General features: G+C 37.3%; 52 protein-coding genes, 3 tRNA genes and 3 pseudogenes (1 of these 58 running past the window's edge). 26 read left to right on the forward strand and 32 right to left on the reverse strand.

Translation table 11 applies throughout. The annotated features are described in order from the left end of the window. From CUN59_RS21045 to CUN59_RS04530, 4 genes and pseudogenes are all read right to left on the reverse strand, one after another. Positions 1-257 (reverse strand): transposase family protein (locus tag CUN59_RS21045; RefSeq protein ID WP_243406870.1); only part of this gene is annotated, 257 nt, incomplete at its 3' end. A 60-nt stretch (positions 258-317) separates the two neighbouring features. Further along, on the reverse strand, positions 318-581 hold the full coding sequence (locus CUN59_RS21050; protein ID WP_133163997.1) for a transposase family protein: 264 nt from the start codon (positions 579-581) through the stop codon (positions 318-320). Positions 582-651: 70 nt separating this feature from the next. Beyond that, positions 652-999 (reverse strand): annotated as a pseudogene (locus tag CUN59_RS04525) (response regulator); the annotation flags it as partial. Positions 1,000-1,012: 13 nt separating this feature from the next. Further along, positions 1,013-2,305 carry an ATP-binding response regulator gene (locus CUN59_RS04530; RefSeq protein WP_104386718.1) on the reverse strand — a complete coding sequence of 431 codons (1,293 nt, stop codon included), beginning with the start codon at positions 2,303-2,305 and terminating at the stop codon, positions 1,013-1,015. A 1,195-nt stretch (positions 2,306-3,500) separates the two neighbouring features. Between CUN59_RS04530 and CUN59_RS04535 the strand changes: the two genes are divergently transcribed. Then, positions 3,501-4,223, forward strand: a complete 723-nt coding sequence (locus CUN59_RS04535) for a response regulator transcription factor (protein ID WP_104386719.1) — start codon at positions 3,501-3,503, stop codon at positions 4,221-4,223. Positions 4,224-4,345: 122 nt separating this feature from the next. Here the strand turns inward: CUN59_RS04535 and CUN59_RS04540 are convergent, their stop codons facing one another. Beyond that, on the reverse strand, positions 4,346-5,671 hold the full coding sequence (locus CUN59_RS04540) for a lipid-A-disaccharide synthase-related protein (protein WP_104386720.1): 1,326 nt from the start codon (positions 5,669-5,671) through the stop codon (positions 4,346-4,348). Positions 5,672-5,726: 55 nt separating this feature from the next. Beyond that, positions 5,727-6,560 carry a carbohydrate ABC transporter permease gene (locus CUN59_RS04545; RefSeq protein WP_104386721.1) on the reverse strand — a complete coding sequence of 278 codons (834 nt, stop codon included), beginning with the start codon at positions 6,558-6,560 and terminating at the stop codon, positions 5,727-5,729. A gap of 513 nt (positions 6,561-7,073) precedes the next feature. Here CUN59_RS04545 and CUN59_RS04555 point away from each other — a divergent pair. Continuing rightward, positions 7,074-7,646, forward strand: a complete 573-nt coding sequence (locus CUN59_RS04555; RefSeq protein ID WP_243406871.1) for a TIGR04376 family protein — start codon at positions 7,074-7,076, stop codon at positions 7,644-7,646. Positions 7,647-8,332: 686 nt separating this feature from the next. Here CUN59_RS04555 and CUN59_RS04560 read toward each other — a convergent pair. The 4 genes from CUN59_RS04560 to sufR form a co-directional block, all read right to left on the reverse strand. Continuing rightward, entirely contained in the window at positions 8,333-9,679 is a 1,347-nt protein-coding gene (locus CUN59_RS04560) for a serine/threonine protein kinase (RefSeq protein ID WP_104386723.1), read from the reverse strand. A 158-nt stretch (positions 9,680-9,837) separates the two neighbouring features. Continuing rightward, positions 9,838-10,761 (reverse strand): hypothetical protein, encoded by a 924-nt coding sequence (locus CUN59_RS04565; protein ID WP_243406872.1) that lies wholly within the window; start codon positions 10,759-10,761, stop codon positions 9,838-9,840. Positions 10,762-10,765: 4 nt separating this feature from the next. After that, entirely contained in the window at positions 10,766-11,830 is a 1,065-nt protein-coding gene (locus CUN59_RS04570) for an AAA family ATPase (RefSeq protein ID WP_104386724.1), read from the reverse strand. 245 nt (positions 11,831-12,075) lie between these two features. Then, positions 12,076-12,747 carry an iron-sulfur cluster biosynthesis transcriptional regulator SufR gene (sufR, locus tag CUN59_RS04575; RefSeq protein WP_104386725.1) on the reverse strand — a complete coding sequence of 224 codons (672 nt, stop codon included), beginning with the start codon at positions 12,745-12,747 and terminating at the stop codon, positions 12,076-12,078. Between the two features lie 210 nt (positions 12,748-12,957). Here sufR and sufB point away from each other — a divergent pair, with 210 nt between their 5' ends. The 7 genes and pseudogenes from sufB to pyrR all read left to right on the forward strand — a co-directional run bounded on the left by sufB (position 12,958) and on the right by pyrR (position 19,344). Next, entirely contained in the window at positions 12,958-14,397 is a 1,440-nt protein-coding gene (gene sufB / locus CUN59_RS04585; protein ID WP_104386727.1) for a Fe-S cluster assembly protein SufB, read from the forward strand. A gap of 46 nt (positions 14,398-14,443) precedes the next feature. Next, positions 14,444-15,229, forward strand: coding sequence for a Fe-S cluster assembly ATPase SufC (gene sufC / locus CUN59_RS04590; protein WP_104386728.1), 786 nt, complete (start codon positions 14,444-14,446; stop codon positions 15,227-15,229). Next, a complete protein-coding gene (gene sufD / locus CUN59_RS04595) occupies positions 15,229-16,569 on the forward strand; it encodes a Fe-S cluster assembly protein SufD (protein WP_104386729.1) in 1,341 nt (446 codons plus the stop codon). The genes sufC and sufD overlap by 1 nt, the downstream gene beginning before the upstream one ends. Before the next feature lie 151 nt (positions 16,570-16,720). Next, positions 16,721-17,986, forward strand: a complete 1,266-nt coding sequence (locus CUN59_RS04600; RefSeq protein WP_104386730.1) for a cysteine desulfurase — start codon at positions 16,721-16,723, stop codon at positions 17,984-17,986. A gap of 54 nt (positions 17,987-18,040) precedes the next feature. Next, entirely contained in the window at positions 18,041-18,640 is a 600-nt protein-coding gene (locus CUN59_RS04605) for a hypothetical protein (RefSeq protein WP_104386731.1), read from the forward strand. A 2-nt stretch (positions 18,641-18,642) separates the two neighbouring features. Next, a pseudogene (locus tag CUN59_RS21895) lies at positions 18,643-18,762 on the forward strand (Uma2 family endonuclease); the annotation flags it as partial. Positions 18,763-18,807: 45 nt separating this feature from the next. Continuing rightward, a complete protein-coding gene (pyrR, locus tag CUN59_RS04610) occupies positions 18,808-19,344 on the forward strand; it encodes a bifunctional pyr operon transcriptional regulator/uracil phosphoribosyltransferase PyrR (RefSeq protein ID WP_104386732.1) in 537 nt (178 codons plus the stop codon). 263 nt (positions 19,345-19,607) lie between these two features. On the opposite strand, the gene CUN59_RS04615 is transcribed toward pyrR, so the two are convergent. The 4 genes from CUN59_RS04615 to CUN59_RS04630 form a co-directional block, all read right to left on the reverse strand. Next, entirely contained in the window at positions 19,608-22,439 is a 2,832-nt protein-coding gene (locus tag CUN59_RS04615; protein ID WP_104386733.1) for a M16 family metallopeptidase, read from the reverse strand. Between the two features lie 169 nt (positions 22,440-22,608). After that, positions 22,609-23,043, reverse strand: coding sequence for a VOC family protein (locus CUN59_RS04620; protein ID WP_104386734.1), 435 nt, complete (start codon positions 23,041-23,043; stop codon positions 22,609-22,611). 49 nt (positions 23,044-23,092) lie between these two features. Then, positions 23,093-23,374 (reverse strand): zinc ribbon domain-containing protein, encoded by a 282-nt coding sequence (locus tag CUN59_RS04625; protein ID WP_243406873.1) that lies wholly within the window; start codon positions 23,372-23,374, stop codon positions 23,093-23,095. A gap of 197 nt (positions 23,375-23,571) precedes the next feature. Continuing rightward, positions 23,572-24,084, reverse strand: coding sequence for a TIGR02652 family protein (locus CUN59_RS04630; protein WP_104386735.1), 513 nt, complete (start codon positions 24,082-24,084; stop codon positions 23,572-23,574). Between the two features lie 242 nt (positions 24,085-24,326). On the opposite strand from CUN59_RS04630, the gene CUN59_RS04635 reads away from it, so the two are divergent. The 4 genes from CUN59_RS04635 to CUN59_RS04650 all read left to right on the forward strand — a co-directional run bounded on the left by CUN59_RS04635 (position 24,327) and on the right by CUN59_RS04650 (position 27,124). Continuing rightward, on the forward strand, positions 24,327-24,830 hold the full coding sequence (locus CUN59_RS04635; protein WP_104386736.1) for a gamma carbonic anhydrase family protein: 504 nt from the start codon (positions 24,327-24,329) through the stop codon (positions 24,828-24,830). A gap of 153 nt (positions 24,831-24,983) precedes the next feature. Then, on the forward strand, positions 24,984-25,109 hold the full coding sequence (locus tag CUN59_RS04640; protein ID WP_104386737.1) for a photosystem II protein Y: 126 nt from the start codon (positions 24,984-24,986) through the stop codon (positions 25,107-25,109). A gap of 61 nt (positions 25,110-25,170) precedes the next feature. After that, the gene (locus tag CUN59_RS04645; protein WP_104386738.1) at positions 25,171-26,421 is read left to right on the forward strand and encodes a bifunctional folylpolyglutamate synthase/dihydrofolate synthase; all 1,251 of its coding nucleotides are present in this window, start codon (positions 25,171-25,173) and stop codon (positions 26,419-26,421) included. A gap of 349 nt (positions 26,422-26,770) precedes the next feature. Next, entirely contained in the window at positions 26,771-27,124 is a 354-nt protein-coding gene (locus tag CUN59_RS04650) for a tetratricopeptide repeat protein (RefSeq protein ID WP_104386739.1), read from the forward strand. A 231-nt stretch (positions 27,125-27,355) separates the two neighbouring features. Here CUN59_RS04650 and CUN59_RS04655 read toward each other — a convergent pair whose 3' ends face one another. The 5 genes and pseudogenes from CUN59_RS04655 to CUN59_RS04670 all read right to left on the reverse strand — a co-directional run bounded on the left by CUN59_RS04655 (position 27,356) and on the right by CUN59_RS04670 (position 31,359). After that, complete coding sequence (locus tag CUN59_RS04655; RefSeq protein ID WP_104386740.1) at positions 27,356-29,548, reverse strand: cation:proton antiporter; 2,193 nt, start codon at positions 29,546-29,548, stop codon at positions 27,356-27,358. A gap of 448 nt (positions 29,549-29,996) precedes the next feature. Beyond that, positions 29,997-30,329, reverse strand: a complete 333-nt coding sequence (locus CUN59_RS04660; RefSeq protein WP_104386741.1) for a DUF5615 family PIN-like protein — start codon at positions 30,327-30,329, stop codon at positions 29,997-29,999. Further along, entirely contained in the window at positions 30,326-30,556 is a 231-nt protein-coding gene (locus CUN59_RS04665; RefSeq protein WP_104386742.1) for a DUF433 domain-containing protein, read from the reverse strand. Before CUN59_RS04665 ends, CUN59_RS04660 begins: the two co-directional genes overlap by 4 nt. Before the next feature lie 125 nt (positions 30,557-30,681). Continuing rightward, positions 30,682-30,783: pseudogene (locus CUN59_RS22600) on the reverse strand (type II toxin-antitoxin system RelE/ParE family toxin); the annotation flags it as partial. Positions 30,784-31,119: 336 nt separating this feature from the next. Next, positions 31,120-31,359 carry a helix-turn-helix domain-containing protein gene (locus CUN59_RS04670; RefSeq protein ID WP_306460499.1) on the reverse strand — a complete coding sequence of 80 codons (240 nt, stop codon included), beginning with the start codon at positions 31,357-31,359 and terminating at the stop codon, positions 31,120-31,122. Between the two features lie 418 nt (positions 31,360-31,777). On the opposite strand from CUN59_RS04670, the gene CUN59_RS04675 reads away from it, so the two are divergent. The 5 genes from CUN59_RS04675 to gifA all read left to right on the forward strand — a co-directional run bounded on the left by CUN59_RS04675 (position 31,778) and on the right by gifA (position 36,363). Further along, the gene (locus tag CUN59_RS04675) at positions 31,778-32,437 is read left to right on the forward strand and encodes a Uma2 family endonuclease (protein ID WP_104386743.1); all 660 of its coding nucleotides are present in this window, start codon (positions 31,778-31,780) and stop codon (positions 32,435-32,437) included. Between the two features lie 367 nt (positions 32,438-32,804). Further along, positions 32,805-34,499 (forward strand): ABC-F family ATP-binding cassette domain-containing protein, encoded by a 1,695-nt coding sequence (locus CUN59_RS04680; RefSeq protein ID WP_104386744.1) that lies wholly within the window; start codon positions 32,805-32,807, stop codon positions 34,497-34,499. 112 nt (positions 34,500-34,611) lie between these two features. Beyond that, positions 34,612-34,761 (forward strand): hypothetical protein, encoded by a 150-nt coding sequence (locus CUN59_RS21320; RefSeq protein WP_165790154.1) that lies wholly within the window; start codon positions 34,612-34,614, stop codon positions 34,759-34,761. A 117-nt stretch (positions 34,762-34,878) separates the two neighbouring features. After that, the gene (locus CUN59_RS04685; protein WP_104386745.1) at positions 34,879-35,925 is read left to right on the forward strand and encodes a zinc-dependent dehydrogenase; all 1,047 of its coding nucleotides are present in this window, start codon (positions 34,879-34,881) and stop codon (positions 35,923-35,925) included. Positions 35,926-36,162: 237 nt separating this feature from the next. Beyond that, entirely contained in the window at positions 36,163-36,363 is a 201-nt protein-coding gene (gene gifA, locus CUN59_RS04690) for a glutamine synthetase inactivation factor IF7A (RefSeq protein WP_104386746.1), read from the forward strand. 154 nt (positions 36,364-36,517) lie between these two features. Here gifA and glnA read toward each other — a convergent pair whose 3' ends face one another. Then, complete coding sequence (gene glnA / locus CUN59_RS04695; RefSeq protein WP_104386747.1) at positions 36,518-37,933, reverse strand: type I glutamate--ammonia ligase; 1,416 nt, start codon at positions 37,931-37,933, stop codon at positions 36,518-36,520. A 370-nt stretch (positions 37,934-38,303) separates the two neighbouring features. Here glnA and apcB point away from each other — a divergent pair, with 370 nt between their 5' ends. Continuing rightward, positions 38,304-38,813 (forward strand): allophycocyanin subunit beta, encoded by a 510-nt coding sequence (gene apcB, locus CUN59_RS04700; protein WP_104386748.1) that lies wholly within the window; start codon positions 38,304-38,306, stop codon positions 38,811-38,813. 705 nt (positions 38,814-39,518) lie between these two features. Then, the gene (locus CUN59_RS04710; RefSeq protein WP_104386749.1) at positions 39,519-40,379 is read left to right on the forward strand and encodes a DUF4351 domain-containing protein; all 861 of its coding nucleotides are present in this window, start codon (positions 39,519-39,521) and stop codon (positions 40,377-40,379) included. Positions 40,380-40,516: 137 nt separating this feature from the next. On the opposite strand, the gene CUN59_RS04715 is transcribed toward CUN59_RS04710, so the two are convergent. Together CUN59_RS04715 and CUN59_RS04720 are read right to left on the reverse strand one after the other, a co-directional pair. Then, the gene (locus CUN59_RS04715) at positions 40,517-41,542 is read right to left on the reverse strand and encodes an ABC transporter permease (RefSeq protein ID WP_104386750.1); all 1,026 of its coding nucleotides are present in this window, start codon (positions 41,540-41,542) and stop codon (positions 40,517-40,519) included. A gap of 148 nt (positions 41,543-41,690) precedes the next feature. After that, the gene (locus tag CUN59_RS04720; RefSeq protein WP_243406874.1) at positions 41,691-43,304 is read right to left on the reverse strand and encodes an ABC transporter substrate-binding protein; all 1,614 of its coding nucleotides are present in this window, start codon (positions 43,302-43,304) and stop codon (positions 41,691-41,693) included. A 263-nt stretch (positions 43,305-43,567) separates the two neighbouring features. Here CUN59_RS04720 and CUN59_RS04725 point away from each other — a divergent pair, with 263 nt between their 5' ends. Then, complete coding sequence (locus CUN59_RS04725) at positions 43,568-44,143, forward strand: thioredoxin family protein (RefSeq protein WP_104386752.1); 576 nt, start codon at positions 43,568-43,570, stop codon at positions 44,141-44,143. Positions 44,144-44,280: 137 nt separating this feature from the next. On the opposite strand, the gene CUN59_RS04730 is transcribed toward CUN59_RS04725, so the two are convergent. Both CUN59_RS04730 and CUN59_RS04735 read right to left on the reverse strand, forming a co-directional pair. Further along, positions 44,281-44,793 carry a hypothetical protein gene (locus CUN59_RS04730; RefSeq protein ID WP_104386753.1) on the reverse strand — a complete coding sequence of 171 codons (513 nt, stop codon included), beginning with the start codon at positions 44,791-44,793 and terminating at the stop codon, positions 44,281-44,283. Between the two features lie 521 nt (positions 44,794-45,314). After that, positions 45,315-46,709, reverse strand: a complete 1,395-nt coding sequence (locus CUN59_RS04735) for a hypothetical protein (RefSeq protein WP_104386754.1) — start codon at positions 46,707-46,709, stop codon at positions 45,315-45,317. A 272-nt stretch (positions 46,710-46,981) separates the two neighbouring features. Between CUN59_RS04735 and CUN59_RS04740 the strand changes: the two genes are divergently transcribed. Beyond that, positions 46,982-48,580, forward strand: coding sequence for an Hsp70 family protein (locus tag CUN59_RS04740; protein ID WP_104386755.1), 1,599 nt, complete (start codon positions 46,982-46,984; stop codon positions 48,578-48,580). A gap of 148 nt (positions 48,581-48,728) precedes the next feature. Here CUN59_RS04740 and CUN59_RS04745 read toward each other — a convergent pair whose 3' ends face one another. The 4 genes from CUN59_RS04745 to trhO form a co-directional block, all read right to left on the reverse strand. After that, complete coding sequence (locus tag CUN59_RS04745) at positions 48,729-49,301, reverse strand: Uma2 family endonuclease (RefSeq protein WP_104386756.1); 573 nt, start codon at positions 49,299-49,301, stop codon at positions 48,729-48,731. Between the two features lie 98 nt (positions 49,302-49,399). Continuing rightward, positions 49,400-50,668 carry a M16 family metallopeptidase gene (locus CUN59_RS04750; RefSeq protein ID WP_104386757.1) on the reverse strand — a complete coding sequence of 423 codons (1,269 nt, stop codon included), beginning with the start codon at positions 50,666-50,668 and terminating at the stop codon, positions 49,400-49,402. 21 nt (positions 50,669-50,689) lie between these two features. Beyond that, entirely contained in the window at positions 50,690-51,931 is a 1,242-nt protein-coding gene (locus CUN59_RS04755) for a M16 family metallopeptidase (protein ID WP_104386758.1), read from the reverse strand. A 439-nt stretch (positions 51,932-52,370) separates the two neighbouring features. Continuing rightward, positions 52,371-53,264, reverse strand: coding sequence for an oxygen-dependent tRNA uridine(34) hydroxylase TrhO (gene trhO / locus CUN59_RS04760; RefSeq protein ID WP_104386759.1), 894 nt, complete (start codon positions 53,262-53,264; stop codon positions 52,371-52,373). 99 nt (positions 53,265-53,363) lie between these two features. On the opposite strand from trhO, the gene CUN59_RS04765 reads away from it, so the two are divergent. Further along, positions 53,364-53,436 (forward strand) — tRNA-Ala (locus CUN59_RS04765). Here the strand turns inward: CUN59_RS04765 and CUN59_RS04770 are convergent. Further along, entirely contained in the window at positions 53,437-54,069 is a 633-nt protein-coding gene (locus CUN59_RS04770) for a DUF938 domain-containing protein (protein WP_104386760.1), read from the reverse strand. Between the two features lie 83 nt (positions 54,070-54,152). On the opposite strand from CUN59_RS04770, the gene CUN59_RS04775 reads away from it, so the two are divergent. The 3 genes from CUN59_RS04775 to CUN59_RS04785 all read left to right on the forward strand — a co-directional run bounded on the left by CUN59_RS04775 (position 54,153) and on the right by CUN59_RS04785 (position 55,912). Then, positions 54,153-55,559: a lysophospholipid acyltransferase family protein gene (locus CUN59_RS04775; RefSeq protein ID WP_104386761.1), complete on the forward strand. Its 1,407-nt coding sequence runs from the start codon at positions 54,153-54,155 to the stop codon at positions 55,557-55,559. 121 nt (positions 55,560-55,680) lie between these two features. After that, positions 55,681-55,763, forward strand: a tRNA-Tyr gene (locus CUN59_RS04780). Positions 55,764-55,840: 77 nt separating this feature from the next. Further along, positions 55,841-55,912 (forward strand) — tRNA-Thr (locus tag CUN59_RS04785). Here CUN59_RS04785 and CUN59_RS04790 read toward each other — a convergent pair. The 3 genes in view from CUN59_RS04790 to CUN59_RS04800 are tightly spaced (at most 44 nt apart) and all read right to left on the reverse strand, a layout consistent with a single transcriptional unit that may run on beyond the window. After that, complete coding sequence (locus CUN59_RS04790) at positions 55,904-56,479, reverse strand: helix-turn-helix domain-containing protein (RefSeq protein ID WP_243406875.1); 576 nt, start codon at positions 56,477-56,479, stop codon at positions 55,904-55,906. The genes CUN59_RS04785 and CUN59_RS04790 overlap by 9 nt on opposite strands. A gap of 44 nt (positions 56,480-56,523) precedes the next feature. Then, complete coding sequence (locus tag CUN59_RS04795) at positions 56,524-57,450, reverse strand: hypothetical protein (RefSeq protein WP_104386762.1); 927 nt, start codon at positions 57,448-57,450, stop codon at positions 56,524-56,526. Beyond that, positions 57,451-57,671, reverse strand: the 3' end of a protein-coding gene (locus CUN59_RS04800; protein ID WP_104386763.1) for a restriction endonuclease subunit S. The gene runs 466 nt beyond the window's last position; the window shows 221 of its 687 coding nt (coding positions 467-687); the start codon falls outside the window, past its right edge; its stop codon occupies positions 57,451-57,453. It lies immediately after the preceding gene.

Genomic DNA, 57,671 nt, shown 5'->3' on the forward strand with positions numbered 1-57,671 from the left:
ATAATTCTTATGATATGCTCTACAAAAATTCGTTTACTGGACAGTTTTTTATTTGCCTCTTTCTGTTCATCTGTTAATTCTTTATTTCTGGGCTTTTTCTTAGGTGTAGTCATATTATCTCCACCTATATAAGCTTTATCTCCTTGAAATTTTTGTTGAGAATCAAATTTCTCTTGTTGATCTCTAAACAAAGAAATATCGCTAGTTGGTCCTGGCTTTCCTACTATCACATCTACTATATCTTTAGCTTTTGGCATAGACACAACTTGATTTTTAAATGAGTGATATTTCTTCTTTCCCGAATAGTATCTTTTTTGCTAATGTAATCCTAATACTTCAAATGTTGGCATTTGCCTGAGATAAAATAGTGTCAGGCATATTTCTTCTTCAATTGTTAATTTTGGTTTACGTCCACCACCTGGTGAATTAACACGCAACTTACCTTTTTCTAACTGACCTTTTTGCTCCTGATGAGCTAACAAAGCCTGCTCCATCAATGAAATAAATTGATCATAGCTAATTCCCAGTATTCCCCTAGCGCGTTTTGGGTGCAAATGTATATAATGGATGATATTTTTCATGTTTGGTAGAGCCACGGTATATCTTCAATTTACCGTTCTACCATTTTTTTGTATATATTGCGGACAGGTCTAATAGTTCTTCTGTATCAAAGGGTTTACGAATAAAATCATCAGCACCAGCATCTAAACCTGTAGCTACACTAGGTTCATGAAAGGCTGTGAGTAACAAAATGGGAATATAGTTAAGCTTTGGATTATTGCGAATTATCCGTGTGACTTCATAACCATTTATACCCGGCATCATCACATCTAAAATAATCAGATCCGGTGGAAATTGGGAGACTTTTTCGAGTGCCATTTCTCCATTAGTCGCTGACTCTATATCATATCCTTCGCTTTCTAACAGTGTTTGCACTAAAATTAGGTTGTCTGCGGTATCATCAACTGATAAAATTCGGTCTTTTTTGAAAGTAGGCATAAATTTTGATCATTTATAGTTGTAGATGCGGATAATTTATTGATGCTTTATTTCCAGAATATACAGGATATAAATGATAATAACTGTCAGGAGAAACTGGATGATCTGAATCTGGTTTAAAGCTAACTTTCCGTGGTAATTCTATTGTAAACATTGAACCAATTCCTAGTTGACTTTCAATATATATTTTTCCTCCCATTATTCTGACTAGTGCATCAATTATAGCTAAACCTAACCCTGTACCGGAATATTTGCGGCTGAGTCCTTGATCAACTTGATGAAAGGCTGCAAAAATATTTTGAAAATCTTGATCCGCAATACCAATTCCTGTATCTTTGACAGAAATTTTCACTCGGTTTTTAGGTATTTCTGATATTTCTACCCAAATATTACCAGTTTCAGTAAATTTAATGGCATTGGTAAGCAAATTAGTTAAAATTTGCTGTAATCTGGCAGCATCATTGAATACTATTGTATTGTTTAAATTCCTGGTCACTATTAAAGATAAATTTTTGGCTTGTGCTAAAGCACTGATTTCTAAGAGAGTATGATTAACAAGCTTTTCTAAATCTAATAGTTGGAGATTAAGTTCTAATTCTCCTGCTTCTAGGTGAGAAAATTCCAGAATTGCATTGATTTTCATGAGTAGATTTTTACCATTATCGAGAATTTTCTCGACAATCTCAAATTGTTGATTGCCCAAGTGACCGAATTTAGGACGGAGGAGAATTTGGGAAAATCCAATAATGGCATTCATAGGAGTTCTTAGTTCATGGGATATAGTCGCTAAAAATAGGGATTTTAATTTTGATGGTTCTAAAATTTCGAGTTTTTGTTGTTGTGATGCTAATTGTTGATTCTGTGCAATTACCTGTTGTTGACTTGCTTGAAGTTGCTGATTGAGTAAGTCTATCTCCATTTCATACTGATGGAGACGAATCGCTCTTCGTAAAATTTGCACTATGGTTTCTGGAGATAATGTAGATTTAATAAAATACTCACTAGCACCTGCTTTTATACATTCTTCTGCCATTGCTGCTTTCCCCGGATCTATCAGGATAATTAGGGGAACTTTGATGGCGGAATCTTTGATTTTATGGATAAATGTTAAGCAATCTGTATTTGCTAGATGATAGTCGAGAAATACACAGTCATAATGATTATTCACAAGAGCAGAAAACCCCTGATTTCCGTCTTTGATTTCATCAATTCTCATACTGATATCTGTTTCTTTGAGAGATAACCGTAACATCATACGGTCTGTCTCATCATGTTCTAGAAGTAAAATTCTTAACTGTTCTTCCATCGGCTTTTATGTTGGCTGTTAAATACAGATTGATAGTTAGCATTTCTGTGTTTACAGTTTATAGATTATACAAATAATAATGGTGATTGTCTGGTAATAATATACTGAAATAGGAGATTAAATCGAGATTTTACAGGTTATCGAGGGTAAATTGATCACTTGACCTGACTATTTTAATCAATTTTAGTTTTTTTGCCAGTCTAGAAGCCAATTTTTTCTCGATAACTAGAGTTTTTACATTTTTCAATGATACATGAGCATAACTTACTACTGGATGAGCTAATTTACAATTAAGTAAAATAAAATACTTTATCCAGTTGAAAATATTGTAAATTACTTATTCATTAAATGTCCTCACCCATTAGTGAGAGTTGTATAGAAACATTGTCTACCAACAGCTAAAGTAGTTTTACTGAAACAATAGTAATAACAGGCAAAAAAATTCTTTCTCCTTACAGGTATAAATACGCTGTAATCTTAATAAGATAGAAAAGATTGGCCGGAATAATCCAAATTGATGTAATCAAAGTTACTTTTACACCCCCTGTGATCAAGTTCTCTGCTTTTAAAGTGTTTTCTCTGTCATAATCTAATCTTATGTTACCTGCTAACTACTACATTGTATCAATTCTCTAATCGAATGATCATACTTTCAGGTAATTGTTACCATTTGTTTTGAATAATTTGATTCTTTTTGTGACGAATTTCTATATATCCTTAGCTAGATTTTTATCTGTACCTGCATGGCAAAATATACAATTGCTTCTGTCTAAAGATAGATGTTTATAAATAACATAATCATCTATTCTTGGGTTGGGTAAGTTAGATCAAATTCTTAGCAAAATCTTTAGTTAGTGCGGCTGTATAAAATATAGCTATCTAATAAAAATCTGATTTATTTCCCTCCTAGCAGCTAATACTGATCGGTAAAGGGAGAAAGGGAAAGATAAAACTTTTAGTTCTTGGCAATTAATCTTTTCCCAAATCCACTAATACCAATTCTATGAGAAGCTGTGAATAAATTTGATAGAGACGTTCAGCTTTGGTAGAGACGTTCCGAAGGTCTCTGAAAAATAAAGTGCATCTTTCTCCAAAAATAGGATAACAACCTTGAGGTTGTTAAGCGGGGAGTATTTTTATATCTTCCAGTTTTAAAAACTATTTCAGAAGCAATCCGATTATCAGGGGTATAACAATGAGTGACGTGAGTATTGTTTTAATTGAAGATCATGATTTAACCCGGATGGGACTGAGAACAGAATTGCAGTCCCATGGCGGCTTTAAAGTTTTGGGTGAGGCGGCGAATGCAACTCAAGGTTTAAAATTACTGGAAACCACTAAACCAGATGTGGCGGTGATAGATATTGGTTTACCTGATATGGACGGGATTGAATTAACCCGCAAATTTAGACGCTATCAAAGTGAAACGGGACAAACACAGACAAAAATTTTGATTTTGACAATGGATAATACAGAAGATGCTGTTTTGGCGGCTTTTGCGGCGGGAGCAGATTCTTATTATATGAAAGAAACAAGTATTAATAAATTTACGGAAGCTGTACAAGCTACTTTTTGTGGTCATTCTTGGATTGATCCAGCGATCGCTAATTTAGTATTACGGAAAGTGCGTCAAGATGTCCCTAACGAACATCAAGCGGCAGATAGACCCAAAACTGTGAAAATCGAAGCCTTAGATACAGAATATGAACAAGTTTTAGAAACCTATCCCCTAACTCAACGAGAATTAGAAATTTTAGAATTAATTGTCGCCGGTTGCAGTAATGGACAAATTGCAGAAAAACTATATATCACTGTGGGAACAGTGAAAACTCATGTTCGCAATATTTTAAATAAACTCTGTGCTGATGATCGCACCCAAGCAGCAGTTCGGGCTTTGCGTTCTGGTTTAGTAGTATAGAGCAGGAGGCAGCGGTTCGGCTTACTTCGACTCTTCGACTAGTTCAGGGCATCCCAATCTCAGTATAAGTCGCTCACCAAGGGGGCGGGGGAGAAGTAAGTATTTTTCTTACCTATTACCTATTACTTCATAAATCTTTGCTCTAAACATTCGGCGATGCGTTGGGCTGCACCTGGGTGTCCCATGCGTTCAAGGCCATTTTCAGCGATCATTTGCAGGAGGTCGGGATTTGTGAAGAGAGATTGAATGGCTGGGACAACTTGAGAGGGTTGGTTAACTAGGGTGAGGGATAGTCCTAAGAGACGACTTTGGGCTTCGGCAAAACCGGGGTTATATTGGGGTCCTTGACCGGGAATGGCGATCGCTGGTTTTCCCAAACCAATAAACTGTTCTGTGGCAGTTCCCGCCATGGCAATGGCTAGATCTCCCCAATGTAAACAGTCATTGTAGGCTTTTTGGGTCAAGATAAAATGGGAGTTTTTTTGTTGAAAAACTAAACTTTCTGAGTCAGAAATAGGTAAAGGTGATGCGTTACTAAGTTTCCAACCCTGAATCTGCAAGGTTTTTACTAGAATACTACAATCTAAACCAGGAGCGATCGCTCCTAAAAAAATCATCGTCCCCGCAGTATGAAAAACCGAATCCCGTTGTTTTAAACTCGCCATCAGCGCGGATACAGCAATCATCATCATTTCCCAGTTATTATATGCTTCTGGCGCACGAGAACCAGGCAGTAAAGTAATGATAAACGGGCGGATTACTTCTTGCTGTTCCCCATCATGACGATAAAATTGCTGGCTAGTAACACGACTTTCTAACCCATCCATCATGGGATTTCCCGCATCCACAGCCGGAATAGGCCAGGTTTTTAAAATTTTTGTTGTCAGCGTATCTCTGGGAAATACGGCCTGACAACCTTTACGACTCATTAACCACCTTTCCCAAGGATGGTAAATTGAACCGGAAAAATTTTCCCATCGCGCAGACTTTGACTTTCGCGGTAACAACCCCGTTTGATCACGTACATAATACTCTGATTTAGCCGTACCCACAAAAGCATAATTAGCACCACTGGCCGCCGCAAACAACAACGGAATAATATCTCCTACCGCTAACACTGCTTTTGGATTACCTAACTTTGTTTGTAAATTTACCCAACGGCGGATAGATTGAATTTGATTCCAAGTTAGTTGAATCAAACCACCCCGCACATCACGCATCAATTCCCGTCCATCCATATAGATAAAACCGCCTGATGGCATAGTTTGTACTTTGCCAATCACAGGTATATCTATATTTTGATAAGCTAGACCTTCACCCACAATTGGTAAAGCAAAAATATCCGGTGCAGAAGATAATTTTTGTAGTGCCTGGATAATCCGCACCGCAATGATATCTTCCCCATGACCATTGCTTAAAACTAATAACTGTAACGGAGAATTGACCATTAGGTTTTTATAAATGCACTTGATTAATATAGCGGTAATTTAGTCAAAAACTTGATTAACCTTTGACTCCACTACCCGTATCCGTAGGGACAATGTATTTTTGTAAAAACAAAAATAATAATAACACTGGTGTAATAGAAATGACCGAACCAGCAGCTACTAAGCGCCAATCCAAAGAGAATGTCCCCGCTAATTTGGCTACTCCCAAGGGTAAAGTATATAAACTCTCATCCTGAATGACAATTAAAGGCCATAAAAAGTCACTCCAAGCACCAATAAATACAAATATAGCTAGGGTAATCAGTGCTGGTCGAATAGCAGGTAACATAATATGCCACCATAATCCTAACTCAGAACTACCATCCAAACGGGCAGCCTCCTCAATTTCTTTCGGTACACTCAACAGGGCTTGGCGTAGCAAAAATATACCAAAGGCAGAGGCTAAACTAGGGAATATTACCCCTAGATAACTATTCCTTAACCCTAGCTGTACTGTCAAGATATATAAAGGAATCATGACAATTTGGAAGGGAATCATAATTGTGGCGACGATAGCAATAAAAATTGCATTTCTACCCACAAATGAGAGTCTAGCTAAGGGATAAGCCGCCAAAGAGCAAAATAACAAATTTAACCCAACTGTTAATGCTGATACTATGACACTATTGTATAAATATACTCCAAATGGTAAGGATTGCCAAACCTTGGAAAAGTTTTCTAGTGTTGGTTGACTGGGTAATAATTGCGGTGGTGACTGCCAGATATTTTCCGTAGGTGATTTTAAGGCTGTACTGATCAGCCATAATAATGGAAATAGCATGATAAAAGCGATCGCTGCTAAAATTCCATAAGTAACTAAAGTTTGCCTTCGTGAGTTTTTTAAATTCATCGTTCCTAAAATACAAATGTATAAAATCTTTTATATCTTATATATTCCCTAAATAACAGAAGTTTTCAGAAATTTTGGGATATGATCAAAGCGAAATTTTCAAAATCAGTAATATTTTTTGGTTCTTCGGTACTTGTTATGCTAAATTACTAATTGGGTAAGAGGGAACAGGGAACAGGGAACGGGGAACAGGGGAAAAAATCTTTAATTTTCTAGTTTTTTAATCAGGCTAATAATCATTCTGCTTTCTTCTTCTAATTTGTTGAACCATAGCATATAGTTCATCTTTGGAAAAAAGTTTAGTAAGAAAATAGCACCCTTGGTGCAATATCCATCCCTTTTTGCCAAATCACTAAGTTTTTAAAGTCATTAATATCCGACATTTTTACTGTTCCCCATTCCCCATTCCCCATTCCCTGTTCCCTGTTCCCTGTTCCCTGTTCCCTGTTCCCTGTTCCCTGTTCCCTGTTCACTATCATCTAAGTTATATATACGAAATTTGGAGTCTTAACCGTGAGTTTATTTGATGATTTAAGTCGCTTTTTAGAAAGTCGTTTAGAAGAATTTTTGCGGAATAACCCTCATTTAGAGTTACAAGCACTATTAGAACAACTGCGAGAACAAGAAGAGGATACATTAAAATTAGTGGCTGATTTACAATTACAACAGAAGCGATCGCAAGAAGAAATTCTTGCTACCGCCCAAGAAATACAAAAATGGCATATCCGTATTCAAAAAGCCCAAGCCGCAGGTAGACAAGATTTAGCCATCCCCGCCCAAGCAAGAGAAGCAGCACTACTGCGAGAAGGAAACCAAATGTGGGGACAAATGCAAGGTTTAAAAGAACGCATTACCCAATCTCAAGAACTACTTCGCAAAATTCAACAACGTCGTCAAGAAGTACAAGCTAAAGCAACAGAAGCACAAACCGCCCGCACTAAAGCCCAAGCCCAACAACGCTTAGAAACTAATGCTTGGAATGTGGCAAGTAATTATCAGAGTAATTCTGATGATTTAGAAGATACATTTCGCCGTTGGGAAACCCAAGACGAACTAGAAAAACTCAAAAGAAATATGGGGAAATAATTTGTTATTTGTAGGAAACAGGAAATGCTGACTCCTGACTCCTACTTATACTATAACAGGCTATTAAGAGGATGTCTGAAAACTTTTTTATGTGGTATCCAACACTTGTAGATCCCCCTAAATCCCCCTTATAAAGGGGGACTTTGATAGATTTATTCCCCCCTTATAAAGGGGGACTTTGATAGATTTATTCCCCCCTTATTAAGGGGGACTTTGATGGATTTATTCCCCCCTTATTAAGGGGGGTAAGGGGGGATCTCGATCAAATATGACACTTATCAGACATCCTCTAAGTTGAGGAACCTCACCAATATACATACCATCTTCATCTCTTTCAATTACTTGGTTTTATTTGTCATTGCGATAGTTTACTAATAGGGTTAGCAATATTCGATTTTTATTATTACACAAAGTAAAGATCCCCGACTTCTTAATTTAATCTTTGGTAGATAATATTAATTTATCAAAGAAGTCGGGGATCTGGGTATCAGTAATTTTATCATTTTGGTTTTTTGCTTCTTTCCCAAGCTTTTGATGCTGGTGGTGGAGGTGATGATGGTTTTTTGTAACTTCAATAATTGTACTAATCACTTGATAAAGTTTATCATCTTTAAACCTTTTTCCATGCTTCTTGTAATGTTTGTGCTGGAATTGATAGGTTGTTCATATTTTTTATATTTATGTAGTTATATTTTTGGAACTTGATGATATTGTATCATAAGAGGATAAGAAATTACCCAGCCTAAAAATATGCCTAACCAAGCTGTAGTAACAAAAACTAAAAATTGGTGCCATTTATTGAAGGATTGTTTTAATTTTCGCTTCACTGGAAAATATATAAAACAGAAACAAATCTCTACACGTTCAAATAGTAGAACCCCCAGATTTAGTGAAGAAAGATCAGAATTGTCCTCGGCTGAGAAATATTGAGCACAACTTAAAGCCCAGAAAGCCACCGCTACAACAGCAGAAGTATGATTTGTAGGATTAAGGTTTTTATTTATATATACAAGAAATACAAGAAATAAATAAATTATTAGATAAAATAAACTCATTATTCCTAACCAAAACCAAGGAATATTATTTATTTTAACCCTTGTTGTTATAGGATTATTAGGACCAACAAAAACAGGATATGTTTTATCTATTTTAACAGTCTTTTCTTCTTTATTATTACTAAACTTATAAACATTATTACCAGAATTTCCCCCTTTAACTGTTGATAATAACTTTAACCATTCTCTCATAGATTGCGGACGATATTCCGCTTCTAAATTCATACCTTTAAGTATTGCCAGATTCAACCCATCACTAATACCAACAACATATTTATTAGGAGAAATTAACGGTTTATTATACAATTTTCTATCTAGCGAACTTTCAGGACGTTTACCTGTAACCGCATAATATAAAGAAGCAGCTAAAGTATAAATATCTATGGTTACTTGTCTATTACCTCCCATTTGTTCATAGGGTGCAAAAGCAATATTAGCAGGATGATGAGAAGTAAAATATCCATCTTGGGGCATTATTTCCCCAGCAATTCCAAAGTCAATTAATACAGCTTTGCCATTTTTTTGTACCATAATATTACCAGGGTGTGCATCCCGATGAACTAAACCCTGTTGATGCACAAAAATTAAAGCCTCTCCAATTTGCTTGATATATTCAACTGCTTTTAATTCTGGTAATGCTCCTTGTTCTTCGACTAAATTAAATAAACTTTCACCTGGTACAAAGTCCATTACTAAACAATATGTTTTACCATCTTCAAATAATTCTGTTACACGGACAATATTCGGGTGTGGTTGTTGAGAAAGTTGTGCTAATTTGCGTCCTTCTTGAATAAATCTTTTGACGTAATTAGGATATTCAGAATCATTTTTTAGGCTTTCATTAGGGGTTTTTATCACTACCCACTGATTTAAAAGTGTATGTTGTGCTTGATACGTAATTCCAAAACCACCTTCTCCCAGGACTTTTTCGATAACGTATCTTCCACCCTGTAATTTATACCCCTTTTGCCAAACCATAGGTTAAAAATGCCAAAAAACAGTTATGTACATTTTGGCACAGTCGGGTATGATTTGGGTAGATATGCTAACTTCTCGATTTTCCCGAAAGATTAACTGGTTGAATTCCAGAATAAATTAGCAATCACTCTAATTTTCAACTTTTTAAAATGTTTCTTCTAAAGCTGTTCTATTTTATTTCTCAATTCAATCAAATCAGGGTATTGATTAATGTCAATATTATTAACTGCCCATTTAGAATAATCATACATGGAGATATAGGATGAGTTATATGGTCTTTTTTTATCTTGACTAATTTTCTGCATTGCCTTGTAAATATCTTTACCATTAAACCAAATTAAATACTGCTCTTGCTGCCAAAATTCCTGTTGATTAAAAAGCTGTAAATACTTAGACAGACTTTCTTCAAATTTATCTATTGTCACTTCAGCTACCGTATTTTTAAATTCATTAATTAATGATAAAGCCTGATTTTTACAATCAGATAAATCTAGAGAATCTGGAATTTTCTTAGTCCATTTTGTTTCTAACTGTTTTCTACTCGCACTAAGTTGGCATAAATTACCTAACGCCCATCTAACAGCTTGATAATCTCGCAAAATTCTTGCAGCATCTTCTACCCATTGAGTAATTTTATCAACGCCTGGTGAATTACCATGTCCCCAGTTAAAAATAGTAGGATTTTCTAATTTTTCTGCATATTGGGTGATCCAATATTGATGAATCAGTTCAGGTTCAAGTAAATAGTTTTCAATACAAGTACGATGAGATAGAAAAGCTCTATTTCCTAATTTATCTATTTGTAGTAATTGAATTTCTGATGTAGGGTCAATATCAAAATCACGATCTCTGAAAATGATATAGTTGTTGGCAGTTTTTTGATTTTCCTCCTTATTTTGTTTTTCATTATTTTCATCATTTTTCTTTTTAAAATAGGCGTTAATAAAGACCGAAAAACTAAACTTACTGCCACTAGCAACAATTGTAACACTATTGGATTGATTCTCTGTCACCTTATTAAGTACATCTAAATCAAGATTACCCTCACAAAAAATAACTTTATTCCGAACTACTCCCATCATTGAATTATTCCTCTATGATTCTGATAGATGATTCAGGTACTAATTGTGCTACATAATCAGAATGAGTAGTAATAATAAACTGATTATTTTTACCTAATTTTGGTAAAGTTCTGAGTAAAGCTTGTTGCATTGGTGGATGTAAATGTAATTCGATTTCATCAATTAAAATTACTGAATTATGAATATTCCAATTCATAAAATCCATAAGTATAGGAAACGTCGCACGTTCTCCCCCAGACATTTCCGAAAATTCATAGTGAGTTTTATTTTTACTGTTATAAATATAAAACCAAGGTTCACTGAGAATATCATCTATGTTATCTCGTATTTCTATACCTTCAAATTCACGTCCTGAAAAAACAGTTTTATAAACTTTTGCTATTTCTGCGTATAAATCCTTTGCTCCTGGACGAAAATTTTTACCATTTTTTCCATATTTCTCATGAAAAATTTGCCATTTTGCTAGGCGATCGCGTAAAATATCCTCTGTAATTTCTAATTGATTTTTTGGATCTTCAGGAGTTAAACTGGTTGCTGTTCTCTGTTCTGTGTACCAAAAAACTGTACCCACTCTTTCAAAAACTGAAAATCCTTCAGAGCGAGATAATTGTTTAGCATATTCTCGTCCTTTAAATTGAAATAATTCTGCTGCGCTATTTGCTGTTACACTTTCACCTTGCCATTTTAAATTAACAAGATATTCCTTAGCAGGAGAAACTGGTAAATCGCGTCCCATATCTCTTAATTTTTGGTGAAATTCGCTAATAGCTTGCAGTTCTGATTTAGAAAATTGTACATTAATAGTGACATTGGTGGGAGAACCACGCCAATTACTACTTAATAATTCATAATTAAATCCTGGCCAATCTAAATCAGCAGGTTTGTTTAATCTTTCTGTAGCTGTACCTAATGTAGACGCAATAGCTTGTAAAATGCTAGTTTTTCCAGCACCATTTACACCAATCAGAACAATTAAACTCTCTGCTAAACCCGTTTCAGGATCAGAAAAATCTAATTCCTGATCTCGAAATTTCTTAAAATGTTTCAGCTTAATATTTTGAACTTTCATAATAATTTGCTTTTTACTCTATTCAATGTATTTTTGATTCAATATAACCCGGTTCATCATCATCATCCGCCCAAGTTTCCAACCAATAACTATCTATATCTTCAAAATATAAATCTACACAATCAATACCATGATTTATCCAATCTTCCTGTAACCTTTTACCTACTTCTAAATGTTCTAGGTATTATCTAAAGTTCACTGACTTTATCATCTGCGTCTATCCGCGTCCATCTGCGTTCAACCCTCTACCTTTTCTGCACCAAATACCCACAACGATGCTCACCATGAATCAACCAATGCGTCCTTTCGACACTACAATCTGGTAAAATCGCCGCAAACATTTCTAACTCATGGCCGCACACACTAGGAAACGACTCCGCAACATTAGAAATAGCGCAAGTGTGTTCTATAAAAATGAATTTTTCACCACCATTATCATCTGACTCAACAGGGTGAAACTCAGCCATAAAACCTTCTGCTTTTCGCAGTTCTACCAAATTTGCAACCCGTTCTTGTAAAGAACCTTTACCCACCCTTTCCCAGTATTCCTGCGCTTTACGTTCCCACTGTTTTTGTAAAATCGTCTTAACCTGCTCACTTCCAACAGTTTCCGCTAAAGCATCTAACAGCGACACTGCGAACTCTCCATAACCATCAGTAAAGCGGCTTACATTCCTTTGTAATTGTTCCCGTCCCCGTTGACTTAATTGATAAAGATGCTGAGGACGACCCATAGCAACTTGATCAGGTATAAAATATACAACTAAATTATCAGCTTCCAAATCCTTCAAATGACGGCGAATCGCTTGAGGGCTGACATCTAATACTTCTGCAAGCTCCAAGGCGGTGGCTTGCGTATGTTTCAATAGATACTCTAAAATATCCTGCTTTGTTGTGGACTGCTGGGTAGTGGCCATTTTAGTCCCAAAAAATTTTCGTAAAAAACCTGACTTAAACAACATTGTTGTTGTTAATCTATCGTACAATGAAAATAGATTAAACAACAGCCGAGTTGTTTTAGTCCTTAAACCTATTCTAGCAGTCCTGTTAGCAATCGGTAACAGAAAACGGGAGTTAGCTTTTTTGCAGCCCGTCGCCCGTCCTTTAAAGAGAACACAAGAGAACCGATGAGCGCATCCGTCACTACCTTAGTCAACCAACCTTACAAGTACGGCTTTGTTACCGATATTGAAGCCGATACTATTCCTCGTGGGTTAAGCGAAGATGTTGTCCGTCTGATTTCCGCCAAAAAGAATGAGCCGGAATTCATGCTAGAGTATCGTCTCCGCGCTTATCATCAATGGCTGAAAATGACAGAACCAACTTGGCCTCATGTCAAATATCCGCCTATTAATTATCAGGATATTATTTATTATTCCGCACCGAAACAAAAGAAAGAAAAACTCAACAGTTTAGATGAAGTTGATCCCACTTTGTTGGAAACCTTTGCAAAATTGGGTATTCCTTTAAATGAACAAAAGCGATTAACCAACGTTGCTGTTGATGCGATTTTTGATAGTGTTTCTGTAGCTACTACATATAAAGAAAAACTCGCCAAAGATGGTGTAATCTTCTGTTCTTTTTCGGAAGCTCTGCAAGAACATCCAGAACTGATTAAAAAATATTTAGGTAGCGTTGTTCCCATTGCTGATAATTATTTTGCAGCTTTAAATGCGGCTGTATTTAGTGATGGTTCTTTCGTTTATATTCCCAAGGGCCTAAAATGTCCAATGGAATTATCTACCTATTTCCGCATTAACACCGGAGATACAGGGCAATTTGAACGGACATTAATTGTCGCCGATGAAGGTAGTTATGTTTCTTATTTAGAAGGTTGTACAGCACCCATGTACGACAGCAACCAATTACACGCGGCGGTTGTGGAATTGGTGGCTTTAGATAATGCGGAAATTAAATATTCTACTGTGCAGAACTGGTACGCTGGAGATGCAAATGGTAAAGGTGGAATTTACAACTTTGTAACTAAACGTGGGTTGTGTCAAGGTGTGAATTCTAAGATTTCTTGGACTCAAGTAGAAACGGGTTCAGCTATTACTTGGAAATATCCTAGTTGTGTTTTGGTTGGTGATAATTCCGTTGGTGAATTTTACTCCGTTGCATTAACAAATAATATGCAGCAAGCTGATACTGGAAGTAAGATGATTCACGTCGGTAAAAATACCCGCAGCACAATTATTTCTAAAGGTATTTCTGCTGGTAAATCTAGCAATAGTTACCGGGGTTTGGTGAAGATTAATCCCACTGCTAAAGGTGCGAGAAATTATTCTCAATGTGACTCGATGTTAATTGGGGATAATGCTCAAGCCAATACTTTTCCTTATATTCAAGTTCAGAATAATACGGGAAAGGTGGAACATGAAGCTTCTACTTCTAAAATTGGTGAGGATCAATTGTTCTTTTTTGCTCAACGTGGTATTTCAGCAGAAGATGCTATTTCTATGATGATTAGCGGTTTCTGTAAGGATGTTTTTAATCAACTTCCTATGGAGTTTGCTGTTGAAGCTGATAAGTTATTGAGTTTGAAGTTGGAAGGTAGTGTTGGTTAGTTTTTTAACGAACCGCAGAGTACGCAGAGGAAGAGAGGAAGAAAAGATGATTGTTGAGAATAGTGATTTGATTTTGTCGGTTAAGGATTTGAAAGCGGAAGTTGATGGAACTCCAATTTTAAAGGGTTTGAATTTGGATGTTCGCGCTGGTGAAATTCACGCGATTATGGGACCTAATGGTTCTGGAAAGAGTACATTTTCTAAGGTGTTAGCGGGACATCCAGCTTATAGTGTTACTGGTGGTGAGGTGGTTTTCCAAGGACAAAATCTTTTGGAAATGGAAGCAGCAGAAAGAGCTAGAAGTGGTGTGTTTTTAGCTTTTCAATATCCTTTAGAAATTCCCGGTGTGAGTAATTTGGATTTTTTACGGGTTGCTTATAATTCTCGGAGAAAATCTCAAGGTTTGGAAGAGGTTGACGCTTTCGATTTTGATGATTTGGTTGAGGAAAAGTTAGAAGTTGTAAAAATGAATTCTTCTTTTCTTAACCGTAGTGTAAATGAGGGGTTTTCTGGTGGTGAAAAGAAGCGGAATGAAATTCTGCAAATGGCTATTTTAGAACCTAAATTAGCGATTTTAGATGAAACTGACTCTGGGTTAGATATTGATGCTTTGAAAATTGTGGCTAATGGAGTTAATCAGTTAACTAATGCTGAAAATGCTACAATTATGATTACTCACTATCAGCGTCTTCTTGATTATATTGTGCCTGATTTTGTTCATGTGATGGCACAAGGACGCATTATTAGAAGTGGTGGTAAAGAGTTGGCGCTTGAGTTGGAATCTCGCGGTTATGATTGGGTGTTGGAAGAAGCTTTAGGAGTGGGTGTATAATGTCTAGTTCTATCAATGTAGGGGTAATTCATGAATTACCCCTACAATCAAATTTATTAGATAGAGATGCTTTTTTAACTGACTTATTGAGTCGGGTAACTGCATCGGAAAAAGATGGTTGGTTCCAACAACTTCGTAATGATGCTGCTAAATGGGTGCATCATTCTGTTATTCCCAATACCCGGGAGGAAGAATGGCGTTTTACTGATTTATCACCACTTAAAGAGGTAAAATTCAATAATGTAGGGATAATTCATGAATTGTCACTACAAAATGATTTTGTTTTACCTGAAGTTTCTCATCGGTTGGTTTTTGTAAATGGTGTTTATGCACCTAATTTATCAAATACTGAAAATTTACCTGCTGGTTTAAAAGTTGGTAATTTGGATATGTTACCCGATGAAGTTGCACAGCAATATTTAGCACAGTCTGAAGGAACAAGGGAAGTTTTTACTGCTTTAAATACTGCTGGTTTAAATGATGTAGCTGTGGTATGGGTTGGTAAAAATGTGGTGGTTAAAAACCCCATTCATCTATTATTTATGTCTGTGGTTGGTGAGTCTGCAATTATTTCTCAACCTCGTTGTTTATTGGTTGCTGAAAGTAATTCTCAGGTGAGTTTAATTGAAGAGTATACGAACCACAGAAATACAGAGAATGAGGTTTACTTTAATAATAGTGTGACGGAAATCTGGGTAAATGAAAATGCTCAGGTGAGTCATTCTAGAATTGTGTTGGAAAGTGATGCTGCTTTTCACATTGGTAAAACTGCGGTAACACAGGCGCGGTATAGTCGTTATAGCTGTAATGCCGTGACAGTTGGTGGTAAAATTTCCCGTCATAATTTGGAGATTTTACAAACTGGTGAACAAACGGAAACCACACTCAATGGTTTAACAGTTATTGCTGATAAACAATTAGCTGATACTCATAGTGCGATCGCTCTGAATCATCCTCATGGTGTAAGTAAACAGCTACATAAGTGCATTATAGGCGATCGCGCTCATGGCGTTTTCAACGGTAAAATTTTCGTTCCCAAACCCGCACAGTTAACCGACGCTGCCCAATTAAACCGCAATTTGCTGTTATCATCTAAATCAAGAATTGACACCAAACCTCAATTAGAAATTACTGCTGATAATGTGAAATGCGCTCACGGTGCTACAGTGAGTCAATTAGAAGATGATGAAATCTTCTATCTGCAAAGTCGTGGAATTGATGAAAACAACGCACGCAAATTATTAGTGAATGCTTTCGCAGCAGAAATTATTAACTTAATACCCGTTACTTCCTTGAGAGAAAAACTGTTAAAAACAGTAGTCACCCTCACCAATAAATAACCAAAAACCCCACCTTAAAAAAGTGGGGAAACCACACCAAAAATCTCTTCTCTCTGCGTCTTCCGCACCTCTGCGGTTCGTTATTCTTAAAATTTCCATAAATCCTAAATTCCAACCTAAATTTATTCTCAACTCCTGAACTCCCTAAATTATGACATTCACCTCTGCCAAAACTCTAGCTGATAAAGTTCGTAAAGACTTCCCGATTTTACATCAAGAAGTCCACGGTAAACCACTAGTTTACCTCGATAACGCCGCAACTTCTCAAAAACCCCTATCTGTCTTAAATGCTTGGCGTGATTATTATGAACAATACAATTCAAACGTTCATCGTGGCGCACATTTTTTAAGTGCAAAAGCTACCGATGCTTATGAAGCAGCGCGAGATAAAATTGCTAATTTTATTCATGCCAAATCACGCCAAGAAATAGTTTATACCCGCAACGCCAGCGAAGCAATTAACCTAGTCGCTTACAGTTGGGGAATGAACAATTTACAACCAGGAGATGAAATTATTCTCTCAGTAATGGAACACCACAGTAATATCGTTCCTTGGCAATTTGTTGCTCAAAAAACAGGTGCAGTTTTAAAGTTTGTCGAATTAACACCAGAAGAAACATTTGATTTAGAACAGTTTAAAAACCTGATTTCTGACAAAACAAAACTGGTATCTATAGTTCATATTTCTAATACCTTGGGTTGTATTAACCCAGTCAAAGAAATAGCCGAAATTGCTCACAGATACGGTGCGAAATTCTTACTTGATGCTTGTCAAAGTGTACCCCATGCTCCTATCAATGTTCAAGAACTTGATTGTGATTGGTTAGTAGCTTCTGGTCATAAAATGTGCGCTCCCACCGGCATTGGTTTCTTATATGGTAAGCTCGAATTACTAGAAGCAATGCCACCATTTTTTGGTGGTGGGGAAATGATTTCTGAAGTCTATTTAGATTATTCTACCTATGCAGAATTACCCCATAAATTTGAAGCGGGTACACCTGCAATTGGGGAAGCGATCGCCCTGGGTGCAGCCATAGATTACCTTACTAATATCGGTATGGATAAAATTCATGCTTATGAAGCCGAATTAACCGCCCATTTATTCGAGCAATTAGCCCAAATACCTCAAATTAGAATCTACGGGCCAAAACCCGATGTTAACGGCGAAGGTAGAGCCGCATTAGCAGCTTTTACAGCCGAGGGTGTCCACGCTAATGATTTAGCAACTTTGTTAGATCAAGAAGGTGTTGCCATTCGTTCTGGACATCATTGTACCCAACCTTTACACCGTCATTTAGGTTTAGCGGGAACTGCACGGGTAAGTTTATCTTTTTACAATACCCGTGAAGAAATTGATATTTTCATCAAAGCTTTGAAAGAGACTCTGGACTTTTTTGCTAGTGTGTTTGCCGAGTAAATGTAGGGTGGGCAATGCCCACCTTTATTGATTTATAATTATTTTGTGAATGCAATGTCATATAGTGAATTTACTTTAGATAAAGTTAGAAAAGCCTTTGATTTAACGATTATAGATAAAGTTAATATTTTTGCATCTATTCCAGAAATTGAATGTCCAGATGTACTAGCGGAACTATTAAAAGAAAATGTACCTTTAGCCCTTGCTAGTAATACCGAAAAATCCCGCTCTGAAATGATAATTGCGCCGATTTTAATCGCTGCGAGAAAATATTTAAACAATCAAATTAGTTTATTTTCTGGAATTGATTTTACTGTAGATAGTGAAAAGGGATTAAACGGTAATTGTGATTTTATTATTAGTCGTTCTCCAGAATTATTAATTGTTAATGCTCCCGTTGTCACAATTGTAGAAGCGAAAAAAGAAAATATTAATGCAGGTTTAGGACAATGTGTGGCGGAAATGATCGCCGCCAGAATATTTAATGAACGTGAAGGTAATAATATTCAAACAATTTATGGAACTGTCACCACTGGAACTAACTGGAAGTTTTTAAAACTTATTAATCAAGTTGTAGAAATTGACTTGAGCGAATATTATATTAATAATATCGGTAAAATTTTAGGTATTTTATCTAGTATCGTGATGGAATAGGTATTGCTTTTCCTATAGTTTCCGTTAGTGATATTAATAAATTTATCCAGCAAAGTAAAACTATGGGTGAAATTGCTTTGTTGAAATCTCTCCACCCTTGGGTAAGAGATAAGATAAAGTAAACACATTGTGAGGTTATACTGAATGAACCGGAGTAAGATCAAGTTATGTCTACCAAAGTAGTTGAAATTCTTTCATCCGAAGAACTGCGTCGTACATTAACTCGGATGGCTTCTCAAATTGTAGAAAGGACGCGAGATTTATCTCAATTGCTACTGCTAGGTATTCACACCAGAGGAGTACCATTAGCTTATTTATTAGCACGTCAAATAGAAATTCTCGAAAATGTCAGTGTTCCCGTTGGCTCTTTAGATATTACATTTTATCGTGATGATCTTGATAAAATTGGCTTGAGAACTCCTGCCAAAACAGATATTCCTTTTGATTTAACACAAAAAACAGTTCTGCTTGTAGATGATGTTATTTTCAAGGGTAGAACCATTCGTGCTGCTTTAAATGCAGTTAATGAATATGGTAGACCAGAAGTAATTCGTTTAGCTGTATTAGTAGATAGAGGTCATCGGGAGTTACCAATTCATCCAGATTTTCTTGGGAAAAAATTACCCACAGCCAAGGAAGAAATTGTCAAAGTTTATCTACAAGATGCAGATGGCAGAGATGCAGTAGAGTTAATTACCACTTAGGACTTGCTAAGGATATCAAGGAGTTTTTTGGATTTGAAAACTTTGATTTCTCAGACTGAAAATCCTTTATTTTGATAATATACTTTCGTAAGGATTCAGGTGAGGTGATAAGATCCCCGACTGCTAAGATAGATTTATCCTTTCCGAATACAATCAATCAAAGAAGTCCGGGATCTGGAAACAAGTGCTATGGCTGAATACTTACCCATAAATTATAAATTGATCACAGAAGTCCGGGATCTTATTGTCTCACCTGAATACCCCTATTTACTCCTTTTATTGGCAACAATAGGAGGTCCTGCGGTGACAACAACAATTTTATCAGGATGAAGTAATTCACGAGCAGCCTGATTAACTTGACTAAGATTAACTTGCTTTATTTTGCTGATAAAAGATCGCAATTCTATCTGATTTAAACCATAAACCTCATTCATTACCATTCTCTGGCTTAACAGTTCGGGATTAGCTAAGGAAATATTATAATTACTGATTAAATTGCGTTTAGCGGTTTCTACTTCCTGTTGTGTAACACCTTGTTGATGAACTTGTTTCAGGAGGTTGCGGGTACTGGAAATGGCTTTGTGTGCGTCTTCTGGACTAGTTTGCATTTCAATTAAAAATGTGCCGACATTTTTACCTGTGAGGAAATTACTATAAATTCCGTAGGTTAAACCCTGGCGATCGCGCACCTCTGCCCCCAGTCTACTCGATAAGGTATCTCCGCCTAAAATTTGATTTAAAATCATCGCCGCGTAAAATCGTCTATCTTGACGGTTAATTCCCGTATAACCCATATAAGTAATCGCTTGGGGTTTACCAGGGACAACCGGATTGACATTAACTACATTTTTCGGCATCCCCACACTGGGATATTTTACCGTTGGTGGTTTACCCTTAACTTGCCAATCTCCTAATTTTGCTTGCATGAGCGATCGCACTTCATTGACATCAAAATCCCCCACCAAGGCTAAAACCGTCGTATCAGGGCGATAATGTTGGGCTTTAAAAGCAATTACATCTTCACGTTTAATTTGTTGAATACTTTCCGCTGTGGGAAAAGTATGTAATGGGTGTTTTTTCGGATATACAGACTGGACAAAAATCCGGTTAGCAATCTTTTGGGGATCATCTAATTCCGAATCTAAGGAACTTAAAGCTTGTTGACGAGACAATTCCAACTCCTTGATCGGAAAGTTACTATTTCTAATTACATCCGTCAATGTTCCCAGTAAAATTGGTAAATCTACCGCTAAACTACTACCTTTAATCCTGACACCTTCCCCGTAGGCTTCAAAATCCAAATTTGCCCCTTTTGCCTCTAATTCCTCAGCAATAGTTCGCATATTTTTGGTTTCTGTCCCATTCATCAGATTGTTGGCAACTAAGGACGCTGTGCCACCTTGTTGATCTGACTCAAATTCCCTCCCCGCTTTGATATGTCCACTTAAAGTCACGGTTGGCGTAGTTTTATCTGGCAATAGTAATATACGTAAACCATTAGCCAAGATTAACTGTTGAGGTATTTCTTGTTGTCTAGTTTTTGGTAATAAGTCTACAGGTGGCAAGTATTTCTTGATATCTGCTGGAACTACAGCCACATCAGCCGCAAAATTATCTTGCGTTGTCGTGGAATAGGATGAACTTTCGATAGTTACTACTTTTTTTGTCGGTTCAAACAATCCCACTTTCCGCGCTGCTGGTTGCAGATATTTATTAATGACACTAGTAACATCCGCCACTTGAACTTGACGAATATTTGCTAAATGATCTTCTGTATATTGATAATTATCCGCCGTAATTTGATCATTACCTAACTGCATTCCTTGACTGGTAATATCACGATTATTTAAAATAACCGCCGCCGTTAATTGGTTTTTTGCTTGTTCTACTTGCTGTACTGTCACACCGATCTTAGCAAGTTTATCCAACGCCTTCATTACCACAGCATCAATTTTAGTTAAATCCTGATTACCATTTCCCGTCACTAAAATTTCATACCAACCGCCAGCACGTAAACTAGCCACATTGGCAGAAATATCATTAGCTAAACCCGACTCTACCAATTCTTGATATAAATAAGAGTTTTTACCCGCAGTTAAAATGTAATCCATCACTTCCAGGGCCGGAATATCTGGTTGCTGAATTTGCGGCAGAGGGTAAATTATTTGCAATAGGGGATTTCCCCCCGGTTCTTGTAATTTAACTGGTGGTACGGATGTGGGTGCAGGGGATGGGGTGATCAGATGATGGGGAGAATATTGGCGTTTGGGAAGTTTACCAAATATATCTTCCACTTTTTTCAAAGTTCGTGGTGTTTCAAAATCCCCAACAATTACCAAAACAGCATTATCAGGACTATAGAATTTTTGATAATATTCTCGTACTTGTTCTACTGTGAATTTTTCCACATCCGCTTTTGTGCCACCAATGGGTAATCTATAGGGATGATCAGGAAAAACCGACATCATCACAGCGCGATTAAGACGATATTCCGGGCTATTTTCATAACCCTGCAATTCAGAAATGACTACTCGCTTTTCACTGGCTAAATCTTGAGGATCTATCAGGGAGTTTTTCATTCTATCCGCTTCTAGGGTCAATAGGGCAGTGAGTTTATCCCGTTCCGCCGTATTGTAATATGCGGTTTGGTCGTAACTGGTAAAAGCATTAGAATCACTGCCTAAAGCACTAAATAACCGCCCAAATTGAATGGGACGATTCCTAGTACCTTTAAACATCAGATGTTCTAATTGATGGGCAATACCATTCACTCCTTGTACTTCTTGACCAGAGCCAAATTTATACCATACCTGTACTGTCACCACAGGCGCGTTATGTACCTCTTTGGTGAGAACCGTTAAACCATTATCTAGGACTTTTTTCCGCACATTTTCGGTTATAGTGCGATTTGATGTTTCTTTAGTAACTAGTGCTGGCTGAGATTTTTCGAGGTGGAATTTCTCAATTTGGCTTGGTAAACCTACCCCCTCTAGACTGAAAGCAGCTTTATTATTTAAGATAAAAGCAGCTATGATCCAGATACTCAAGATGACTAAAGAAAAACGCTGTCGTTGTGCGAGCGAGGAAAAAGACATATCTTTTGCGAATAGATATATGTAATTTAAATTACATATATTGATTGACTAGAAAAATAGAGCAAATGTTTCCGCACCTCATGCAAACTAAAACTGTAAGTAGAAAAGAGAAGAATTATATCTACCCAAAGGCATTAATAAGCTGTTAAATATCCCGCAGCTTAGTAATTTAATTTTCAGGCGATTTATTGAAAAACCGTATGAATTCTAGTGGTAACCCGTCAAAATCAGCGATAAATGCCACTTCTAAAAGATTATCGCCAATTTGCTGCTGTGTAGGTTCTAAAAGAATCTTCAAAGGTGGTAAACCCGCTACCGTCCCTAACCTGATTTTTAAATTTTCCAACCAAGTAGGTAAATCTGGTGTGATCTGAGTTAGATCAAAAGAAAGATGATAATAACCTACATAATGTTCATCATTAAAAGCATCTGGGGCTGGTTGAGGTTGGGGAATTTGGATGAGTTCAATTCTCCCACCTAAACCGACCATCCAGCAAGCTAGAGTATAACCGGTGGTGAAGCGATCGCCCACTGTAAACCCTAGCTGCTCATAAAAAGCGATCGCTAGATGGATATTTGCCGTCCTAATGGAAGCATGGTGCATAGAATTTCAGATTTTGGATTTTAGATTTTGGATTAATCTACAATGTGAACTACCCACACTGACCTGACGGTACAGTGTTGGCTTCCTGTCCAGCAGAAAGCACAGTAGTAGACTTCTTCCGTCCTCTATTACTGCGACTTACTTCTGGGCGACAGGCTTTATCCCCCGTTCCAGAGGTCAAACCTTCGGCTTCGCTCAGGTTAAAAACTTGTACTGAGCGCGGCCGAAGTATTCGTAGTCCCTCGTCTTTGAGGTTTATCGCTGCGTTGATATCTCTGTCATGTTTAGTCTGGCACTTTTCACAAGTCCAAAATCTTATATCTAGCGGCAAACTACCCACTTGATTGTCGAAAAACTGTCGTTAATTCACGCGCCATTCATCCCACGCTGCCCTTCGGGTCAGTCGTGGGGCTTGAAGTCGGTTAAGCTAAAACCCAAATTGGGGAACAGAGCAGAAATTTTTACCAATTACCAATTACCAATTACCAATTACCAATTACCAATTACCAATTACCAATTACCCATTACCTACTCAAACAACCGGAAATATGGGTAACGCACAGGTACACCAGGTTCTTTATCTAAATCAAAGTTAATCACTTCCCAGCAAGGTTCTGTAACGGGATCTGGACTAAACTCCACCGGCAAACCATATAACCTTGCACCCGTGCCTTCCCCTTGTCCAGCACGCCAAGGTGTACTTCGTTCTAAATAGCCACTCATCAACTCCTGATAACGCTGGGCAACAATTATCTTTGTGGCACGATAACCCTGAGTGTAAAGCTTATCTAAAGCTTCGTGAATTTCAAACCGAATCCCATCAGGATGAGTATGTTGACGATACCATTCTCCGTCCCATCTGCGCCAATGACGACCAGACTGTAAATGAACCAAATCCCCAGTTTTGGGTTCAGCTTCAAACGCGCCATGACGGGGACATAGATAGGTATCCGTCAATGTCAAAGCCGAAATATTTTGGCGACAGTGAGGACACTGTATTTCAGGGCCAAATATCGGGTACTGAAAGCCTGGATTGATCATGAAGTGCGTATAAACATAGTATTGTGTTTTCTTTGCCAGCACCAGTAGGTTTAACTTTACACTCCTGCTCCACTACTTTAGACAACTTGCTCACTGCTGCATAAAAATGAAGATAGTGCCTGAAAACAAGTTTCACAACTGCCTAACTATAGAAGGCCAACGTCGTGATATTCTGGTTTTGCAACCAGCCCTAAAGGTTGGAGTTTCTCCAGTGTTCCTGGGTATCATATTCATATTCTATCGTGTCTATCTGTTCTGACTGGAAATCTCCCCAATTTTCTCAAGCTGCTTTTGTGGCAGCTAATGCCGTAATCATTGGTTCTGTAAGCATAGCAGCCAGAGCCAGCATTTGGTATGGATCTGTGGTTAGAGGTGATGTAGAACTGATTGAAATTGGCGAATGTACAAACATTCAAGATGGAGCAATTCTACATGGTGATCCTGGCGTACCCACAATATTAGAAGATCATGTCACTGTCGGCCATCGCGCTGTGGTACATTCTGCTCATATTGAAAGTGGCAGTTTGATTGGAATTGGTGCCATTATTTTAAATGGCGTAAGAGTTGGCAAAGGCAGTATTATCGGTGCTGGTGCAGTAGTTACTAAAAATGTACCTCCCGGTTCTCTGGTCATGGGTCTTCCTGGCAAAGTAGTCCGTCAACTCTCAGATACCGAAATCACCGAACTCATCGAACACGCCGAAAAATACTATCAATTAGCCCTGCTTCATGCTGCTAATTCGTAATTCGTAATTCGTAATTGCTAATTTTACCCCTGTTCCCTGATTTTTAATCAAACTTTACATAGAAGCTTGAAAAATTCACCACTTCAGATCACAATAAAAGTTGATAACTGTTGCAAAACTTAAAATTTTTTAATTTACAGAGGGATTCTAGATATGGACATTGATAATCGTGTAGTGATTGTTTTAGCACCTTTAGCGATCGCTGCTGGTTGGGCTGCTTTTAACATCGGTGCTGCTGCTATCAGACAAGTACAAAACTTTTTGAACAAAGAAGCTTAATTTGGGTAATGGGTGATTGGTAATTGGTAAAAGCTTTATCAGTATCCCGTGTCCAATCACTATGAACATAAATTCCTTACTCCAACCTTTTCAGCATTTTGGTGTAAATTTGGGATTATCCCGGATTGTTAATTTATTGGCAACGTTGGGAAATCCCCATCACCAAGTGCCAATTGTTCATGTCGCTGGTACTAATGGTAAAGGTTCAGTTTGTGCTTACCTGTCTGCGGTACTTACTGAGGCTGGTTACAAAACTGGACGCTACACCTCCCCCCATTTAGTTGATTGGACAGAACGAATCTGTGTTAATGAACAACCAATTGAGAGTAGTAAACTGTGTGAACTAATACTGCAAGTTCAAGCGGCTATTAACCCAGACTCTGAATCACCTACCCAATTTGAAGTAATTACTGCTGCTGCTTGGTTATATTTTGCCCAGCAACAAGTTGATATTGCCGTCATTGAAGTAGGATTAGGCGGGCGTTTGGATGCTACTAACGTCTGTGAACATCCTTTATTAACAGTCATTACTTCTATTAGTCGAGAACATTGGCAACAACTTGGCCCCACAGTCGCCCATATTGCTAGGGAAAAAGCTGGAATTCTTAAACCGGGATGTCCTGCGGTGGTGGGTTCATTACCAGCAGATGCGGAAAATGTTGTAAAATCACGCATTCTGGAGTTACAATGCCCGATTTTTACCCCCCAATCATCCCGTCAAATTAGTCAAAATTGGGCAGAATACCAAAAAATCACCAGTCCAGAAACAATAAAATATCCCTTACCATTACAGGGACAAATTCAATTACATAATTCAGCTTTAGCTTTAGCAGCTTTGGAAATATTACAAAAACAAAATTGGCAAATTTCCGAGGAAGCTATTATTAAGGGTATGGGTAAAACCAAGTGGCCAGGCAGAATGCAATGGACAACTTGGAAAAGTCAAAAATTACTGATTGACGGCGCACATAACCCAGCTTCAGCTACAGTTTTACGTGATTATGTGGATAGTCTCAATAGCAAAAATATCACTTGGGTAATGGGAATGTTAGCTACTAAAGATCATAGTGATATTTTTCACGAACTTCTCAAACCAGGAGATAAATTATATTTAGTTCCAGTACCCGATAGCAATTCAGCAGATTTAGAAGAATTAGCTAAATTAGCAGTATCGATTTGTCCAGACTTGAATTTTTGTCATATCTATGCAGATGTGTTTTTAGCTTTAGATGTGGCTTTTAATGCTACAGATAATCAGGTTGTTTTATGTGGTTCCTTGTATTTAATTGGTCATTTTTTGCTTAACAGGTGACAAGGTGGCTGAATCAGGATGTCCAGGATTTAAGGATTTTCAGGATTGTTATTGTTTAATTTTCTGTTGGTATCAGAATTTAAAAATAAGAGAAAATCTCACACAAAGACGCAAAGGAAAACCAGTAATTTAAAAATTAAATCCTGTAACTAGTTAGGTGTGAGTATTACTAATTTATACTATGTTCCTATTTCGTTCTAAAGGGTTTTATACGTTTATTTACATTGGCATTTTTTATCCATAACAACCAGTATTGCCTCTCACCTTGTCCTATATTTATGCAGATTTTACGGATTTTTCCCCCAGTAAATGTATTAATTATCATCCACTAGGAAACTACATCACCCCTATGTCTAATCATCCAGCAGTTGCTACCGATATCAAGCACTTAGCAGCTATTAATAATATTGCTTTCATCAAATATGAACAGGGAGATAAAGAAACAGCGATTCAAAAATGGCAACAAGCTATAAAAATTAACAGTCAATCTGCGGAATCTCTCTTAGCTTTAGCTGTAGCTTTGTATGCTAAAGGAGAACAACAACAGGCGTATCAATTAGCGGAAACTGCATTAAAATTAAACAAAAACTTTGCCGATTTTCACGTCATGAAAAAGCATTTTTGGGGTGAAAGTATGATTACCGATGCTCAAAAAATGTTATCTACTCCTAAAATGAAAAACTTATTATCACAGTTACCTTAATATTAATTTTCGCTGTCGAGATAGTTGATCAATTGTCTCGGTTGTTTCTACATTTGTCATTAATGGCCTAAACGCTAGGGGAGAAGGAGGAAAACATAGTATAGAACGTATTAAATTTAACAATTAGCATTTTGTTGACTTTTCGTTACATACTTGTAAAGTTCCCCGCCGACTTACTTAGCTATCCCGACAGAAGCCCACACTCACCTAAAAGTGAGTGTGTGGAGTATGTCACGCATTACTAATTATTTGTTGATGATTAATGGTGGGGAGGAGGGAAGTTAGGTGGGAGGTAACTTGACTATAACGACGGGTAATAAGTAGGGAGGAACGACATTGAATAGCGAGTTGATCTGTATATCTGCCTAGTGTTTGGCGTTCAATTCCCCAAACCCGGCTAGTACCGACTATTGTTAGATCTACGGCTTCTGAAACTGCAACTACGGCTTGCATGGGTTCTGGGGAGGTGACAGTTTTGATTTGAATGCGATCGCGCACATTCGGGGGTAATTGCTCAATCATGGTGTTGAGTTCATAACTTAATTCATCTTGGACATGATTACCTGTAAATACCTGTAAAACTTGTAACATACAAGTATCTCGATTAAGTAACATTCTCAAAGCAATAATTAGAGCTAAATCGTCATGAATATTAGCGGAATAGGGAACTAATAAACTTTCTAACCGTTCGCCACCTTTATCTATAAATACCGCCACATCTACCGGTGCGGTGCTAAGAATTTGCCCAACTCTCCCCCCTAAACGATTATTACTAAAAGCTGGACGATGCCAACCTACGAGAACTAAATCTGGTTGTTCAATTTCGGCGATCTGTGCGGTTTCTCTGGCCACATTGCTAGATATGCGAATTAGAGGATGGATATAGGAACGCGTGATGGGCGGTTCTAAGGTATTAATTAATTCTTCTAGTTTTTGGCGACGTTCGGCAATGAGGCGATTAGCTTCGCTGGGGGTATTTTCAAAGCCATAGTTTTCTTCTAATTCAATTAAGCTGAGGGGATAAATAATGGCTGCTTGGCGGTTATTGATAGCGATCGCTGTTGCTAACTGCAATAAACCTTTTTGGGTACTTGGATTAGCAACTGGAACTAAAATTCGATATTGATTAATTTCTAGTTCTCGTATTTCTGGTGTGGGTTCTGGTTCTAGTTCTGGTTCTGGTTCTATTACATCTAATCTGATCAGGCGTTTAGGATATGTCCATTCCAGCAAAGGTGAAGTCATAAATGTTGTCACCAAAGCCATAATTACTAACATGGTAAACAGTAAGGGTGTAATTACACCTAATTCTAAACCAATGTTTAAAACAATTAATTCAGTTAAACCACGAGTATTCATTAACCAACCGATGGCTGAAGCTTCTCGTTTTTCAATGCCACTTATTCGCGCCGCTATATAAGCACCGCAGAATTTACCACCGATGGCTACTAATAAAATCAAGGCACACAATAGCCACAAATGGGGACGATTAAGTAAACCAATTTGTGTTTTTAAACCACTGTAAGCAAAGAAAACTGGTAGTAAAAATATGAGAACAAAATCCTCGGTTTTAGTTGCTAACTCCCTCACTAATGCTTCATCTTTTGGCATTACCGCCCCTAATAGAAACGCCCCAAAAATGAGATGAATACCGATAAATTCAGTAATTAAAGCTGAGGAAACAACCCCCATATAAATGACAGCCAAAAGGAATTGACTCAACCGCCCAGCTCGGCGATGATGACGGCTCAAACGTTTCAGAAACCAGCGCCCGACTGTAAACATGAAGCCAATATAAACAATGCTTTCAATAATGGTGATAATAGCTTGTGAATCAATTCTCCCATGACGAGCTACAGCGATCGCTACTGCTAAAATACACCAAGCTGTGACATCATCTACTGCCGCACAAGTTAAGGCTAATGTCCCTAAACGAGTTCCTTGTAAATTATTTTCAGTGATAATTCTTGCCAGTACCGGAAAGGCAGTAATTGACATTGCCGCCCCTAAAAATAAACCAAAAGCTAGAAAATTGACATGATTAGCAGATACTAAAGGATAAAGCACGAAAGACAACAAAAAGGCAGAAGCAAAAGGAACAATAATACTGAAATTGGAAATTAAAATTGCCGTTTTTAAGTTACCACTGAGATATTTGGGATTTAATTCTAAGCCAATCAGGAACATGAAAAATATTAACCCAATTTGCGATAAAACATTCAAAAAGGGCATAGTTTCTGGGGGAAATATACTAGCTGCTAAATTAGGAGCGATAAATCCGAATAATGATGGACCTAGCATAATTCCGGCGCAAATTTCGCCAATTACCAATGGTTGTTTAATCGCTTTGAATCCTAATCCTACAATCCGTGAAATGCCAATAACAATTAATACTTCAACTAAAACAAGAATAACAGTGTGCATAATTTCCTCATTAACAATAATTATCCCGGTTGACTATAGGAAACAGGAGGCTTTAGAGTTAGTATCTCCCTCAACTACATACCGCTCTCAGATGATTCTTTAAAGTATGGCAAAATGTCAACCTGATGACATAGATTTTTTCAATTTATATTTAACATATATGCTAATTATTATTACCTATAGTGTTTAACAGTCTAATAAGGTACACCCAAATTTATTCCCTGTTCCCTAAAACGAAAAAACTTTCTATTTCACTAGCATGAGAAGGTGTTTGAAAAGTTATGATTGATGTATCAAATATTTTTTACCCCACCCTAACCCTCCCCTTAGTAAGGGGAGAGCTTTATAAGGGGGGGTAACAATGTGATGAAAATTACGGGATACGACTTTTCCAACATCCTCTGAGAATTGCTATAAACAGATTCTCAATATCTAAACCAAATTTTTACTAATACAATTCTAAACAATCCAGATTTGGATTATCAAGCAATTTTTGAATTGCTTCCACCCCAGAACGCAGTAGAGATTCAACTACTTGTGTTGGTGCATTTCCACAGCGTAACCATATAACTTTAGGTGAAGAACCATACAAACGGCTTCTCTCTGCAAAATCTACATCTTGAGTAACGATACAAAAATCATTTATCTTAGCAAATTCCCAAATTTCAGTATCAGTTTTTTCTGCTAAATCATGAAGCTGAACATGACTAGAATCAAGAAAAATATCTGCTAATCGAGTTACTAATTCACGACTCAGATTTTGATCAAAAAGCAATTTCAAGCAGCACCTACCGCAGCAATTAAACGATGTTCACGGTCAGCAGCAAATTCTAGACAAGCTCTAATATCGTCTTCTGTTAATTCGGGAAAATCCTCTAATATCTCTGCATAAGACATACCAGATGCTAACCAACCTAAAATATCATAAACTGTGATTCTCATCCGGCGAATACAAGGTTTACCACCCCGCTTATCTGGCTCAATGGTAATAATATCTTGATAGCTCATATTATTTCACCTCTCTAACTTTATAGTATTTTAACATCTTTATTGACCTTGTTCAATTAACCAGCGAGCAACAGCCACACCTGTATTTTCATCTACCAAAAATCGCATCTAGGCAATCTCCGCAATCAAAGGCATGAAAAACGAGTTTCACTACCACCCGATTTCTCACCCGCAACTAATAATATTGCATTCCGTCTGGGGTCAAATGCAAACGCGACACGCCAAACACTATCTATCCAACTCATTAATTATACACTCGACGACATAACTGGTAATTGTGAGACGCTGCAAACCTGAGTCAGTATTTAATTGTGACACAATTTCAGGTTATTTATACCTAAATTTAACTCAATTTAACTCAATTAGGACTTACGCACTGTACAAATTCACCATGATGTGCATGAACGAAAATCCGTCGTTTCAGGCTTTTGGCGATTAACTTCCGATCAATAGCGAACTGCTTGCAGCAGCGCTTCGCTATCGCCCAAAAATAATTAAAAAATCACGTTAAAATTCCCGAAACCCATACCTCATATTTGGTTGATCCCGTCAATGCGTAAGTCCTAATTACTTTTTTTGACTTTTTCCCCCAGAGCTTCTGTCAATGACCTCCAAAGCTTGGGTGCAATATCTTGACTAATATAACTTGTTGCATATTGGTTATTAGCCGCGATTTGATTATACTCATTTCGTTGCCAAGCTCCTTTAAGTACAATTATTTCCACATCAGTTAAGCCGCGATTGAACTTTGCTAAAACGGCGTGGTTAGCGATTTTAACTGCCTCATCTAAATTAAAAGCCATAATGAAGTAGCGTTGACTTGTGTAAATATTGATATTTTTTAAGTAATCAAAGGCTACATTAATTCTAAATTATTACATAATATGCTAAATGTATAAATTTACCTGAATTTTGATTATCCTGAATCTAACTCAATTCTTAATTGATAAAACACAATATGCTCTAAATGTAACATATTTAGAGGGTCTACAGTTATTGTAGAGATAATTTATGGTAGGGATAATTTATGAACAGGACTTACGCAAAATATCTCTCAAACCCTCTTTTCTTCGTTCTCTTCGTTCCTTCGTGGTTCATTATTCCGTGACTTGTGCGTAAGTCCTAATGAATTATCCTTACAATGTTAATTATACACATCTAATTATTAATAAATGTCCAATTAATGCTACAATAAAAAAAACTACTTGATGCCATATCAATATGATCATTGCACAAGACATAGAAGAAACAAAAGACATCTCCCTAGATGTCATATTTCCCCCCAGTGATTTATATAGCGATGAACCACCCGTGGAAACAGAACTGCATCTCAGACAAATTATCTTACTCTTACAATGTTTAGAATGGTTATGGAAAGATAGAACAGATTTTTATGCTGCGGGAAATTTAACTGTTTATTATAGTCCTAACCAGAAAAAAAATGAAGATTTAAGAGGACCCGATTTTTTTGTGGTTTTAGGAACAGAACGCAAAACCCGTAAAAGTTGGGTAGTGTGGGATGAAGATGGTAAATATCCCAATGTAATTATAGAAATTCTTTCACCAACTACCGCAAACACTTATAGAGTAACTAAGAAAGAACTTTATCAAAACACCTTTAGAACCCCTGATTATTTCTGGTTTGATCCTTATACATTAGAATTTGCAGGTTTTTATTTAACAAATGGTCAATATCAATCTTTAGAACCTAATGAAAAAGGATATTTATGGAGTGAACAATTAGGTTTATATTTAGGAGTACATGATGGTTTATTAAGGTATTTTACTTCTCAAGGTGAATTAGTTCTAACACCGGAAGAGACGGCAGAACGTTTAGCGGCGAAATTGAGAGAATTAAATATTGATCCTGATAAAATCTAGGATGTAATATTTAACAAATATCCTGGTAAACATTACAGATTACTGGTACAGCACGGCGTAAATAAAACAACCATTCTCAATCACTAAAAAGCTTACGCCATATTATTTTTGACTTTTGACTTTTGACTTGCGGTACTAGAGGGTGCGTCAGATATCAAAAATCCGTTTATTTGGACTGTTTATGCATTCTGACGCACCCTACAAGAGATTTTTAGTGTAACACTTGCGTAAGTCCTAAGTATAAGGGAAGGGACGTTACTCCTTTATCCAGGAAAAAGTCAAAAACTTGTAAATATGGCGTTAAATTTTGTTAAGATTATATACGGCGTTAGCTTTGCCCCTCTGTCCCCTACTCACGAGACGCTTCATGCTGCGATTAGAACATATCAGTAAAATTTATCCTACAGGCGAAGTTCTTAAAGATATCAACTGGGAGGTCAAACCAGGTGATCGAATTGGTTTAGTTGGTGTTAACGGTGCAGGAAAATCTACCCAGTTAAAAATTATCTCTGGGGAAATTGAACCCACTGCGGGGGAAATTATTCGTCCCTCAAGTTTACACATAGCTTATCTTAACCAAGAATTTGAGGTTGACCCTACCCGCACAGTCCGAGAAGAATTTTGGACTGTATTTAAAGAAGCTAACGAAGTACAGATGGCTTTATCTCGTATCCCCCATGAGATGGAAAAGGCTAATCCAGAAGAATTAGATGAACTTATACATCAATTAGATAGGTTGCAGCGTCAGTTTGAAGCTTTAGACGGATATGGTTTAGATGCTCGCATCGGTAAGATATTACCAGAGATGGGATTTCAACTAGAAGATGGCGATCGCCTAGTTAGCGCCTTCTCCGGTGGTTGGCAAATGCGGATGAGTTTAGGGAAAATTCTCCTGCAAAAACCCGACTTATTGCTACTGGATGAACCGACAAACCACTTAGATTTAGAAACCATTGAATGGTTAGAAAATTACCTCAGAGGTTTAACTACCCCTATGGTGATAGTCTCCCATGACCGGGAATTTCTAGATCGTCTTTGTAATCAAATCGTCGAAACAGAACGGGGAGTTTCTACCTCTTACCTCGGCAATTATTCATCCTATCTCCAACAAAAAGCCGAAAATCAATCAGCACAACTCAATGCCTACGAACGCCAACAAAAGGAACTAGAAAAACAACAGGCATTTGTAGATAAATTCCGTGCTAGTGCCACCAGAAGTACCCAGGCAAAAAGTAGAGAAAAACTACTAGATAAAATTGAACGGATCGAAGCACCAGTAGGTGGAGTCAGAACCCTACATTTCCGTTTTCCCGATGCTACTCGTAGCGGTAGAGAAGTAGTAGAAATTAAGGATTTAACCCATATTTATGGAGATAAAATTCTGTTTTTATCTGCCAATCTCTTAGTCGAAAGAGGCGACAGAATTGCTTTCTTGGGTCCTAACGGTGCGGGTAAATCTACACTGTTAAAAATTATCATGGGTGTTGAACCACCCACAGAAGGAATCGTCAAATTAGGAGATCATAACGTTATTCCTGGTTACTTCGAGCAAAACCAAGCCGAAGCCCTAGATTTAAACAAAACTGTCATGGAAACCATTCATGATGAAGTTCCCGACTGGACAAACGAAGAAGTTCGTACATTGTTGGGAAGATTCTTATTTACTGGTGATATGGTATTTAAAAAAGTTGGGGCATTAAGTGGGGGTGAAAAAGCTCGGTTAGCCTTGGCGAAAATGCTATTACTGCCAGCAAATCTAATCATCCTAGATGAGCCTACAAATCACCTAGATATTCCGGCCAAGGAAATGATGGAAGAGGCTTTACAAAATTATGATGGTACAGCCATTGTAGTTTCCCATGACCGTTATTTTATCTCCCAAGTAGCTAACAAAATCGTTGAAATTCGTGATGGTGAATTCCGCGTTTATTTAGGAGATTATCACTACTACTTGGATAAAATAGCCGAAGAGAAAGAACAAGCAAGATTAGCAGCAATAGAGGCTGAAAAAAACGCGAAAAAAGCCGCAAAAGCCGCCAAGGCTGGCGCAAAACGCAAATAATTCAGTAAATAGAATCACTTCAAGAGGCGGGTAAATCCTGCCTTTTCCTTGTATTTATCCCAATTCATAAAAACCATGATAAGTAGTGAGACAGAATTAATTACACAATATCATGGCGAATGGAACGAAGATTCTGCAAGTTAAAAATGGTAAAATACAAGGAAATCTTTCATCGGCAGATATTGAAGCATTTCAAATATTTGCACAAAGATTAGAAGAAATCGGCCAATGCTTTTATCCATCAAGACAAAACTCAAGTTAAACAAAAGCCAAGATTAAACTAGCTAGACATCGTGCAAAAATAGAAATCCACAACTTTATAACCTAACCTCAACCACAAAATGTTAAATCTAGTAACGTTGAATAGTGGAAAAACAACGTGAAAGCACAAGTATTTAGAGGCGTAAATCGCCTATCCTACGAAGAAGTACCAGTTCCCACCCTAGAAGCAGATGAAGTTTTGGTACAGGTGCGGGTTGTAGGTTTGTGTCAGTCAGATATTAAAAAGATTCGTTATCCTTTGTATGAACCGCCACGGATATTTGGTCATGAAACGGCGGGAACTATTGCTGCTGTCGGTTCACAGGTGCAAGGATGGCAAGTAGGACAACGGGTAGCGGTGATGCACCATATCCCATGTATGCGTTGCGCTTACTGCTTGAATGATAATTTCTCGATGTGTGATGTTTATAAAAATATCTCCACTACCGCGGGTTTTAACGCCAGTGGTGGCGGTTTTGCGGAGTATGTGAAAGTTCCAGGCCACATTGTCCAAAATGGGGGTTTAATTCCTATCCCTGATGATATCAGTTTTGAAGAGGCGAGTTTTGTTGAACCCACTAATTGCTGTTTAAAGGCAGTAAAAAAAGCCCAAATTGCACCGGGACAAACTGTATTAGTAACTGGTGCAGGGCCAATTGGGTTAATGTTTATGATGTTGGTGAAGTCTTTTGGGGCGAAAGCGATCGCTACTGACCTTTTACCATCTAGAATTGAAAAAGCTCTAGAAGTAGGAGCAGAAGCAGCTTTTGATGCTCGTGATCCTGAGTTACCTACCAAAATTCAAGCTTTAACTGGGGGAATGGGTGTAGATGTCACCTTGTTAGCTGTTCCCAGTGATAAAGCATTTTTTCAAGCTTTAGACTGTACCCGCAAAGGTGGAAAAATCCTCTTCTTTGCAGAGTTCCCAGACGAGTTGACAATTCCCATTAACCCCAATATTCTCTACCGTCGGGAAATAGACCTCATGGGTAGTTATAGCTCATCCTACCGTTTACAAAGCTTATCTGCGGACATTGTATTTAATCGCCGCATTGATGTGAAAGCCTTAATTAGCGATCGCTATCCTTTACAGGATTTATCACAAGCCGTAGACCAAGCGATCGCCCCCACGGCGGAAACTTACAAAATTTTAATTTATCCGTAATGGAGCAGGGGAGAGGGGGAAAGAATTTATTAAGTTTTATATCATTTCTTGATTTTGTAGTTTAAGCTACAGATTTTTGTGTTCTTATCTAAGATACAAGCAGCATAGAAAAAATGTAATCATATCAATTCTATAGATTTAAGATTTTGTAGTTTACACTACAGATTTTTGTGTTAATATCAAATCACAGGAAGTAGGGAATTATTTCTTAGTCAATAAATACAGGAGGGTAGTATCATGTCTATTCAAGAAAAAGCTCGTCAATCTATGGTTCGTCAACATCAACAAGCTAAGAACCGTCAACAATCCATGTTGATGCGGGCTGCACAAGAACTTGGTTTGCATGAAGAAATATCTCACTACTGGAATCCCATTCAAGGTAAGATGGATGCCGCAACTCAAACGCTTTATGGACGTAGCCAAGCGACTATGAGTTAAGTGAAAAAGAAAGCCACCCCAGAGGGTGGCTAAAAAAAACTTACTAGTTTTATTACTTTTTAGACATCTATTGAGAATTAGATATGCCTTATCAAATTGTAGAGACTTTCCCTGGAACGTCTCTACAATCTTCACCATCAGATGTCTATTGCAATTAGCAATCGTAATATAAGAAGAATTCGTAAGGATGTGGACGCAACTGCATTTGCTTAACTTCGTTAGCAACCTTGTAGTCAATCCAATTTTGGATAAAGTCTTCAGAGAAAACACCACTTTCAGTTAAGAATGCGTGATCATTTTCTAAGGCTTCCAAAGCTAATTCTAAAGAACCAGGAGTAGAAGGAATCTTAGACAATTCTTCTGGAGAGAGTTCATAGATATTTTTATCTAAGGGTTCACCAGGATGAATTTTGTTTTTGATACCATCAATACCCGCGCAAAGCATAGCAGCAAAAGCTAAGTAAGGATTAGAAGTAGCGTCTGGACAACGGAATTCTAGCCGCTTGGCTTTGGGGTTGCCTCCAGAAAGAGGAATCCGCACAGAAGCAGAGCGATTACCTTGGGAGTAAGCCAAGTTTACAGGTGCTTCATAACCAGGTACGAGGCGTTTGTAAGAGTTGGTGGTGGGGTTGGTGATTGCCAACAACGCTGGAGCGTGTTTGAGAATACCACCAATGTAGTAAAGTCCCATTTCACTCATGCCAGCGTACTTGTCACCTGCAAATAGAGGCTGACCATCTTTCCAAATAGATTGGTGACAGTGCATACCCGAACCGTTATCGCCAAAAATGGGTTTTGGCATAAAGGTGACGGTTTTGCCATATCTTCTAGCAACGTTTTTGATGACATATTTGTAAGTCATCAACCAGTCAGCAGCTTCGATTAATTTACCAAATCTAAACCCAAGTTCGCACTGACCACCGGTAGCAACTTCATGGTGTTGTTTTTCGATGGGTACGCCACAATCTTTCATGATTAGCAGCATTTCGGTCCGCATATCTTGAAAGCTATCGGTTGGTGGAACTGGGAAGTAACCTTCCTTAACGCGGGTTTTATAACCCAGGTTGGGACCTTCTTCTCTACCAGTATTCCAACGACCTTCTACAGAATCTACGTAGTAGTAACCAGAGTTGGTGGTTTGGTCATAACGAACATCATCAAAGACGAAAAATTCAGCTTCAGGACCAAAGAAAGCGGTGTCACCAAGTCCGGTGGCAGCAAGATAATCTATGGCTTTTTGGGCAATAACGCGGGGACAACGGTTATACCATTGGCCTGTGCGTGGTTCTTTAATACTACAAATGATACTTAGGGTTGGCTCTTTCATGAATGGGTCAATCCAAGCAGTATTGGGATCGAGTACCATTGTCATGTCAGATTCTTCGATACCTTTCCAACCCCGAATACTAGAACCATCGAAAGGTACGCCATCAGTGAATGAACTTTCATCAATCTGGTCTTGGTACATGGTCAAATGTTGCCAAGTTCCCAATGTATCAATGAATTTCAGATCAATCATCTGAATTTTTTCGTCTTGAATCTTCTTCAAGATTTCTTTTGAGGTCGTCATTTTTACTTTACTCCTGATGTAGCCAATTACCCAGTATAAACCTAAAGTCTGCTCAACCTCAAGTCATTATCCTAATCCAGGTTGTCACACACTACCTGTAATATCCTAAATAGTTAACTTGATATAAGTTTGTCATGTTTGTTACAGATTGCCTGAATTACAGGTTATGTTAACCTTTCTTTCTTAATCTGGCTCAAACTAGAAAATTCATGCTTAGGGGTCAACTTTGGCATAAAATCCTTAGATAGCAGATGGATAGTTTTGTGCCAGTAACTATTTTATGTGAGTTGGCACGGAATTTTGTGGGTGCTTTAGTAGCAACCAAATTAAGATCAAACCATAGATAGCTAAATGATTAGGAGAAACAAGAATGCGTGATGCAGTTGCAACTTTAATTAAGAATTATGACGTAACCGGACGTTATTTTGACCGGAATGCTATTGATAGCCTCAAATCTTATTTTGATAGCGGTACTGCTAGAGTCCAAGCGGCCGCAGCAATTAATTCCAATGCTGCTGCAATTGTTAAACAAGCTGGTGCAAAGTTATTTGAAGAACTACCAGAATTAATTCGTCCTGGTGGTAATGCTTATACAACTCGGCGCTTTGCTGCTTGTTTACGGGATATGGATTATTACTTGCGCTATGCTACCTATGCGTTAGTTGCGGGTAATATGAATGTGCTTGATGAGCGTGTATTACAAGGACTGCGGGAAACTTACAATTCTTTAGGTGTACCCATTGGTTCAACTGTGCAAGGTGTCCAAATTATGAAGGGTATTGTTAAGGAACAGGTAGCGGCGGCTGGTATTGCTGATACTGCTTTTGTTGATGAGCCTTTTGATCATATCACTCGTGAGTTGAGTGAGATTGATGTTTAATATCTAAAATTTTGGCGATTTTGACACTCCCCGTGTCTTTAGACCGGGGAGTGTCAAGAGATAATACAAGTAAAGAATCTGGACAGAAGATGGTATAAAAATTGTAGGTACAACGCCTACAGGAAGAGCTACTAGCGATCGCTTTGACTTCAATGATGAAAGACGTCATGAGCCTTATATTCAAGTTGCTCGGCTTTTTTGGGTAGAAGCGGGTTGGCATCCACCACTATCAGATCCTTGTCAAGAATAAAAATCAATTTCCTTGGATGTTGACTCTGACAGAACAGGAAAGAAGACAAAAGGAAAGATTGATAGAACAGTTAAGAAAGCTGAGGGTAGAACCTGATATTTAATTTGTCAGAATCAGGATGTCCAGGATTTAAGGATGTTCAGGATGTTGTTTGAAAGTATCATGTTTTGATTTTTGATTGTCCATCTTTATCTGTGTTTATCTGCGTTTATCTGCGTTCAATTATTCTTGATATTACTGTTAGATTACTAATTTTTTTAAACGAACCACTCCAGACACAGAGGACACAGAGAAAAAATATCGGTTATCTTTGTGTGGGAAGGCAATAATTTTCTCGTTCATCTAATTAATTATCTCAGAATTGGAGAAGCTTTCATTAGAAAATAAAATCCTGTAAATCCTCAAATCCTGGATATCCTGATTCAGACAATTTGATAATTTAATTTTATAACCCTATGAGTTTTGACAACGTTTGTAAACTACTAGCAGAAAAATATCCCTTTGATTTTGCTACATGGTTACTTCCCCAAGAACCAAAAACAATCAAAGTCTTAAAAACCGAATTGAGTATAGAACCAATTCGCGCTGATTTTGTCACCTTCTTACAAACAGAAAACCGGATTTTACATATTGAATTTCAAACCAAACCACAATCTAAACCTCCCATTCCGTTTAGAGAGTTAGATTATTCAGTGAGATTAATCCGTACATATCAAGTTCCCGTTACTCAAGTAGTGATTTTCTTACAAGAAACAGATGATCCAATTGTTTTTACTGAAGAATATGTTAACGAAACAACCAGACACCGTTACCGTGTCATCAGAATGTGGGAAGAAGAACCAGAATTATTTTTAAATAATCTGCCATTATTACCATTAGCACCATTAACCCGGACAAATTCACCCCAAGGTTTATTATCCCAGATTGCCAATAATCTTGCTAAAATTGCAGATAGGGAGACTAAACAGGATATTGCAGCTTACACAGAGATTTTAGCCGGTTTACGGTTTGAGAAAGATTTTATTCGTCAATTATTGAGTGAGGATATTATGCAAGAATCAGTAATTTATCAGGATATTTTCCAAAAGGGAGAACAAAAAGGAGAACAAAAAGGAGAACAAAAAGGAGAACAAAAAGAGGCAGTTAAATTTTGTCTAATGTTACTAAATCAAAGATTTGGAGAAATTGATTCTGAAATACTTGAAAGAGTGAAAATCCTACCTGTTGAACAGCTAGAAAATTTAGGTGCAGCGTTGTTTAATATTTCTGAAGTTGCTGATTTAATAACTTGGTTAAATCAACAAGATCATCAATAATAGTTTGTGTAGGTTGGGTTAAGCAATAGCACAACCCAACAAATGCTTGAAAATGTTGGGTTTCCTAACGTCAACCCAACCTACCCAATATCTGATGCTGACAATTTATAATTTAAAGAAGTTAAATCCACAACACCTTAATACCTAATTCTCGGATCAACATAGGCGTTGAGAATATCAATCAAAATACTGGCGGTGACAACGATCGCCCCAAAAAAGACTAAAACCCCCTGCACTGTGGGATAATCCCGATCAGAAATGGCTTGATATAAACGATTGGCTAAACCAGGCCAGGAAAAGGTTACTTCTGTTAAAATTGCCCCACCCAATAGGGAAGCAAATGTTAATCCTAAAACGGTAATTACAGGAATTAAGGCATTCTTTAAGGCATGGGAGACTAAAATTTTATTTTCCGGGATTCCTCGCGCCCTAGCGGCTTCTACATAATCAGATTTTAAGGTTTGTTTTAAATTAACTCTGACAATGCGTTCAAAAATGCCACTGAGTAAAATTCCCAAGGTTAAACTTGGTAGGGCTAAATGATGTAAAGCTGTAAAAAACTGACTCAAATTACCAGTTAATAAACTATCAATTGTATATAAACCGGTGATAGTTGTTGGTGCGGGAAGATTAGGGGGAAAACGATTAGAATTAGGAAACCAACCTAATTGGACTGAGAAAAGTAATTGTAATAACATTCCCGCCCAAAACATGGGCAGTGCATAGGTAATAATCCCAAATAAACGCCCACCAATATCAAAACCTGTTCCGGGACGGGAAGCGGAAATAGTACCAACTAAAACGCCGCAAATTATGGCTACAGCCATACTAGCAAAGGCCAATTCTACTGTAGCTGGAAAATATTGACTAATGATTTCGCCGACATTTTGACCGCGACTGGTTAGGGAAGTTCCTAAATCAAAACGAAGTAAATTACCTAAATAATTGAGATATTGTAACCAAATTGGTAAGTCTAAACCAAGCTGTTTTCTTAATTCTTCTTTGGCACTTTCTGGCGCACGTCCTCCCAGAATTGCATCGGCAGGATCTCCTGGTGTGGCTCTAAGTAAAAGAAAAACAATGGTAATAATAGTTAATAGTTGCAGTGGCGCAAATAGCAACCGAGAAACAATATAATACTGTAAAGCTTTAGAACGGGACATATTTATTAATGAATATTAATGAAGGCAGGAGGCAAAAGTAGGGGCGGGGTTTCCCCACCCATTTAGGAGTTCAGAAAGCAGAAAATGTATACCTATTCCCTATTTTTTGTTAACTGTCAACAGTGAACCGTCAACAGTCAACATTCATCTACTTTTTAATTGTTTTATAAATCAGGTTTTGGGTAGGATCAAGATTAACATTGGTTACGCCTTTTTGAGCAAAGATAAAATCTTTGTTTTGCCATAAAGGTATATAGGGAACATCGGTTAAAACTTGGTTTTGAATGTCGGCAAATATCTTTTTCCGGGCTTCGGGATTTTGTTCTTTACGTTGTTGATCTATGAGTTTATTCATAGTTTCACTATAGTAAAATGAGCCTTGGGTTTGACTACCGCCGGTTTGACAACCTGTGGCATCTGCACCTTTTTCACAGGCTAAAAATGGCTGAACGTAGTTATCTGGATCTAAAAAGTCTGGATACCAATTTAGTAAGGCACTGGGATATAAACCTTTGGAAATTTCTTTATAGAAAGTTGCACCTTCTACGGTTTTAACTTCTATTTGTAGAAGTCCATCCATTTTAGTATCAGCTAGAGATTTTAGGGTTTGTGCGACTAAACTACGAGTCATGGAACTGGCAGGATACCAAATTTGCACTTTAGCAGGATTTGCTTGAGAAAAATCAGCAGCAACTAAGGATTTTTTGGCTTCTTCAAATTTGCCATCACCATATTTCTCTTTAAATAATGGTAAGGAAACATTGAAGGTTGTGGGAATTATGCTGTAAAGAGGATCAGCCTGTGATAATAATACCCGATTATTTAATAATTGACGATCAATTAATGATGCGATCGCTTGTCTCACCTCGACTTTATCTAAAGGTTTTTGATTGCGATTTAAGGCCATCAAACTAATTACACTACCCTGGGCAGAAATAGCTTGCCAATCTCCTTTTTTAGCACTTGCTTCTAAACTTTGAATTTGATCCGGTTGTAAGGATAGATAAGCTACATCTATCGCCCCAGTTTTAAAAGCATTAAACAAATTCACCGGACTGGTTTGAATTTGTACGTTTACGCCTTTATTTGTGGGTTTTTCTCCCCAATATTTATCAAAGATATCAAATCTTAAAGAATCTGTTCCATACTTGGCTAATTTGTAAGGGCCTGTACCAACAAAATTATTAGCAACAAATTTACCTGCCCCAATTTGATAAGCTTTGGGTGAAACTGCACAAACTCCGGAAAATGCTAATAAAGAAGGAAAAGCTGCAAAGGGTTTTTTCAGTTTAATTGTTAATTCATATTCTCCCGTTGCTTTAACTGAAGCTACAGTATCGGAAAGCAAGAAGGAGGGTTTACCTTTGTTTTCAATAAAGCGTTGAATACTAAACTCCATTGCTTTGGCATTGAAAGGAGTATCATCATGAAAGACTATGCCTTTACGAATGGGAATAGTATAGGTTAAACCATCTGTACTGACTTTTGGTAATTCTGTGGCTAATTGTGGTTTAATTTCTGTACTGCCAGGTTCATAAGTGTACAGGCGATCGCTCATATTAAACACTAAACTCAAAGATCCCAATTCGTACGCATCAGCAGGATCAAGAGTTCTTGGTTTTTCCGTGGTTCCGATAGTGATTCGACTATCACCCGCAAGAGTATTTACACTACCTGGAGAGGGTGTATTTGCTTGTTGTTTAGGAGTACAACTAATGACCAATAATAGACATAAACAGAATAAGGATAGGTACTTTGCCATCCGACCCCACTGTTTCATTAACAAGGAACACCAGGTTATCATTATGAAAATCTTTTTAATCAGCGATGGATAATTATACTATATATGTGTTTCTTCTGCCGATATTTTCATCATAAATGTAAGAAGGTGAGGTAATAAGATCCCCGACTTCTTTTATTGATTGTGTCCATAAATTATAAATTGATCACAGAAGTCGGGGATCTGAACTCAAGATAGATTATGATATTTTTAGTAAAAATCCTGATCAAAGCATCAAATAAATTATGGTTTTAACAGCTTCTACAATGTTGTCTTTAGGCACTAAAGCCCCAAATTTTCATCTACCAGAAGTAGTAACTGGAAAAATAATTTCTCTGGATAATTTTGCCGATAAAAAAGCCTTAATTGTGATGTTTATTTGTCGTCATTGTCCATTTGTCAAACATATTCAACAGGAATTAACCAGATTAGACCAAGATTATAGCAATAGCAATTTAGGAATTATTGCCATTAGTGCCAATGATGCTAAAAATTACCCCAATGATGCCCCAGAATCATTAAAGGAAATGTGTATAGAAATGGGGTTTGATTTTCCTTTTTGTTACGATGAAAACCAAGAAACGGCAAAAGCCTATACCGCTGCTTGTACACCTGATTTCTTTTTATTTGATAGCGACAGAAAACTCGTTTATCGCGGTCAATTAGATGATAGTCGTCCCAGCAATGAACAACCTGTTACAGGCAAAGATTTAAGGGCAGCTATTACCGCAGTTTTAAATAATCAACCTGTGACAAGTGAACAAAAGCCGAGTATTGGTTGCAATATTAAATGGAAACCAGGAAACGAACCTAATTATTAAGTAATGGGTAATTGGTGCAGCATAAGGCAGGAGGTGAAATACCCATATCCCCGACTTCTTTTATTTATTGTCTCCATAAATTATAAATTGATCACAGAAGTCGGGGATCTTATCACCTCAGATGAATTCTTCCCTCTTTAATGCTGAATTTCCAAGTTGAGAATATAACGCCCTAATTGTAATGTTGCTGACCAAAGTTCATATTCTAGGCGTAAATGTTCTGGTAGAGGATGACCACTAATAGTAAAACTTTTGGTAAAATTACGTAAACGAATCGGTTGTTGTGGTTCTAAAGATTCATGAGGCAACCAAAAACGACTGAGGCCATAAACTCCTTTTTCCCAAAAATGACGATAACTCACCTGGGCATTACCTTGCATGGTCATACTCACCCGATAGGGGGAAATTTCTAACCATAAAACCCTGGGACTACTAGGAGTTACAAAATTCTTTTGTGGTGGGGAAATACTATCTTCGGGATGTAAATAAGTTCCGAATTCACAGCTAATGAGGGGTGGTGCAGTTAATACTACATGAAATTTATCTGTATCTTTTTGATACAAGGTGGCGGCGGTTTCTACTACTGACCAAACTGGTAAGTCAGTGGAAATCATTGATAAGCATACGGGTTTGCGGTGGTGAGTTAGCATGGGAACGTAGGGAATTAAATATTGAAAATAAAATTGTTAGGGAGGGGCTTAAACTAATAGACTTCTTTAGGACTTACACACGAAGTAATCAAAAACTGAATCTTTTTGTAGGAGTAATTCATGAATTACCCCTACTCTTCTGGTATTTTGCGTAAGTCCTGTTTTTGATAAAGTGAGAATTTTTGCTTGATTTTATGTGTTTTTACTTATCCTTTGAGGTTACGGCTGACATCTAGGGAAGAGAAAACTAGACAAAAATTTATGCAAGATGTCTCAATAAATAGTAAAACCTGTTTCATACTAACCAAATATTTTGATTTGTTAATATCAAAAAAATTTAATTAGCTATTAGCTATCATTATTAGCTATCTTGGATGAGCATTATCAATTATAATACTGTATTGGTGAAGATTAAAAAATACTAAAATTATATTATGTTTGTTTGCATATTTACATTTTGCATCTTGTCAATAAGAGTAGGGTGGGGTTTGCCCACCGTAGCAAATCATTTCAAACTGTTTTTATTTTTCATCAGCAAAATTGTACCACCCATACCAATGCAGTACAGCTAACCAGACCGCAGATAATAAACCTGCAAGACTCAAAGTTAAACCAGTAAAGGGAATTAAAAACCCAAATACGGGTAAGATAACACCAACAAGAGTACAAATAATTGCGGCTAGAGAAAGACGGCGATTTGTACCTAAAGGATAGATTAAAATCAGTAAAACTAAGGAAATTATTAGCCAAGCTAATTCGGCATTTATTACCCGTGTCATATAGGTTAAAGTTAATAAACAGGCAAAGAAAATTCCGCCGACAATAGCCACATTTTTTAAAGTAGTTGGTAGAGATAAGTACAGCAGTAATATCCACCATAAAAACAAAGCTGGTGCTAACAACAATAATCGGGGAATAATACCAGTTTTGCCAATTGGTTTAGTGCTGGTAAAGACACCAAAGGGATTTTTAACAGAAACATTATCGGCAAATATCCAAGTAAATTGGGTACTTTGATCATCAACTTTGATATTATTAGGTATAATCCCACTCGCAAAATCGGCATTATTAAAATTAGCAATAGCGACCAGACGGAAATTAGAAAGTAATTGATTGGTAGCACTATAAACCCAACGGGATCCACCTTGTGCTTGATAGGTAACTTTAAAAGTGGTTGTTTGTCCTGGTGCGAGAGTGAAGGAAAAACTATAATTATCGGGATTGGTTTGTTTTAAAATTGTTCCATCTCTTTCTACTTTGTAACTAGCTAGGAGGGAATAACCATTGGGTGGTGGTACATCAAAGAAAAAGTTATTAATATCATTTAATTGGTTAATAACTTTATAATCTGCGGTGTATTCTGTTTGATAAATTGAACTACGATTTTGGACATCTACACTTTGATTGATTTTGACTTGAATTTGTGAACCGGCTAAAGTTAAATAATTAGTGATTTTTTGTTTATCATTGACTTTAACTATTTTGCCATTAACTTGGGTAGAATAAATATAGGGTTGTTCGGTAACGTACCGAACTTGGGGTGCAATTTGTTCTAGTTTATCACCGGCAACACTAGCAGCAACTTGGGCAACTTTAGCCTGTTCCCAATAATGGTAACGATTACTTAATGTTGAACATAGAAAAAAGCCAGTCACTACTAAAATTAAAATTAAGGCTAAATGTTGTAATCCTTGTAATAATTGAGAGTAACGAATAGACCAATTACCAAAAAAAACCGCCTGTTCTGTGGGATATTTTCGCAAGGAAAAACTAATGAGGGCAATTGCCACACCCACAGCTAAAATTAAAAAGACTAATAGTAATGAACCTTGCAGTAATTGAGTCCCAAATTGTACTAATTCTTGGGGATGGGTTAAATCTGGTAAACCGGGAATACCTTTTGCGTCAACAGACATAAATAGATATGTGGATAATTTTTATATTCTGACTGATGTAAGATGGGAAAAGTTGCTATATAATTACTTAGTGATATAGTTTATTGGTAAGTATTCAGCTATAGCACTTCTTTGTACCCAGATCCACGACTTCTAAGATAGATTTATCCTTTCGGAATACAATCAATCAAAAAGTCGGGGATCTTATCACCTCACCTAAATCCTTACGTTTATTGATATATTATCAGTAATTTTGTTTTCCTGTTCCCACTTCTGAGAAATAATCAAAAAATATGGCGATCGCGATTGATTTTGGTACAAGTAACACAGTTATCACTCGTTGGAATCCGGTAACGCAACAAGCAGAAACTCTGAATTTACCGGGTTTATCTACACAACAATTTCTGAATCCTCCCTTAATTCCTAGTTTAGTTTATGTAGAAAATGCCAGTTTAGGTAAAATTATAGCTGGTCAAGGGGTACGCGATCGCGGTTTAGATACAAAAACTGATACCAGATTTTTTCGCAGTTTTAAACGGGGAATTGGCGCAGATATTCAGGGTTTTTTACCGGAATTAGATGGGAAAGAAATCACTTTTGAACAAGTAGGAAAATGGTTTTTAACAAAGGTAATTGAAGAATTAGCACCCCTAGAAGGGGGAATAGATTCCTTGATTTTAACTGCACCAGTAGATAGTTTTGAAGCCTATCGTTATTGGTTAGGGAAAGTTTGTCAATCATTGCCTGTAGAACAGATCCGAATGTTAGATGAACCTACTGCTGCTGCTTTGGGTTATGGTTTCACAGATCCAGGAACTTTGCTAGTGATAGATTTTGGTGGGGGAACTTTAGATTTATCTTTGGTAAGTTTAGATCAAGGTACACAAGCGAAAACTAAACCCCTAGGATTTTTGCTGAAATGGGGTAATAAAAACCTGGGTGAAGATTCTAAACAAAAAATCAAAACAGCGCGGGTATTAGCCAAAGCCGGGCAAAATCTAGGGGGAACTGATATTGATAATTGGATAGTAGATTATTTTGCTAAAACCCAAGGATTACCCATAAGTTCCCTCACCACAAGATTAGCAGAACGGGTAAAAATTCAATTATCTAGTCAAGAAAAAGCTAGTGAAGTTTATTTTAATGATCAAACTTTTGAAAGTTATGAAATGGATTTAGATAGACAAACTTTTGAAAATATTTTAAAGGAAAATGGATTTTTTGATAAACTCCATGACGTGATGATGACCCTATTACAACAAGGGCGACGCTACGGTATAGAAATTGATGATATTAATACAGTTTTATTGGTTGGTGGTACAGTACAATCACCAGTGGTGCAGACATGGATAGAACAATATTTTGAACCGGAAAAAATCCGTCGTCAATTGCCTTTTGAAGCCATCGCCCACGGTGCATTACAAATTACCCAAGGTATTGAAATAAAAGATTATCTTTATCATAGCTATGGGGTGCGTTATTGGGATCGTCGTCATCAACGTCACAGTTGGCATCCTATTATTAAAACTGGACAACCTTACCCCATGAGTCAACCTGTAGAATTAGTTTTGGGTGCTTCTATGGAAAATCAACCAAGTATTGAATTAATTATTGGGGAATTAGGAGTGGAAACTGGAGGAACAGAGGTGTATTTTGATGGCGATCGCTTAATTACTCGTCAATTAGATACTCGTGCTACTATCGTTAAACCTCTAAATGATACAGCAGAAGCTAGTAAAATTGCTAAACTTTCACCTCCAGGTTTTCCGGGAAGCGATCGCATTAAAGTCCAGTTTCAAGTTGATGAACAACGGTTTTTAAGAATTACGATTGAGGATTTATTAACAAATAATACATTAGTAGAAAATAAACTTGTCGCCCAATTGAGTTAAAGTGTAGGGGCGAAGCATTCGGAGAATTAATTATCGGTTTTTACCCCAGACTATGATCCGAATGCTTCGCCCGTACTGTGATCTAAAGACAGTTGAGTTAAAAATGAAAAAATTAACAGATCCCCGACTTCTTCAAGAAGTCGGGGATCTAAACCTCAAAATTTATCTGATCATATAAATCACTCAAACTTATCTGAAAATCCATTGTTTCCAAAGTCAAAATATCAGATTCAGATTGTAATTCTGTGAAAATCCATTGATTATCGTTGGTTTTCACATATTGCATCAGATGATATTGATATTGATTAATTAAAATATATTCTTTAAATTCAGGTATGGAACGATAATACATGAATTTATCACTTTGATCATAATTGCTAGTTGATTTTGATAAAACTTCAGCAATTAATAAAGGATTCATCACTGTAGTTTTACTAGCATCTGTGTAAATAGGTTCTCCCGAAATCACCATTACATCAGGATATGTATATTGCCGATAATGGGGTATCCATAACCGCACATCACCAATATAAACATCATAACTTTTCTTTTTTAAGGCAAATTTCAGATTAGCAGCAAAATTTAGGGCTATTTTATTATGATTTGTTGTCCCTCCAGTCATAGCTATAATTTCTCCATCTTGGTATTCGCTTTTAAAGTCTGCTTTTTCTTCTAGTTCTAAATATTCTTCTGGAGTACAGTACCGTGTTTGTGTAAGCATAATATCAACTAAAAGTTAATGATGATGATATACCAGGGAAGAGGAAAAGGACGTAGGGTGTGTTAGCGACAGCATAACGCACCCTACAATACTTGTAATTATACTACTTTTTGGATTGCTGTTTCTGGTCCGACTAGAGATACATAAGGTGCTTGTAAATATTTACAAGCTACTGTCATAGAATCAGTTGCAGTGACATTATTAATTAATTCAGGAAATTGTTGATCAAATTCAATTCCTAAACCTAAAATTTCATACCAACCATATATTTGGGCAATATGTCCATTGGTTTGTTTACCTAACGCATATTGACCAATAATTTTATTTTTAGCAGTTTGTAAATCTGCTGCTGAAAGTGGTTGCTTAGATAGTAATTCTACCTCTTGGCGTAGTCCATTCATCGCAATTTTAGTATTTTCTGGTGCTGTGCCAATATAAACTACAAAAGAAGCGGGGAAAAGTCGAGTAGAATAAATAGCAGAGACATCATAAGCTAAACCTTGCTTTTCTCGTAATTCTACAAATAAACGACTTGAAAGACCATTACCTAAATAAGTTGCTAGTAATTTTAAAGCAGCATATTCTGGATGATTAACTGATACACCTAAATAACCTAACATAATAATTGATTGTTGAGTATTTAAAGGTTTCAGACAAGATTGGGGTGATACAGTAATAGATGGTAAATTCAGAGTAGGTTTAGTTGCAGTAGGTATTTGCCAATCACCAAAAATGTTGTTAACTAATTTCTCTGCTTGTGCTGCTGTAATATTGCCAGCAATACTAATGACAATATTATCGGGGCGGAAATGGGTTTGGTGATATGCTATTAAATCAGCACGGGTAATGCTGTTCATTGTTGTTTCATCACCTAAAACAGACAGGGAATAGGGATGATTTTGGTATATTACCTGACGCAATTGTTCAAAAGCTAGACTATAGGGTTGTTCTTTTTGAGAACGAATATCTTGTAATGCTAACCGTTGTTCTAGTTGGATTTGATTTTCAGCAAAAGTAGGCGATCGCAATAATTTTCCAGCTAATGCTAAAATTTCTCCGAAATCAGCAGTCACAGTTTTTAAAGATAGCAAAAAATAATCTGTTGCTGCATCTGTACCTAAACTTGCTCCCACAGATTCGACTTTTTCTGCAATTTCCAAACTCGATAAACCATCACATCCTTTCGTCAATAAAGCTGATAACAAATGTGCTAAACCAGCCTTTTCTCGCTGTTCGTGACAACTACCAGCACGAATAAAAATTCTCGCAGCAACAATATCAGCAGCTTGATTTTCTGACACTAATAAAACCATGCCATTGCTTAATACAGTGCGTTCAATCAGAGATTTATTATTAATAGTTTGCATTCGTAATTTCCGAGTAAATAACTAACAAGGCTTGAGAATTGTGACAGCATAATTAGCAATAGAAAGATACTTTTGAGCTAATTTTTGCAGTTGTTGAGAATTGAAAGACTTAATTTGTTGAGGATAGGTAATAGCTAATTCAGCTTCAGCTATTGTATGATAATAGCCATAAAAACTGCTTAACTGATTGGGAGTTTCCGTAGAGAAAGCATACTCATGACATAAAAATCTCTGAATGCGGTTTAGTTCTTGTGGCGTAATTTCTTGATTTTGCAATTCTTGTAAATGTACACAAATCAAATTCTCAACTCGTTCCAGATATTCTGTATCTAACCAAGCCGTAATTGTGAATAAACTTGATTCTTGTTGTAGAGATAAATTACAGCAAACTTCTTGCACAATTTGCTTTTCTTCCCGCAAATCATATACTAACCGAGAAATTCTCCCTTCTCCTAGCAATACCGATAATAATTCTAAACCATAAACAGCTTGAATATCTGATACTCCAGGAATTTTCCAAGCCATCATCAACCGTGCTTGCTCTAGTCGGGGTAAAATTAATTCATGGCGACGAATTCCCTTAATTATTGGTGCGGCAATTTTAGTAACTCGAGGACAACAATCTCGTGACGGAAAATCTGCAAATGTCCGGTTCACCAATTCTCTGGCAGCGGTTTCTCCTATTCCCCCCACCACAACCACAGTCATATTTTCAGGTTGGTAATAACTGCGATAAAAGCACCGCATCGCTTCAGGTGAATGCTGCATTAATTGTGCTTCCGTTCCCAATACAGAACGCCCGTAGGGGTGGTTTTGATAAACATTTTTAACAAGAGATTGAAAACCCAACCAATCGGGATCATCATTATAAGAACGGATTTCTTCTAACACCACATCCCGTTCTTTGATAAATTCATCATCAGGAATGGCTGCATTCAGCAGTAATTCTCCTAAATGGGGGAGGGTATGCTCTAGGTAATTAGCAGCAGTTGTAATGCAATAATGGGCATAATCATGACTGGTAGCAGCATTACTGACACCGCCGATTTTTTCAATGTGATAATCAAATTCCCCAGGTAGCAGGTTAGGTGTACCTTTGAAAATCATGTGTTCTAAAAAATGCGCCATCCCAAACCAAGAGTCTGGTTCAAGGTTAGCGCCCGCACGCACCCAAACATCCGCTACCACTACAGGTGTAGTGACAATTTCTTGATGAATGAATGTTAAGCCATTATCTAATTTGACAACAGAACCGGGAAACACGCTGTTAGTTAGTTGTTTTGACAATTTTTTGTAGTTTCAAGCACAACTTAATTTTGTTATTTTAACCTTGAATTTGCAGAAAAAGAAAGTTACAGCAGTTTGCGAAGGTATGAGGTAGACATTTTGCAGGCAAGACTTGTACTGAGCTTGTCGTTCGCGTAGCGTGGTGTTAGCCATAGTATGCCCGCACCACAAAAGTTTGATTATGGTTGTACCTCATTTGAATGAATGTAGAATCCCCGTGTCTTTGGACGGGGGAGTGTCAATGTATCTTTACTAACTATTATTCCCCATTCTTCCTTAATTTGTGCCAATACTTTTTTTAATTTCTTCGGGAGAAAATCGCTTTTGGGCTTTTTCTAGAATTAAATTCTGAACAATTCGACGGTACTCTTCCATTGCCATTGCACAATGATCTTCTGTTTTGGCTATACAAAGATTACTGATTCATCAATTGATACTGTTTCCATTTTTCCTGCTGTCGCAGCCTTTTTTCTTCTGTTAAACTGTCAAAACACTCAGAGCACGAAATCCCTTCTTCATATTTAGGTGAATATTTATCCGCATCTGAAATGGGATGTCCACAACAAAAGCATAACTCATGACTTCCTATTTCTAAACCATGACCCACAGCAACTCTTTCATCAAATACAAAACATTCTCCTTCCCATAAACTTTCTTCTGGGGGAACTGCTTCTAAATATTTGAGAATACCACCTTTAAGGTGATAAACTTCTTCAAAACCTTGAGAAAGTAAATAGGAAGAAGCTTTTTCACAACGAATACCACCAGTACAAAATAAAGCGACTTTTTTTTGTTTGCTGGAGTCAAGATGTTGTTTTACATATTGGGGAAAATCTCGGAAAGTTTGAGTTTGGGGATTTTCTGCACCTTTAAAAGTACCAATAGTTACCTCATAATCATTGCGGGTATCAATTACAGTTACTTCCGGGTTAGAAATTAAATCATTCCATGCTTCTGGTTGGACATAAATTCCCACCTTTTCATTAGGGTTAATTTCTGGTAAACCTAAAGTCACAATTTCTTTCTTTAACCGGACTTTCATCCGTTCAAAAGGTGGCGTTTCCGTATAAGATTCCTTATGTTCTAAATCTGCAAACCGCGAGTCAGCGCGTAAGAAAGCTAAAACTGCATCAATTTGCTGACGATAACCAGCAATTGTCCCGTTAATTCCTTCTTGTGCTAATAAAAGAGTTCCTTTTATTTCCTGTAACCGACAAAAAGATAGTAAAGGTGCTTGCAGTTCCCGATAATCAGGCAAACTGACAAATTTATACAAGGCAGCAACAACTATAAGATTTTTTTCGTTCATCTGTTTACAACAAAAGAATAATAGGGTATTATGCTTTCAATATTTAAAATTAAACTGTTTTTTGGAAAATATAAAGTCAGTTAGTTTTGAATCTGAATCGGGGGTTTAGCTCAGTTGGTAGAGCGCCTGCTTTGCAAGCAGGATGTCAGCGGTTCGAGTCCGCTAACCTCCATTAATTGTGTTTAAATACTAATGAAAGGTTATTTGCTGGCATGGAAAGAGTCTGCCGCAAGGTTAAATTTCGCGCTTCTGCGGCAGTAATTACATCTTCTAAATTACGCACTCCCCACTCTGGGTTTTGTGCTTGGAGAGATTGATCAAAAGTAGCATTACTAGGGGCGATATGTTCTCCATTTTGTTTATATGGGCCATATAAATAGAGTATACCACCAGGGGGAAGAATCCGCCCAGCCCCTGCCATTAACCCCAAACAAGCAGACCAAGGAGCAATATGAATCATATTAATATTCACAATAGCTGAAATATGCGGTTCTGGTAATGGCTCTTTTTCCACAGGCCATATTGATGAACTGGCATCTAAGTCTATAGGTGGTTGAATAGTATCACAGGGAAAATATTCACACCAGGCGATAATACTTTCACGCAGTTCCGGGTTAGGGTCAGAAGGTAACCATATACGGGGTGCTAGGTGATAGGCAAAAAATGCAGCGTGTTCACCCGTACCACTAGCTACTTCTAGTATAGTTCCCCGTTTCGGCAATATCTGTAAAAGTATCTCTAAAATAGGTTCCCGGTTACGCTGGGTTGCAGGTGCAAATTTTCGCTTATCTGGCGATGTGTTCATGTCAGGTGATCAATGACTATCATAGTTAAATTAGCAGCAATTTCTCAGTTTTCGCTTTTTTTGCCACACCACAGGAGAACAACTTGCCTAAATCTATTCATTCTACCCAACCACCTCTGAAATTTATTCCCCAACGTCATAACCCCCTGATGGTTAAAATCATATCTTGGTTTTTGCCTTTTATTTTGCGGGTGAGAACTAGACCTTGGCTACCTGCGGGTATTGTGAATATTGAAGCTAAAAACGCCGATGTATTGGCTAAATTATACCACGAGTTTCAAGCTGGTAAAGTCCGATTTTTAATTGCTTTCCGTCATCCAGAGGTGGAAGATCCTCTATCTATGTTATACCTCTTATCACGGATTGTTCCTCAAGTAGCAAAGCAAAAAGGGATTAACCTCAAATATCCAGTCCACAGTCATTTTATGTATGAACGGGGAATGACACTATGGGCGGGAAAGTGGTTAGGATGGTTATTTTCGAGACTTGGAGGTGTTCCTATTCGTAGGGGAAGACGCGCAGATAGAAATGCCATCCAAATGGCGCGAGAATTATTTGCTAACGGGAAAATGCCCATCGCTGTTGCCCCAGAAGGCGGTACAAATGGACACAGTAGTATAGTCAGTCCCTTAGAACCTGGTGTAGCACAGTTGGGTTTTTGGTGTGTGGAAGATTTGCACAAGACTAACCGAGAAGAACAGGTTTTTATTATTCCTATTGGTATTAAATATAGTTATGTTAATCCACCTTGGCAAAAAATAGATTGGCTATTATCGAAATTAGAAGCTGATAGTGGTTTAGGTATGACGGAAATTTCGGAAAATGGAAAACAGGAAGATATTTTATATCAGAGGGTTCTTCGTTTAGCTGAATATCTAATTGCGGAAATGGAAGAATTTTATCGCCGTTTTTATCATCAAGATTTTACCGAAGTTATAACTGAAGAAAAATCTGTAAATGCGGTGTTAATAGCCAGATTACACCGATTGATGGAAACGGCTTTAACAATTACAGAACAATATTTTAATGTGCAACCCCAAGGTAATTTTATTGATAGATGTCGCCGGTTAGAAGAGGCTGGATGGAATTATATTTATCGAGATGATATATCTGATATTCACAGTTTACCACCTTTAAAACGTGGTTTAGCTGATTGGGTGGCCCAAGAGGCAGATTTGAAAATGCAGCACATGAGAATTGCTGAAAGTTTTGTTGCTGTCACTGCTAATTATATTCAAGAAAAACCCACAGCCGAAAGATTTGCTGAAACAATATTATTAATGTTTGATATGTTGTCTCGCATTAAGGATTCTACTTTACCAGGTCGGCCGCGTTTAGGTTGGAAACAAGCCATGATTTTTGTTGGCGAACCGATTTGTGTTAATGAAAGATGGGAAAATTGTCAAGGGAATAAACAGGCTTTACGTAAGGGCGTAAGTAATTTAACCCAAGATTTACAGATGATACTACAAAAAATGATTGGGGATTAAAACAAGAAAAGCCTGAAACCCTATATCTGTCTAATGTTTCAGGAATTTTGAAAAATATTTTCCCAAACCTCTTGCCAAACTCAAAAACTGCTGCTAATATTGTTAATCGTGGGACAAAAACGGGTCGATGTCCGAGTGGTTAATGGAGACGGACTGTAAATCCGTTGGTTTACGCCTACGCTGGTTCAAATCCAGCTCGGCCCACCTTCAAGTTAGGAGTTGTAGTTTTTGGGTCTTTTGACTTTAAAAACTATAATTTCTAATTCAAACCCAGTAATTCTGCCCGTGTGGCTCAGTGGTAGAGCACACCCTTGGTAAGGGTGAGGTCACGAGTTCAATCCTCGTCACGGGCTTTTGATAAGACCTTTATATAGTAAAGCTTTCAGGTTCACAGTCGTAATCAGAAAAAACTTAGAATTGTTGTTAACTAAAACATTACCTCTCTCTATGTATTTGAATCCAGCCTGAACAGCAACTAAAGTTAGATATTTCGATGTAGCGAGGGTTGGCTGATAGGCGTTGTTTTCCCACTGGCTAACTGTTTGCTGATAGACACCCAGCCTTTCTGCAAATTCTGCCTGTGTTAAACCCATGTGAAGACGTAGGGCTTTGATTAATTCGCCATTCCACAGTACAGTGTCACCTTTAACTTGAACTTGAAAGTTATTAGGAGGTTTGTAAAATTTTACTTGCTGCTGATCAAAATCAACATCTTCAACGCGATATCCTGCTTCTATCCAGGCTAAAGCCTGTAATGCGCCTTTGCTGCGATTACTCCACCAAGCCCGGTTACTTTTTGCTGAATTGGGTAAGGAATCTTTTATTAAACTCTCAATTTCGGCAAATGATAAAATTATTTCATTTTGTTCACTGCTATACAAGAAGTCTAGGAGTGGCTGGTATTTACTACCCTCCTTCATGTTACCTCTTCCTCTACTAACATCTATTATCTTCTATCAATTAGTTAGTCTTCAGTTAGCCTACGACTTTCAAAGTTATTAATATATCCTGGCTGAATAATTAGCTCTTGAAACTCTTTACAAATCAATCTAATTAACTCTTCATTCTCCCCTGTTAGATAACGTCCGTGCATCAACCTATTCCTTAATACATGGAGGTCATTAATTTTTTTCGTGATTGTATCTCGTGTATTTTTATTAACAGTATTAGCAAAAATTGACTGAGGTGAATTTGATAGCTTATAACCTCCTTCTAAGTCATCAACTATACTAATCATTTTTGATAAATCTGTAAAATCTGCATAATAAAGCCACTGCATAAGTAGAGGATTATGTTGCTGGTAGTTAGCTTCATTTTCCTTATTCTTTAATGCTTCACTCTTACATTCTTTATATTTTTTGAGTCTCTCTTCCCATTTATAGCCATATTTCATTTTATATTTTTCAAGATTTTGTTCAGCATCTTCTATATATCTATCAAGAGTATGTTCCCAGCAAGAACCATACTTTTTGAGCATTACAGATATAATAAACTCTCTGACTGCGTTTTCAAAATTCATTACTAAAGGGAATAATCTCTCACTTCTCTCATCCCCATAAGAGTTATAAACAAGTGTTAATTTAGGAAAGTACGTTTCTGCTGCCTGTGCTAAAACCTTCTCAAGTTCCACAGGTTCAACCGGAACTGCCATTTCAACGTCAAAAGTTATTAAAGTATGAGAATTGATATCGGATTGCCAATGTACATTTAGAAGAAACTCAAAATTTTGGGTAACTGCTGCTTGCAATTCATATTGATTATTTAATGGATTTAGAGGTACTGACTCATATTCGTCATATACAGCACCCAAGTCATCGAAAAGATCATACAAGGCTCTTTCTAGTTCCTCCTGTGGCTGTTCAAAGACAGTCAAGTAGCAAGCATGAATCATTTACACTGCCCCTTGAAATAGCTTTCCAAAAAGCTTATTGGCTTCAGCACGGCAATCCTCAGCAGCTTTAGATAATTTCCCTGCCTCTTGTGTCAATCGTTGTGCTTCTGAAATAATTCGTTTTTGTTCATCTAAAGAAGGAAGCATCACAGGCAAATCATTTAGAGCAGTAATAGTTAACATAGGTTGAATGCTACCAGTTGAAAAGGAGCGAACTATGG

The organism is Cuspidothrix issatschenkoi CHARLIE-1 (assembly GCF_002934005.1).
GTDB lineage: Bacteria > Cyanobacteriota > Cyanobacteriia > Cyanobacteriales > Nostocaceae > Cuspidothrix > Cuspidothrix issatschenkoi.

Bases quoted from the DNA above. Each gene is read 5' to 3' on its own strand.
- CUN59_RS21050 (WP_133163997.1), bottom strand. From the start codon at position 581: ATGAAAAATATCATCCATTATATACATTTGCACCCAAAACGCGCTAGG.
- CUN59_RS04530 (WP_104386718.1), bottom strand. From the start codon at position 2,305: ATGGAAGAACAGTTAAGAATTTTACTTCTAGAACATGATGAGACAGAC.
- CUN59_RS04535 (WP_104386719.1), top strand. From the start codon at position 3,501: ATGAGTGACGTGAGTATTGTTTTAATTGAAGATCATGATTTAACCCGG.
- CUN59_RS04540 (WP_104386720.1), bottom strand. From the start codon at position 5,671: ATGGTCAATTCTCCGTTACAGTTATTAGTTTTAAGCAATGGTCATGGG.
- CUN59_RS04545 (WP_104386721.1), bottom strand. From the start codon at position 6,560: ATGAATTTAAAAAACTCACGAAGGCAAACTTTAGTTACTTATGGAATT.
- CUN59_RS04560 (WP_104386723.1), bottom strand. From the start codon at position 9,679: ATGGTTTGGCAAAAGGGGTATAAATTACAGGGTGGAAGATACGTTATC.
- CUN59_RS04565 (WP_243406872.1), bottom strand. From the start codon at position 10,761: ATGATGGGAGTAGTTCGGAATAAAGTTATTTTTTGTGAGGGTAATCTT.
- CUN59_RS04570 (WP_104386724.1), bottom strand. From the start codon at position 11,830: ATGAAAGTTCAAAATATTAAGCTGAAACATTTTAAGAAATTTCGAGAT.
- sufR (WP_104386725.1), bottom strand. From the start codon at position 12,747: ATGGCCACTACCCAGCAGTCCACAACAAAGCAGGATATTTTAGAGTAT.
- sufB (WP_104386727.1), top strand. From the start codon at position 12,958: ATGAGCGCATCCGTCACTACCTTAGTCAACCAACCTTACAAGTACGGC.
- sufC (WP_104386728.1), top strand. From the start codon at position 14,444: ATGATTGTTGAGAATAGTGATTTGATTTTGTCGGTTAAGGATTTGAAA.
- sufD (WP_104386729.1), top strand. From the start codon at position 15,229: ATGTCTAGTTCTATCAATGTAGGGGTAATTCATGAATTACCCCTACAA.
- CUN59_RS04600 (WP_104386730.1), top strand. From the start codon at position 16,721: ATGACATTCACCTCTGCCAAAACTCTAGCTGATAAAGTTCGTAAAGAC.
- CUN59_RS04605 (WP_104386731.1), top strand. From the start codon at position 18,041: ATGTCATATAGTGAATTTACTTTAGATAAAGTTAGAAAAGCCTTTGAT.
- pyrR (WP_104386732.1), top strand. From the start codon at position 18,808: ATGTCTACCAAAGTAGTTGAAATTCTTTCATCCGAAGAACTGCGTCGT.
- CUN59_RS04615 (WP_104386733.1), bottom strand. From the start codon at position 22,439: ATGTCTTTTTCCTCGCTCGCACAACGACAGCGTTTTTCTTTAGTCATC.
- CUN59_RS04620 (WP_104386734.1), bottom strand. From the start codon at position 23,043: ATGCACCATGCTTCCATTAGGACGGCAAATATCCATCTAGCGATCGCT.
- CUN59_RS04630 (WP_104386735.1), bottom strand. From the start codon at position 24,084: ATGATCAATCCAGGCTTTCAGTACCCGATATTTGGCCCTGAAATACAG.
- CUN59_RS04640 (WP_104386737.1), top strand. From the start codon at position 24,984: ATGGACATTGATAATCGTGTAGTGATTGTTTTAGCACCTTTAGCGATC.
- CUN59_RS04645 (WP_104386738.1), top strand. From the start codon at position 25,171: ATGAACATAAATTCCTTACTCCAACCTTTTCAGCATTTTGGTGTAAAT.
- CUN59_RS04650 (WP_104386739.1), top strand. From the start codon at position 26,771: ATGTCTAATCATCCAGCAGTTGCTACCGATATCAAGCACTTAGCAGCT.
- CUN59_RS04655 (WP_104386740.1), bottom strand. From the start codon at position 29,548: ATGCACACTGTTATTCTTGTTTTAGTTGAAGTATTAATTGTTATTGGC.
- CUN59_RS04665 (WP_104386742.1), bottom strand. From the start codon at position 30,556: ATGAGCTATCAAGATATTATTACCATTGAGCCAGATAAGCGGGGTGGT.
- CUN59_RS04670 (WP_306460499.1), bottom strand. From the start codon at position 31,359: ATGGCTTTTAATTTAGATGAGGCAGTTAAAATCGCTAACCACGCCGTT.
- CUN59_RS04675 (WP_104386743.1), top strand. From the start codon at position 31,778: ATGATCATTGCACAAGACATAGAAGAAACAAAAGACATCTCCCTAGAT.
- CUN59_RS04680 (WP_104386744.1), top strand. From the start codon at position 32,805: ATGCTGCGATTAGAACATATCAGTAAAATTTATCCTACAGGCGAAGTT.
- CUN59_RS21320 (WP_165790154.1), top strand. From the start codon at position 34,612: ATGGCGAATGGAACGAAGATTCTGCAAGTTAAAAATGGTAAAATACAA.
- gifA (WP_104386746.1), top strand. From the start codon at position 36,163: ATGTCTATTCAAGAAAAAGCTCGTCAATCTATGGTTCGTCAACATCAA.
- glnA (WP_104386747.1), bottom strand. From the start codon at position 37,933: ATGACGACCTCAAAAGAAATCTTGAAGAAGATTCAAGACGAAAAAATT.
- apcB (WP_104386748.1), top strand. From the start codon at position 38,304: ATGCGTGATGCAGTTGCAACTTTAATTAAGAATTATGACGTAACCGGA.
- CUN59_RS04710 (WP_104386749.1), top strand. From the start codon at position 39,519: ATGAGTTTTGACAACGTTTGTAAACTACTAGCAGAAAAATATCCCTTT.
- CUN59_RS04715 (WP_104386750.1), bottom strand. From the start codon at position 41,542: ATGTCCCGTTCTAAAGCTTTACAGTATTATATTGTTTCTCGGTTGCTA.
- CUN59_RS04720 (WP_243406874.1), bottom strand. From the start codon at position 43,304: ATGGCAAAGTACCTATCCTTATTCTGTTTATGTCTATTATTGGTCATT.
- CUN59_RS04725 (WP_104386752.1), top strand. From the start codon at position 43,568: ATGGTTTTAACAGCTTCTACAATGTTGTCTTTAGGCACTAAAGCCCCA.
- CUN59_RS04730 (WP_104386753.1), bottom strand. From the start codon at position 44,793: ATGCTAACTCACCACCGCAAACCCGTATGCTTATCAATGATTTCCACT.
- CUN59_RS04735 (WP_104386754.1), bottom strand. From the start codon at position 46,709: ATGTCTGTTGACGCAAAAGGTATTCCCGGTTTACCAGATTTAACCCAT.
- CUN59_RS04740 (WP_104386755.1), top strand. From the start codon at position 46,982: ATGGCGATCGCGATTGATTTTGGTACAAGTAACACAGTTATCACTCGT.
- CUN59_RS04745 (WP_104386756.1), bottom strand. From the start codon at position 49,301: ATGCTTACACAAACACGGTACTGTACTCCAGAAGAATATTTAGAACTA.
- CUN59_RS04750 (WP_104386757.1), bottom strand. From the start codon at position 50,668: ATGCAAACTATTAATAATAAATCTCTGATTGAACGCACTGTATTAAGC.
- trhO (WP_104386759.1), bottom strand. From the start codon at position 53,264: ATGAACGAAAAAAATCTTATAGTTGTTGCTGCCTTGTATAAATTTGTC.
- CUN59_RS04770 (WP_104386760.1), bottom strand. From the start codon at position 54,069: ATGAACACATCGCCAGATAAGCGAAAATTTGCACCTGCAACCCAGCGT.
- CUN59_RS04790 (WP_243406875.1), bottom strand. From the start codon at position 56,479: ATGAAGGAGGGTAGTAAATACCAGCCACTCCTAGACTTCTTGTATAGC.
- CUN59_RS04795 (WP_104386762.1), bottom strand. From the start codon at position 57,450: ATGATTCATGCTTGCTACTTGACTGTCTTTGAACAGCCACAGGAGGAA.